This window comes from Streptomyces sp. NPDC026575, from assembly GCF_055567415.1.
Genome location: NZ_JBVHQM010000002.1, coordinates 55,065 through 111,959, shown reverse-complemented (window position 1 = coordinate 111,959; position 56,895 = coordinate 55,065). Strand labels below are relative to the sequence as shown.

Sequence of the window (56,895 nt, the reverse complement as noted above, 5' to 3'; positions counted from 1 at the left end):
GGCCCGGGAGCCGTCTGACGGGCTCCGGGCCACACTGGGGCCCGGAGGGACGGTCCGGGCCCACGCCGTTTCACGCCTGTCGGCGCACCTCCACCGTCCGGAAGCGGTTCGCCACGAACGCGCCGTCGCACAGCGCCGCATTGGCCGCCGGGTTGCCACCGGAACCGTGGAAGTCCGAGAACGCCGCGGTCTGGTTCACATAGACCCCGCCGGTCAGGTTCAGCGACAGCTGGGCGCACTCCTCCAGGCATGCCTGCTCCACCAGCTTCTCTACCTCGGCGGAGGTGGTGTACGCGCCGACCGTCATGGCTCCCTGGTCGCGGACCGTGCGCCGCAGCAGGTCCACCGCGTCGGCGGCGGAGTCGACGGCCACCGCGAAGGACACCGGGCCGAAGCACTCCGACAGATACGCCGCCTCGGAGTCCGGCTTGGCGCCGTCCAGCTTGACGATCACCGGGGTACGGACCGTCGCCCCGGGGAACTCGGGGTTGGCCACCTCACGGGAGGCCAGCGCCACCTCGCCCAGCCCGGCGGCGGCCTCGATCCGCTCCTTGACCTGCGGATTGACGATCGCGCCCAGCAGGGCGTTGGCGCGTGCGTCGTCGCCCAGCAGGCCGCCGACCGCGCCCGCGAGATCGCTGACCACCTCGTCGTACGACTTCGGTCCGGCGTCCGTGGTGATCCCGTCCCGGGGGATCAGCAGATTCTGCGGGGTGGTGCACATCTGGCCGCTGTAGAGCGACAGCGAGAAGGCCAGGTTGCTGAGCATGCCCTTGTAGTCGTCGGTGGACTCGATGACGACGGTGTTGACGCCGGCCTTCTCCGTGAAGACCTGTGCCTGCCGGGCGTGCGTCTCCAGCCAGTCGCCGAAGGCGGTCGAGCCGGTGTAGTCGATGATGCGGATCTCCGGGCGGACGGCCAGCTCCTTGGCCAGGCCCTCGCCCGGCCTGTCCACGGCCAGGCACACCAGGTCGGCGGGGAATCCGGCCTCGGTGAGCACCTCACGGGCCACCTCGACGGTCAGCGCCAGCGGCAGCACGGCCCGCGGGTGCGGCTTGACCAGCACCGGATTGCCGGTGGCCAGAGAGGCGAACAGGCCCGGATAGCCGTTCCAGGTCGGGAAGGTGTTGCAGCCGATCACCAGGGCGACACCGCGCGGCACGGCCGTGAAGGTCTTGGCCAGCTCCAGCGGCTCGCGCTTGCCCTGCGGCTTGGACCACGGCGCCTGCTCCGGGGTGCGGACCTGCTCGGCGTACGCATAGGCCACCGCCTCCAGGCCGCGGTCCTGGGCGTGCGGCCCGCCGGCCTGGAACGCCATCATGAATGCCTGGCCGCTGGTGTGCATCACGGCCTGCGCGAACTCATAGGTGCGCGCGCTGATCCGGGCCAGGATCTCCAGGCACACCGCCGCACGGGCTTCCGGGCCCGCGTCCCGCCAGGCGGGGATCGCGGCACGCATCGCCGGCAGCAGCACCTCCACATCCGGGTGCGGATAACTGATGCCCAACTCCGGGCCGTACGGTGAGACTTCCTGGCCCGTCCAGTCGTCGGTGCCGGGCTGGTCGAGCTCGAAGCGCTTGCCGCGCAGGGCCTCGAAAGCGGCCAGTCCGTCGGCGGCGGCGTTCTCGCCGTAGGCCTTCGGGTGCTCGGGGTGCGGGGACCAGTAGGCGCGGGTGCGGATCGCCTCCAGCGTCTGGTCGAGGGTCGGGCGGTGCTTCTCGATCAACTGCGCTGCGGTCATTTCGGCGGCCATCGATGACCAACTCCTCGTCGAGCTGGGCGGAGAGTGGATAAGGGCTGGGAGCGGACAAGGCAACGGAGTTAGAGTAACCGAACGATCGGTCGGGGCAAGAGGGCCCGGCCAGCCCTGTGGAAAAGTCGGTCGCGGAGGAGCAACTGGCATGACGGCAATCGGGACCAGCAGCACCGTGGCAGTGGTGGGGACCGGCACGATGGGCCAGGGCATCGCGCAGGTGGCGCTGGTCGCCGGCCATCGCGTACGCCTCTACGACGCCGCCCCCGGGCGGGCGGAGCAGGCCGCAGAGGCGATCGGGGGAAGGCTCGACCGGCTCGTGGAAAAAGGCCGGATCTCGGCGGATGACCGGGACGCGGCCCGCGCGCGCCTCTCCCCCGCGTCCGCGCTCGCGGAGCTGGCCGACGCCGCGCTGGTCGTCGAGGCGATCCTGGAGCAACTCCCGCCCAAGCAGGAGCTGTTCACCGCCCTGGAGGACATCGTGGCGGCGGACTGCCTGCTGGCCACCAACACCTCCTCGCTGTCGGTGACCGCGGTCGCCGGCCGGCTGCGGCACCCCGGCCGCTGCGTGGGCCTGCACTTCTTCAACCCCGCGCCGCTGCTCCCCCTGGTCGAGGTGATCAGCGGTTTCGCCACCGACGAGGCCGCCGCCACCGCCGCGTACGACACCGCCGCGGCCTGGGGCAAGAAGCCGGTGCGCTGCGCCGACACCCCCGGGTTCATCGTCAACCGCATCGCCCGGCCGTTCTACGCCGAGGCCCTGCGCGCCTACGAGGAGCGCGTCGCGGACCCGGCCACCATCGACGCCCTGTTGCGCGAGGGCGCCGGCTTCAAGATGGGCCCCTTCGAACTGACCGACCTCATCGGACAGGACGTGAACGAGGCGGTCACCCACTCCGTGTGGACCGCCTTCTTCCAGGACCCGAAGTTCACCCCCTCGCTGGCGCAGCGTCGGCTGGTGGAGTCCGGGCTGCACGGCCGCAAATCGGGGCGCGGATGGTTCGACTACACCGAGGGCGCCGGCCGGCCCGAGCCGCGGACCGCCGAGCCCGCTGCCGCACCGGAGGCCGTCGCGCTCCACGGGCGGCTGCCCGGCCCGGCCGCGGTGCTGCGGGAGCTGATCGAGGAGGCGGGCATCAAGGTCACCCGGGACCGCACGCCCGGGGAGTCCGAGGGCTTCATCCGGCTGCCCGGCGGGGCGTGCCTGGCGCTGACCAACGGCGCTCCGGCGACGAGCGCGGCCTACGACAGGTCCATCCGCTTCGACCTCGCGCTGGACTACCGCTCCGCCACCCGGATCGCCCTGTCCGCCTCCAGGTCCTGCTCCGAGGCGGATCTCGCGGAGGCCGTCGGGCTCTTCCAGGCGCTGGGCAAACGCGTCAGCGTGATCGAGGACGTGCCCGGCATGATCGTCGCCCGGACGATCGCGATGATCATCGACTTCGCCGTGGACGCCGCGGCCCGCGAAGTGGCGACCCCTGAGGACATCGACACGGCCATGCGGCTGGGCGTGAACTATCCCGGCGGCCCCATGGAGTGGGTCGAGCGACTGGGCGCCCGATGGGTGTGGGATCTGCTGGACTCGGTGCACCACCACAACGCAGGCGGACGCTATGTACCGTCCTGGGCGCTGCGGCGCCGTGCGGACCTTGAGGAATAGGTGCTCTAATCATGACCATGGCCAAGCGCGACACCTACACGCCCGATTCGCTGCTCGCGGTCGCCGTCGAGGTGTTCATCGAGCGCGGCTACGACGGCACGTCTATGGAGCACCTCTCCAAAGCGGCCGGTATCTCGAAGTCCTCGATCTACCACCACGTGCGCAGCAAGGAAGAACTGCTGCACCGCGCCATAAGCCGTGCCCTGGACGGGCTGTTCGGCGTGCTGGAGGAGCCGGGCGCCGGTCAGGGCCGTGCGATCGAACGGCTGGAGTACGTCACCCGGCGCGTGGCCGAGGTGCTGATGGACGAACTCCCCTATGTGACGCTGCTGCTGAGGGTGCGCGGCAATACGGACACCGAGCGGTGGGCCATGGAGCGCCGCCGGGAGTTCGACCACGAGGTCTCCGATCTGCTCCAGCAGGCCGCGGCCGACGGCGATCTGCGGGACGACGTGGACATCCGGCTGGCGACCCGGCTGCTCTTCGGCATGATCAACTCGATTGTGGAGTGGTACCGGCCGGGGCGCGGGGGCGCGGCGAGCCGTGACGAGGTCGCCGAGGCCGTGGTGCGTACGGCGTTCGCGGGGCTGCGCAAGCTCTGACGGCCGCGGGCCTACTCCTCTTCCGGCCCCAGATCGGTCTCCTCGAAGACCAGCAGGGTGCGGGTGCTGAGCACCTCCGGTATCGACTGGATACGGGTGAGGACCAGCTCCCGCAGCTCGCGGTTGTCCTTGGTGTGCACCAGCAGCAGCACATCGAAATCGCCGCTGACCAGCGCGATGTGGGTGGCGCCCGGCAGCGCCGTGAGCTGCTTGCGCACGGTCCGCCACGAATTCTGGACGATTTTCAGGGTGATATAGGCCGAGGCGCCCTGCCCTGCCCTCTCCTGGTCGACGAGGGCGCTGAAACCGCGGATCACCCCGTCGTCGATCAGCCGGTTGATCCGCGCGTAGGCGTTGGCGCGCGAGACGTGCACGCGCTCGGCGACGGAGCGTATCGAGGCCCGGCCGTCGTTCTGCAGCATGCGCAGGATCGAGCGGTCGATGGTGTCCAGCGGGCGGGCGGCCGTCGATGGCGGGGCGGGTGCCGCCGGCGGCTGCCCGCCGGTCTGGGCCATCTGTTCGTCCGGCATATGGTCCCGCCTCCCCTTTGTGGACACCCTGTCTTCATCTCAAGCTGTGGAGAACCGTTTGTCCACAGGCTTGACCCGCCTGTAGCCAAATTGCACTGACGACCGAACAATCGGTAGGGAAGGGCGCACCCGCCCCGACCAGTTCCATCCTGCCCATCCGCCGTCCGCCCACCACCCACATGAGGCGCATCGCGCCACCCCTTCGATCCGAGGAGGTGCTCGACATGACGGTCCTCGAGCAGCCCGGCAGCAGCAGGAACAAGAGCAGCCTGGCCGGCCCGCCGCCCGCCTGGCGCCCACGCGTCGATCCCGCGCCCCTCCTGCCCGACGAGGCGCCGTACCGCGTCCTGGGGACGGACGCCGCGGCCCGGCTCGACTCCGGACTGCTGACCCGGCTCTACGCCCAGCTGGTGCGCGGCCGCCGTTACAACGCCCAGGCCACGGCCCTGACCCGGCAGGGACGCCTGGCGGTCTATCCGTCCTCCACCGGACAGGAGGCCTGCGAGGTCGCCGCCGCGCTGGCGCTCGAAGACCGCGACTGGCTCTTCCCCAGCTACCGCGACACCCTGGCGGCGGTGGCCCGCGGCCTCGACCCCGTACAGGCACTCACCCTGCTGCGCGGCGACTGGCACAACGGCTACGACCCGCATGAACACCGCATCGCCCCGCTGTGCACCCCCCTGGCCACCCAGCTCCCGCACGCCGTCGGCCTCGCGCACGCCGCCCGCCTCAAGGGCGACGACGTGGTCGCGCTGGCGATGGTCGGCGACGGCGGTACGAGCGAGGGCGACTTCCACGAGGCGCTGAACTTCGCGGCGATCTGGCAGGCGCCGGTCGTCTTCCTCGTCCAGAACAACGGCTTCGCGATCTCCGTGCCGCTCGCCAAGCAGACCGCCGCGCCGTCGCTCGCCCACAAGGCGGTCGGATACGGCATGCCGGGCCGCCTGGTCGACGGCAATGACGCGCCCGCGATGCACGAGGTGCTCACCGAGGCCGTACAGCGCGCCCGCCGGGGCGGCGGCCCCACCCTGGTAGAGGCCGTCACCTACCGCATCGAGGCGCACACCAACGCCGACGACGCCACCCGCTACCGCACCGACGCCGAGGTCGAGACCTGGAAGGCGCACGACCCGATAGCCCTTCTGGAGCAGGAGCTGGCGGCCCGCGATCTGCTGACCGACGCCTTCGTCGGCGCCACCCGGGAGAGCGCCGAGCAGCTGGCGGCCGACCTGCGAGACGGGATGAACGCCGACCCGGAGCTGGACCCGATGGACCTGTTCCACCACGTATTCGCCGAGCAGACCAGCCAACTGCGCGCGCAGGCGGCACAGTTGCGCGCCGAGCTGGATGCCGAGGCCGCCGGAGAGACCGAGGACGCAGCGGGCACCGAAGGGTCCGCCAAGGAGGCCAGGCCATGACGACCACCGCTCCGGAGACCGCGCGCAAGCCCGCCACCATGGCGCAGGCTCTGACCCGCGCGCTGCACGACGCCATGGCCGAGGACCCGTCCGTCCATGTCATGGGCGAGGACGTCGGCGCCCTGGGCGGGGTCTTCCGGGTCACCGACGGCCTGGCCAAGGAGTTCGGCGAGGACCGCTGCACGGACACCGCGCTCGCCGAGGCCGGCATCCTGGGCACCGCCGTCGGCATGGCGATGTACGGCCTGCGGCCGGTCGTCGAGATGCAGTTCGACGCGTTCGCCTACCCGGCGTTCGAGCAGCTGATCAGCCATGTCGCCCGGATGCGCAACCGCACCCGCGGCGCGCTGCCGATGCCGCTGACCATCCGTGTCCCCTATGGCGGTGGGATCGGCGGCGTCGAGCACCACAGCGACTCCTCCGAGGCGTACTACCTCGCCACCCCCGGCCTCCAGGTCGTCACCCCGGCGACCGTCGAGGACGCCTACGGCCTGCTGCGCGCCGCCATCGCCTCCGACGACCCGGTCGTCTTCCTGGAGCCCAAGCGGCTGTACTGGTCCAAGGCCGACTGGTCGCCCGACGCCCCCGCCCCGGTCGCCCCGCTGGGCCGGGCCGCGGTCCGGCGCCGCGGCAGCAGCGCCACCCTGATCACCTACGGCCCGTCGCTCCCGGTCTGCCTGGAGGCCGCCGAGGCCGCGCGCGCCGAGGGCTGGGACCTGGAAGTGGTCGACCTGCGCTCGTTGATGCCGTTCGACGACGACACGGTCTGCGCGTCGGTGCGGCGCACGGGGCGGGCCGTGATCGTCCATGAGTCCAACGGGTTCGGCGGTCCCGGAGGGGAGATCGCCGCACGGATCACCGAGCGCTGCTTCCACCACCTGGAGGCGCCGGTGCTGCGCGTCGCCGGCTTCGACATCCCCTATCCACCGCCGATGCTGGAGCGGCACCACCTGCCCGGCGTGGACCGGATTCTGGACACCGTCGCCCGTCTCCAGTGGGAGTCGGAGTGGACCGAGGGACGTGGTGAGTGATGGCCGTGGTCCGCGAATTCACCCTGCCCGACCTGGGGGAGGGCCTCACCGAGGCGACGATCGTGCAATGGCTGGTCGAGGTCGGTGAGGTGGTGGCCATCGACCAGCCGGTGGTGGAGGTCGAGACCGCCAAGGCGATGGTGGAGGTGCCCTGCCCGTATGGCGGCGTGGTGACCGCCCGCTTCGGTGAGGAGGGTGCCGAAGTCCCGGTGGGCGCGGCGCTGGTGACGGTCGCGGTGGGCGCGGTGCCGGACGATCTGGCGGGCGGCGGCCCGCAGGAGGCGCCGCCGGCCGGTGCGCCCGCGGGCGGGGCCGGCGCTCCCCCGGCGGAGACGACGGATTCCGGGTCGGGGAACGTGCTCGTCGGATACGGCACGAGCGCGGCGGCCGCGCGGCGGCGCCGCATCCGGCCGGGGAGCGGAACGGGCCCCGCGGCCGGAGTGCCGCGGCCGCCGGAAGAGGTGGCGTCCGGGGCGGAGGCGCCCGGCGGGCAGGCTGGCGGGGGCGCCGGTGCGCCCGGCCCGGCCGGGGCCGTTGCGGTGGACGCCGGGAGCCGCACGGCGGCCGTCATCTCCCCGCTGGTGCGCCGGATGGCGCGGGAGCACGACCTGGATCTGCGCGAGGTGACGGGATCCGGGCGGGACGGCCTGATTCTCCGTACCGACGTCGAGTGCGCGATCCGGGAGCGGGAGACGGCCGCCGCCGAGGTGACGGGCGGGACGGCGGGCGCGACCGCCGCCGGGTCCGCCACGGCCGGCGAGGAGCGGATCCCGCTGCGAGGGATGCTCGGTGCGGCCGCCGAGAAGTTCAGCCGCAGCCGCCGGGAGATCCCGGAGGCGACCTGCTGGGTGGACGCCGATGCCACCGAACTCCTCGCCGCCCGCAGGGCGATGAATGTTCCGGGCGCTCCCAAGGTGTCGCTGCTCGCCCTGCTGGCCCGGATCACCACGGCCGCGCTCGCACGGTTCCCCCAGCTCAACGCCACGGTCGACACCAAGACCCAGGAGATCGTCCGGCTGCCCGCGGTCCATCTGGGTTTCGCGGCGCAGACCGACCGCGGTCTGATGGTGCCGGTCGTGCGCGACGCCCAGGCCCGTACGGTCGAGGACCTGTCCGCCGAGATCGCCCGGCTCACGGAGAAGGCCAGGTCCGGCGGGCTGTCCCTGGCCGAGCTGACACACGGCACCTTCACCCTCAACAACTACGGCGTCTTCGGCGTCGACGGCTCCACGCCGATCATCAACCACCCGGAGGCGGCGATGCTCGGCATCGGCCGGATAGCCGCCAAACCCTGGGTGCACGAAGGCGAGTTGGCCGTCCGGCAGGTCGTCCAGCTCTCGCTCACCTTCGATCACCGGGTGTGCGACGGCGGTACCGCCGGTGGTTTCCTGCGCTTCGTGGCCGACTGCGTCGAGCGGCCCGCCCTGTTGTTGAGGGGGCTGTGACCGCGGCCCGGACGGTGGTGGTCGGGGCGGGAGCGGCCGTGGCCGCCATAACGGAGCCGACAGCCGCGAGACGTACGCCACCGGTGTGATCGCGGTGCTCCTTGGCGATACTCAGGGGGTGAGCGACCACATCGACCACGACGCCATCGTCCTGGCCGGAGGTGCGGCCCGGCGGCTCGGCGGGGCGGACAAACCCGCCCTGTCCGTCGGCGGCCGCCCCCTCCTGGACAGGGTGATCGCCGCCTGCCCCGATGCGGCGATCACCGTCGTCGTCGGCCCCGGCCGCCCGACCGCCCGCGCCGTGGTCCGTGCCCTGGAGGACCCGCCGGGCGGCGGCCCGCTCGCCGCGCTGGACGCCGGCCTGCGGCACACCACCGCCCCGACGGTGCTCGTCCTCTCCGCCGATCTGCCGTTCCTGACCGCCGCGACCGTACGCGGTCTGCTCGCGGCGGCGACACGCACGGCGGTCGGCGGCGGGTCGGACGGTGTCGTCGCCTCCCCTGACGGCGCGCTGCTCCAGGACACCACCGGGCGGGACCAGCCGCTGGTGGCCGCCTACCGGACCGCGGCACTGCGCCGTGAGCTGGCGCGGGTGCGGGCCGAACACGGCACCCTGGCCGGTCTGCCGCTGCGCGCCGTCATCGGCCGGCTGGCGCTGGCGCGGGTCGCCGACGCCACCTCCACTGCCTCCTTCGACTGCGACACCTGGGAGGACGTCAGCGCGGCACGCGCCCGCATCAGGGAGCATGGACACGTGTTGGACGAATGGATCACCGCAGTCAAGGCCGAACTGGGCATCGAGCTCGATGTCGACACGGCGGCGCTTCTCGACCTCGCCCGGGACGCCGCACACGGCGTGGCCCGCCCGGCCGCGCCGCTGACGACGTTCCTGATCGGCTACGCGGCGGGGCAGCAGGGCCGGGACGTGAAGGAGCTGTCCGACCGGGCCGCCGCGCTGGCCGGCCGCTGGGCGGCGGAGGCCGAGGGATCCGGGAGCGCTGCCGGGTCCGGTGGCACCGCGGGGACCGAAGCGAAGCCCGCCGAATGACCGACGTGGAGGGCGGCGGGGAGCCCGGCGGCGTGCTGCGTGCGCAGGGCGGCGACGGCCGCGGCGACCCGTTCGACGATGCGCTCGCGCTGGTCAACGGCGTCCGCGCGGTGGTGGCGGCGGACGCGCCGGCCACCGGCGGCGGCGCGGGGACCCCATCCGACGACGCCCGCACATCCGCCACGGGCCGCCCGGCCGGCAAAGACCACCACTCCGGCCCGGACCGCCCCGCGGAGCCGTCCTCCCGGCGTACGCCGGGCGACCTGCCCTGGGACACCGCCCGCCGGATCGCCGCGCGCGCCGTGTCCGGCCCACCCCCGCCCGCCACGACGGCGCTCGACGCCGCGCTGGGCGGTACGCTCGCCGCCCCGCTGTCCGCGCTCACCGATCTGCCGTCGTTCGACACCTCGGCGATGGACGGCTGGGCGGTCTCCGGCCCCGGGCCGTGGCGTGTCGACCACCCCGCCGACGCGGCCACGACCGGCCCGCATCATGGCATCCTCGCAGGTCACGCCCCCGTAGAGGTGCTCCCCGACGGCCATGCGATCCCGATCGCGACCGGCGCGCGCATCCCGACCGGCGCCACCGCGGTGCTGCGCAGCGAGCACGGCGAGGTCCGCCGGCTGGGCGACGGCGGGCTGCGGCTGTACGCGCCCCGGCCCGCGCCGCCCGGCCAGGACATCCGCCCCCGGGGCCAGGAGTGCCGCCGCGGCGACCAACTCCTGCCCGCCGGCGCCCTGGTGACTCCGCCGGTCCTGGGTCTGGCCGCGGCCGCCGGCTACGACGAGCTGACCACCCACCCCCGGCCCCGGGCCGAAGTACTCGTCCTGGGAGACGAGTTGCTGCAGAGCGGGCTTCCCCGGGAGGGCCGCATCCGGGACGCGCTCGGCCCGATGCTCGCCCCCTGGCTGCGTGCGCTGGGCGTCGAGGCGGCCGCGCCGCGCCATCTCGCCGATGACGCCGACGCGCTGTACACGGCCATCGCCGAGTCCACCGCCGACGTGGTGATCACCACCGGTGGCACCGCGTCGGGCCCGGTCGACCATCTGCACCCCGCGCTGCGCGGCCTGGGCGCTGAGCTGCTGGTCGACGGCGTGGCGGTGCGCCCCGGCCACCCCATGCTGCTCGCCCGGCTCGCCCCGCGGCGGCACCTCGTCGGCCTGCCCGGCAACCCCCTCGCCGCGGTCTCCGGTCTGTGCACGCTCGCCGAGCCGCTGCTGCGTACGCTCTCAGGCCGCCGGCCGGCGGTCACGTACCGCACGCCGGTGAGCGCCGCCGTCCAGGGGCATCCGCGCGACACTCGCCTCGTCCCGGTCGTCTACCGCGAGGACGCACACCGGGGCCTGCTGGTGGAGCCGCTGCGGTTCCACGGCCCCGCCATGCTGCGCGGCATCGCCGCCGCCGATGCGCTGGCCGCCGTCCCACCCGGTGGCGCGGATTCCGGCAGCGCACTCGAACTGCTGGAGCTTCCCTGGTCGGCGGGCTGGTCGACGGACTGGTCGGCCGGCTCGGCAACGCCCCGCACCGGCCCCGACGCCCCGCACGAACCCCCTGGAGGCACCGCGTGAAGCTGCCGTCCCACGACGCCGCGGCGCGCGAGGTGCCCGAGGACCGCTCCCATCGGGTGATGCTGCCGCGCCGCGCCCCCAAGGCGCCGCTGCGGCAGGTCGCCCGCCGTCTGCTGATGGCGCTGGTCGTCCTGCTCGCGACGGTCTTCATCGTCTGGATAGACCGCGCGGAGTACCACGACAACGCCGACGGCACGGTCGATCTGCTCGACTGCTTCTACTACGCGACCGTCACGCTCTCCACCACGGGCTACGGGGACATCGTCCCGTACGGAGACAGCGCGCGGCTGCTGAACATCCTGCTCATCACGCCGCTGCGGGTGATCTTCCTGATCATCCTGGTCGGCACCACACTGGAGGTGCTGACCGAGCGCACCCGCGAGCAATGGCAATTGAAACGCTGGAGAACCGCTTTGCGCGACCACACCGTCATCGTCGGCTTCGGGACCAAGGGCCGCTCCGCCGTCCAGACCCTCTGTGCGACGGGGCTGAGCCGCGACCGCATCGTCATCGTCGACCCCAGCTCCAAGGTGATCGAGGCGGCGGTGGCCGAGGGCTTCGCGGGGGTGGTCGGCGATGCGACCCGCAGCGATGTGCTGGTGCGGGCCGAGATCCAGCGCGCGCACCAGGTCGTCATCGCCACCCAGCGCGACGACACCGCCGTGCTGGTCTCCTTGACCGCGCGTCAGCTCAACAAGAAGGCCAATATCGTCGCGGCGGTGCGCGAGGAGGAGAACGCCCCGCTGCTGCGCCAGTCCGGCGCCGACGCCGTGATCACCTCGGCCAGTGCCGCCGGCCGGCTGCTGGGGCTGTCCGTCCACAGCCCCAGCGCGGGCACCGTCATGGAGGACCTGATCCAGCAGGGCAGCGGCCTGGACCTGGTCGAACGCCCCGTGGTGAAGGCCGAGGTCGGCAGGTCGGTACGGGAGACCGACGACCTCGTCGTGTCCGTGCTGCGCGGCCACCGGCTCCTGGGATACGACGATCCGGAGGCCAGTCCGCTGCAGAGCACCGACCGCCTGATCACCATCGTGCGCGCGGCGCCGACGGAGGAGGCGGACCTTCCCGGCAAGCAGTCCATGAAGCCGACACTCCCCGGCACCAGCGTCTCCCCGATGCGCCGGGTGGATGAATAACCGGACTTCGTGGGCGGGTGGGCGGCCGCCGCGGCCGTAGCCGGCGGCCCCCGCACCGTCGCTCCCCGCGCGGACGGCGAGTAGCCTCGCGCCCATGCGAGCGATCACTATCCCGGAGCCCGGTGGCCCCGAAGCACTTGTCTGGGCGGACGTGCCCGATCCGCTGCCCGCCGAGGGCGAGGTCCTGATCGAGGTCGCGGCCAGCGCCGTGAACCGCGCCGATCTGCTGCAGCGTCAGGGCTTCTACGACCCGCCACCCGGCTCCTCCCCGTACCCCGGTCTGGAGTGCTCGGGGCGGATCGCCGCGGTCGGTCCCGGCGTGCACGGCTGGGCCGTCGGTGACGAGGTGTGCGCGCTGCTGGCGGGCGGCGGCTACGCGGAGAAGGTCGCCGTCCCGGCCGGCCAGGTGCTGCCGCTGCCGACCGGTATGGACCTGGTCACCGCCGCCGCGCTGCCCGAGGTGACCTGCACGGTCTGGTCGAACGTCTTCATGATCGCGCACCTTCGGCCCGGCGAGACGCTGCTGGTCCACGGCGGCGCCAGCGGCATCGGCACGATGGCGATCCAGCTCGCCAAGGCGGTCGGCGCGCGGGTCGCGGTCACCGCCGGCGGCCCCGAGAAACTGGCCCGCTGCGCCGAGTTGGGCGCGGACATCCTCATCGACTACCGCGAGCAGGACTTCGTCCAGGAGATCCGCAAGGCCACCGACGGCCGGGGCGCGGACGTCATCCTCGACATCATCGGCGCGAAGTATCTGCAGCGGAACGTCAAGGCGCTGGCCGTCAGCGGACGGCTGGCGATCATCGGGCTCCAGGGCGGGGTGAAGGCGGAGCTGAATCTCGCCGCGCTGATGGCCAAGCGCGCCGCGATCACCGGCGCCGGGCTGCGTGCCCGCCCGCTGAACGAGAAGGCGGCCATCGTCGCCGCCGTGCGCGAGCATGTCTGGCCGCTGATCGGCAACGGTCAGGTCCGCGCGATCGTGGACCGGGCGCTGCCGATGGCGGAGGCCGCCGAGGCGCACCGCGTCGTGGACGCGAGCGCGCACGTGGGGAAGGTCGTGCTGACGGTCTGAGCCGTCGCCGCCCGCCGCCTGCGCCCGCCCCTCCCGCACGGCGGCGGCTCCCCCCCCACCGGCAGTCTCAAGATGCCGTGAATCTGATCACATGTGACGCTGGGCTGGTCACCCGACGGCTCGGCACGGGAGGGGCACTGTGGTCGCTCCAGGTTTCCGATCGCGCATTGCCACCGGTCTGTTGGTCGCCGCCGTCGTCCTGCCCGTCCCGGCGGGGGCCGCCCCCGCGGCGGCTTCGGACCGGCAGGCCGGCCCGGCCGACCACCCTCCGAAGCTCACCCACCCGGGCGATCTGCCCGACGACTTCGCAGCGGAGATCCTCGGCCCAGAGGACTTCGGACCCGAGGATTTCGGGCCCGGCGACCATCTGAGCGATCTCTCCTTGTCCCACGGGCGAAGCGGAGTGGGCCGGGGCCACGCCGGCCACCCGGGGGCCGCGATGCGCTTTCCCGAGCTGCCGGACGACTTCCCCCGCCTGCCGGACCTCCTGGCGGGGATCCCGCATCTGCCGACGTACCACCACTTCGGGTACGGACGGTGGCGTCACCACCTGCGTCACCCGTTCGGGCCCGGTTTCGCGATGCCGGATCTGCCGCGCTACGCCCCCCTCCGCGGCGACGGCGAATCCCCGCGCTCCGGCGGCCCCCGGTCCGCCCGGCCGGCGGGCCCGCGGGGCACCGACCGTGCACACCCCCGCCCCGGCCGGCACACCCCGCCGCCGAAGCGCCGTGCGCGCTCGACGTCCGAACCCCGTACCGGCTCCTCCTCGGCCCGGCCCTCGCCCCCGCGGCACAAGGCCCCGGAGCGGCCGAGCGAGCGCCGATACGAGGCCATGTCGCCGCACCCCAGGCCGACCGCCGGGCAGAACGGGACCCCCATGCCGGGAAGCACGGATGACGAGTCGGCCGCGACGGCGACCCCGTACGCGCTGGAAGCCCCGCAGGCTCCGGTCGAGCGGGTCCTCCCGATGGGCGCCGGCCTTGCGCTGACCGGCCTGGGCCTGGCCTTTCTCGCCCTGCGCCTGCGCCGACGTTGATCTTGCTCCGTTTCACGTGAAACGGCGGGCTGCTGCGGAACGTTTCACGTGAAACAGCGGGAAACCGTGGTTTCACGTGAAACACCGGCCGCCGGAATCGTTCGGAGTGGTGGATCACCTTCTCCTGGGGGCACCACCGTTCAGAAGCCTCCGTACGAGAGAATGGCGGCATGGATATGCCGATGAACGAACGGTCGCAGGAGAACCCGCACGTCCTGGTTGTCGGCCCGGACGGCATGGCCCTCGGCGCCGCCGGCGCCGGCGGCGGGGACGACGGTGAGGAGCCCCGCGAGATCCCGGTGACGGACATGGTCGAACAGCCTGCGAAGGTCATGCGCATCGGCAGCATGATCAAGCAGCTGCTGGAGGAGGTGAAGGCCGCTCCTCTGGACGAGGCCAGCCGGGTCCGGCTCAAGGAGATCCACTCCAGCTCGGTCAAGGAGCTGGAGGACGGTCTGGCGCCCGAGCTGGTCGAGGAGCTGGAGCGGCTGTCGCTGCCGTTCACCGATGAGTCGGTGCCGACGGAGGCGGAGCTGCGCATCGCCCAGGCTCAGCTGGTGGGTTGGCTGGAGGGCCTCTTCCACGGCATCCAGACCGCGCTGTTCGCCCAGCAGATGGCGGCCCGTGCCCAGCTGGAGCAGATGCGCCGTGCGCTGCCGCCCGGTGTCGCTCCCCTGGAGGGCGATGACGGCAAGCCCGGTCACGGCGGTGCCCGCTCGGGTCCGTACCTCTAAAGCAACGGCCGAAGGGGGCCGGCGCGCAGTCCGCGTGCCGGCCCCCTTCGGTATGTCTGTCCGCAGGGTGTGAGCCCCGTGGTGTCAGCCGCTACGACCGGTCGAGATGGTCAGCTCGATGGTGTCGTCCTTGCTGGGGTACCACCAGCTGATGGCGTCCGGCTTCTGCTGGGTGACGGTGTTCTTGCCCCAGATCGAGCTGTCCTCCTGCCCGACGATCTTGTACTTCCAGCCCGCGGCCTCGATGCACTTCTTCACCGAGTCCAGGTTCTTGAAGCGGAACGAGGGGATGAGGATCTTGTTCTTGTCCGAGTAGCTCTTGGTCGGGTTCGTGCACTGGGACGTCAGGATCGTCGCCGTCTTGTCCTCGGGCCGGACGCTCTCGCTGGGCGACGGGGTGTAGGAGTACGGCGTGTAGGTCGACGTCGGGGAGTCGCCGCCGTTGTCGTCGCTGGAGCCGGCGCTCAGACCGATGCCGATCGCTATCGCGGTGACCACGATCACACCGACTATCGCCGAGACCACGATCACCGGGGTGTTGTTCTTCCGGTTGGCGGGGCTGCCGGCCGTCGGCATCGAGGCCGTCACGGGCGGCGGGGTGTAGGGCGGCGGGGCCTGGAAGCCGCCGGCGTTGAACGGTGCCGGGGCGGGGCCGGGCGCCGGCGTCGGGTAGGCGTTGTTCGGCGGGGGCGTCGACGGCCCGTAGCCGGCCGCCTGCGTCGGCTGGTACGGCTGCTGGACGTTCGGCGGCACCGGCGTCTGGGGATTGCCGGACGCCGTGGGGAACACCGCGGAGGACACCGACGAGCCGCTGGTGCGCGCCCGCGGGCCCTCGCCGATGATCAGCGGGGTCGCGCCGGACTGCCCGGACCCGGCGATCCGCAGGCACTCGTCCCGCATCGCCTCGGCGGTGGGGAAGCGTTCGTTGGGGTTCTTCTTCAGCGCCCGGGCGACCAGCGCGTCCACGGCCGGCGGCAGCGAGCGGTTGATGCTCGACGGGACCGGCGGCTCTTCCTGGACGTGGGCGTAGGCGATGGCCAGCGGGGAGTCCGCGTCGAACGGCAGCTGGCCGGTCAGCAGCTCGAAGAGCATGATGCCGACGGAGTAGAGGTCGGAGCGGGCGTCCACACCGCGGCCCAGCGCCTGCTCGGGCGACAGGTACTGCGGAGTGCCGACGACCATGCCGGTCTGCGTCATGGACGTCACGCCGGACTGCATGGCGCGGGCGATGCCGAAGTCCATGACCTTGACGACGCCCCGCTTGTTCAGCATCACGTTGCCGGGCTTGATGTCGCGGTGGACCAGGCCCATCTCGTGGCTGACCTCAAGCGCCGCCAGCACATCGGCGGTGATCTTCAGGGCTTTTTCCGTCGGCATCGCGCCATGCTGGGCGATGTCGGAGTCCAGATCGGAGCGCAGCGGCTGGCCCGCGACGTACTCCATGACGATGTACGGCACCATGCCGCCGTCGAGCTCGTCCTCACCGGAGTCGAAGACCGAGACGATATTGGTGTGCGTGAGCTTCGCCACGGACTGCGCCTCGCGACGGAAGCGCTCGCGGAAGGCCTGCTCGCGGCCGAGTTCGGTGTGCAGGGTCTTGATCGCGACGTCGCGGTCGAGCACCGTGTCGTGTGCGAGGTGCACGGACGCCATTCCGCCGGCCCCGAGAAGATCACGAAGCTGGTAACGTCCTCCGCCGACCGAACGGCCCTCGAATTGGCCCTGAGCGCCGTCCTGGCTCATCGTTCCGCTTCCCCCTAGGCGCACGGCCCACTACCCGCACGTGTAGCGATCTCAATCTGGAATTCCCAGCCAAGTCTGCCCCAGGCCTCGGACACGTCAAGCCGTGTGCCCGTTCCGTGACCAGATGTGCAAGATCCCGTCACGGTGGTGAGACGTTTGCACCCTTGATGACCTCGGGTGAACTTGCGATTTCAGGCATTCGGCAGGTTTGATGGCCGGTCCACGGCGGGACCGGAGGGTGCCGCGGAGCCTGTAGCGTGCTCTAGCGAAGACCGATGACCTTACCGCTCTCATGCGGATCGATTCGACGGCGAGGACCGATGGCACCGACGCAGAGCCCCCAGGGCCCGTCCGATCCTGAGGCCACCGGCTCCAATATCCCCGACGCACCGGAGATGTGGGGCAACGGCGGGCTGGTCGGCGATGGCCGCTACCGGCTCACGCGACGGCTGGGTCGCGGTGGCATGGCAGAGGTATTCGCGGCCGAGGACGTACGTCTCGGCCGTACCGTCGCCGTGAAGCTGCTGCGCGCCGACCTCGCAGAGGACCCGGTGTCCAAGGCCCGCTTCACGCGCGAGGCGCAGTCCGTGGCCGGGCTGAACCACCACGCGGTGGTGGCGGTCTACGACTCCGGCGAGGACCTGGTCGGCGGCAACACCGTGCCGTACATCGTGATGGAGCTGGTCGAGGGCCACACCATCCGCGATCTGCTGCTCAACGCCGACGCCCCGCCGCCGGACCAGGCGCTGATCATCGTCTCCGGGGTGCTGGAGGCGCTGGCCTACAGCCACCAGCACGGCATCGTGCACCGTGACATCAAGCCCGCCAACGTGATCATCACGAACAGCGGCGCCGTGAAGGTCATGGACTTCGGCATCGCCCGCGCCCTGCACGGCGCCCAGTCCACGATGACCCAGACCGGCATGGTCATGGGTACGCCCCAGTACCTCTCCCCGGAGCAGGCGCTCGGCAAGACCGTCGACACCCGCTCCGACCTGTACGCCACCGGCTGCCTGCTCTACGAACTCCTCACGCTGCGGCCGCCGTTCACCGGCGAGACCCCGCTGTCGGTGGTCTACCAGCACGTCCAGGACATGCCGGTACCGGCCTCCGAGGTGGCCGACGCGGTGCCGCCGGAGCTGGACGGCCTGGTCATGCGCTCGCTGGCCAAGGACCCCGACGACCGGTTCCAGACCGCCGAGGAGATGCGCGGCCTGGTCCAGTACTCGCTGCAGATGCTCCAGGAGCAGGGCGGGCACACCGGCACCTGGAACACCGGCCCGGTCGCGCTGCACGAGGGCGGTCACGCACCGTCCATGGGCAACGCCGCCACCACCGCGCTGCCGCACCCCGACGCCGGCCAGACCACGGCCCAGCCGATCCTGTCGCCCGGTATGCGCGAGGACGACGGCGGGTTCGAGGGCGGGCACCGGCCGGCCAAGGGCGGCCGCGGCAAGGTCTGGCTGATCGCGGCGCTCGCGGTGATCGCCATCGCGGTGGGCGTGGCCTTCGCGCTGCAGAACACCAAGGAGCCGGACACCAAGCGCCACACCCCGGCCTCGCAGTCGCCGACGCCGTCCAAGGACGACGAGCCCAGCGAGCCGCCGACGGACGAGGCGACCACCCCGCAGACCGAGCCCGGTGGCATCGGCGGCGACGACGGTACGTACACCGAACCTGAGACGCACGAGCCGACCACGGCTCCGACGACGGAAGAGCCCACCACGCCGCCGCCGACGACCGATGAGCCGACGACCGAGCCGCCCACCGACGACACCGGCGGGACGGCCGACGGCGGGACCACGGACGGCGGGACGACCGACGGCGGCACCACGGACGGTGGCACCACCGACGGCGGGACGACCACCGGCGCGGACAGCGGGACCACCACCGGCAGCGGCACGGACAGCGGCACCACGCTCGGTACGACCGGCTGACCTGCCCGCTCGCCCGCCTCAGCGGGTGAACGCGTCCCGTACGGCGCGGTATTCGCGGGTCCACCACACGGCCAGTGCGGCCGCCGCCGGGAACTGGGGGTCGGTGCGGCGGTCGCCGAGCTGGTAGCGCCAGGTGAGCATCCAGAAGTCGTTCAGCCGCTCCCACCACACCCGGTGGACGGCCGCGGCCAGCTCGTCGGCGTCGGCCCCGCAGGCGCTGCGGTAGGCGCCCGCGTACGCCGCGACCTTCGCCAGGTCCAGCGTGCCGCAGGGGCGTACGAAGAAGATCGCCGCGGCGCGGACCGCCTCCTCGGCGCGCGGCTGGACGCTCAGCCGGTCCCAGTCGACGATCGCGGTCGGTTCCGGGCCGCGGTAGAGCACGTTGAGCGGGTGGAAGTCGCCGTGCACCCAGCCGGCGGCGGGTTCCGCGCCGGGGGCCGGGCGGCGGTGCGCCTGCCGCTCCAGCAGGGCCCGGCGTTCCAGCAGGCGGTGCTCGGCGAGTTCGTCGAAGCTGGTGCGCGGGCGGGCGCCGCGGGCCAGGGCCAGCAGTTCGTCGATCATCTCGAAGGTCCGCGCGGGGTCGGCCCCGGCGTTGGCGCAGGGCGGCCGCGCGGGGTGCGGTTCGTCCGCCATGACCTGCTCCAGCGCGGTGTGGACGAGCCCGAGCAGGGCGCCGAGCCGGCGGGACTGGCCGCGGGTCAGCGCGGCGCCGTCGAGGTGCCGGCCCTCGACCCAGGGGTGCAGGGCGTAGCAGCGGCCGTCGAGGACGGTGACCGTGCGGCCGTCCGCGTCGGCGACGGGCGGGGCGACCGGCAGGCCGAGCGCGGCGAGCCGGCGGGTGGCGCGGTGCTGGCGGTTGATGGCGGCCTGGTCGCCGTCGAGGTGGTGCTTGAGGAAGTAGCGGCCGCCGGTGGTGGCGAGGAAGTAGCCGTGGTTGAGCAGACCTTCGGCGACGGGCTCACAGGACAGCGGCGCGCCGGCGCCGGTGTAGTGGCGGAGCAGGGATCCGAGGGTGTCTCTGGCGGGCGTCGCCGCCGGCCGGACTACAGATGAGCGCAGCACGCGCCAGATGTTAGATCAATTGCACCCGTCTGAGTGGGTCTGCCGGAAAGCCTTACGCAGAGTGCGCATGCCCGAAGGCGGGCACATCGGTGAGGTGGTGCAGGGTCACGAACTCCGGCTCGATGCGCAGGAAGACCGGGTCGAAGGGCACCCCGTCGGCCAGCCGGGGCGTGGGGCCGAAGAGCGCGCGTTCGGCGGGGGTGGGCTCGACGACCCGGCAGGTGCCGGTGAACTGGACCGACCAGGTGTCCGGCGCACCGCTGTTGATGTTGTCGGCCTCGTACGCGACCACGCTGCCGTCCAGCGCCTGGTGGTAGTCGTAGCCGCGGTGCAGCCGCAGCATCAGGCGTCCGTCGTCCAGGACGAGATGCCGGGTGACGGTGGTGAAGGGCAGCGCCCGACGACTGGCCGAGACCCGCCCGTAGGGGGTGCGGCCCAGCAGCTCGATGGCACGGAAGTTGTCGGTGGGCATGTCACCACCTTGCCGTTCGGGCCGGGCCGGCCAGTAGGGCCCAGCAGCCCGAGGAAACGGGACGATGGTCCCGAACCGCCAGGAGCCGGGCGGGGTGCCGCCGGACGCCCGCTGCCGGGTCAGTGCCGCTCCGCCTGCCTCCGCGCGACATAGGCGGCGGCCTGGGAGCGGCGCTCCATGCCGAGCTTGGACAGCAGGCTGGAGACGTAGTTCTTGATCGTCTTCTCGGCGAGATGGAGCCGCTCGCCGATCGCGCGGTTGGTCAGCCCCTCGCCGATCAGGTCGAGGATCCTGCGCTCCTGTTCGGTGAGGCTCGCCAGCCTGTCGTCGCCCTTGGCGGTGCTGCCGTCGCGCAGCCGCTCCAGGACGCGGGCGGTGGCCACGGGGTCGAGCAGCGACTTGCCGGCGGCCACATCGCGTACCGCGGAGAGCAGTTCGTTGCCCCGAATGGCCTTGAGGACATAACCGGCCGCACCGGCCATGATCGCATCGAAAAGGGCCTCGTCATCAGCGAACGAGGTGAGCATCAGGCATTTGATGTCCTCGTTCTGCGAGCGGATCTCACGGCAGACCTCGACACCGCTCCCGTCCGGCAGCCGGACATCGAGCACCGCCACGTCGGGACGCGTCGCAGGGATCCTGACCAGGGCGTCTGCGGCGGTGCCGGCCTCGCCGACCACCTCGATGTCCGACTCGGTCGCGAGCATTTCGTGGACACCGCGCCGGACGACCTCATGGTCGTCGAGCAGGAATACCGTGATTTTTCCGTCTTCGCTCACCGGACCAGTCTCACACATCAAGTCTTCCCGTGCTCCAGGTCACCGATATAACGTGCCGTTGTCCCGGCGGCCTGCAACGCTGTGACCAGGAGTTGTTCCGTGCCTTCGCGATTTACTTGGAAATCCAAGCAAAATCGCAGGTCAGCGCCGTTTCCACTTCGGCTTTGACAATGGGTAACGTGCAATGAGCAGGCCACCTTCCGGGAGCTTTGTTCCACCCGGATCCGGCCGCGATCGCACACACCCCGTGCGCCGTATCGGATACCGGGTGAGCCGCAATACGGCCACCGGCGGACCCCGGGGGCCGGACAGACGGAGGAGCAGCACGTGACCGTGGAAGGCACTGCGCAGCGGAAAAACGCCCGCAGCAGCAGCAAGCGCACCACCGCCAAGAAGGCGGCGCCGGCAAAGAAGGCGTCCTCGGCCAAGGCCCGCACGACCGGCCGGACCGAGCAGGCGGAGCAGGATCAGCTCGTACAACTGCTGACCCCCGAAGGGGAGCGGGTCGAGCACCCGGACTACGCCATCGACCTGTCCCCCGAGGAACTGCGCGGCCTGTACCGGGACATGGTGCTGACGCGGAAGTTCGACGCCGAGGCGACCACCCTCCAGCGCCAGGGCGAACTGGGTCTGTGGGCCTCGCTGCTGGGCCAGGAGGCCGCCCAGATCGGCTCCGGCCGCGCGCTGCGCGACGACGACTACGTCTTCCCGACCTACCGCGAGCACGGTGTGGCGTGGTGCCGCGGAGTCGACCCGACGAACCTGCTGGGCATGTTCCGCGGTGTCAACCACGGCGGCTGGGATCCCAACAGCAACAACTTCCACCTCTACACCATCGTCATCGGTTCGCAGACGCTGCACGCGACCGGCTATGCGATGGGCGTGCAGAAGGACGGCGCGGATTCCGCGGTCATCGCGTATTTCGGTGACGGCGCCTCCAGCCAGGGAGATGTCGCGGAATCCTTCACCTTCTCCGCGGTCTACAACGCCCCGGTCGTGTTCTTCTGCCAGAACAACCAGTGGGCGATTTCCGAGCCCACCGAGAAGCAGACCCGGGTGCCGCTCTACCAGCGCGCCCGCGGCTTCGGATTCCCCGGAGTACGGGTCGACGGCAACGACGTACTGGCCTGTCTGGCGGTGACCAAGGCGGCGCTGGAGCGGGCCCGCACCGGCCAGGGCCCGATGCTCATCGAGGCCTTCACCTACCGCATGGGCGCGCACACCACGTCCGACGACCCGACGCGATACCGGGCCGACGAGGAGCGGGCGGCCTGGGAGGCCAAGGACCCGATCCGCCGGCTGAAGGCGTATCTGCAGGCCGAGGGGATGGTCGACGACGCCTACCTCGCGTCGGTCGAGGAGGAGAGCGAGGCCCTGGGCAAGCGGGTCCGCGACGCCGTGCGCGCCATGCCGGACCCGGACCACATGGCGATCTTTGAGAACGTCTATGCCGACGGGCATGCGCTCGTCGATGAGGAGCGCGCGCAGTTCGCCGCGTACCAGGCGTCGTTCGCCGACGCCGATGCCGTCGCGGAGGGGAACTGACCATGGCCGTCTTCGAGAAGATCACCATCGCCAAGGCGATCAACGAATCGCTCCGTGCCTCCATGGAGGCCGACCCCAAGGTCCTCGTCATGGGCGAGGACGTCGGCAAGCTCGGCGGCGTCTTCCGCGTCACCGACGGCCTGCAGAAGGACTTCGGCGAGGACCGGGTCATCGACACCCCGCTCGCCGAGTCCGGCATCGTCGGTACCGCGATCGGCCTGGCGCTGCGCGGCTACCGCCCGGTCGTCGAGATCCAGTTCGACGGCTTCGTCTTCCCCGCCTACGACCAGATCGTCACCCAGCTCGCGAAGATGCACGCCCGCGCGCTGGGCAAGGTCAAGGTGCCGGTCGTCATCCGCATCCCGTACGCGGGCGGAATCGGCGCGGTCGAGCACCACTCCGAGTCCCCCGAGGCGCTGTTCGCGCATGTCGCGGGCCTCAAGATCGTCTCTCCCTCGAACTCCTCCGACGCCTACTGGATGCTCCAGCAGGCCATCGCCGGCGACGACCCGGTCATCTACTTCGAGCCCAAGCGCCGCTACCACGACAAGTCGCGGCTGGACACCGAGTCGATCCCCGATCCGCTGCACAAGGCCCGGATCACCCAGAGCGGCTCGGACCTCACCCTGGCCGCCTACGGGCCGATGGTGAAGGTCTGCCTGGACGCCGCCAAGGTCGCGGCCGAGGAGGGCAAGTCCGTCGAGGTGGTCGACCTGCGCTCGCTCTCCCCGATCGACTTCGACACCGTGCAGTCGTCGGTGGAGAAGACCGGCCGGCTGGTCGTCGTCCACGAGGCGCCGGTCTTCTTCGGCTCCGGCGCGGAGATCGCCGCCCGGATCACCGAGCGGTGCTTCTACCACCTGGAGGCGCCGGTCCTCCGGGTCGGCGGCTTCCACTCCCCGTACCCGCCCTCCCGGCTGGAGGACGAGTACCTGCCGGGGCTGGACCGGGTGCTCGACGCCGTCGACCGCGCGTTGGCGTACTGAGGGTTTGAGGAGAGTTCGTGACCATGACTGCAGGCACCGCCAACGCACAGCGCTTCCGCGAGTTCAAGATGCCCGACGTGGGCGAGGGGCTCACCGAGGCCGAGATCCTCAAGTGGTACGTCCAGGTGGGCGACACCGTCACCGACGGCCAGGTCGTCTGTGAGGTCGAGACCGCCAAGGCCGCCGTCGAACTGCCCATCCCCTACGACGGCGTGGTGCACGAGCTGCGCTTCGGCGAGGGCGTCACCGTCGACGTCGGCACCGTCATCATCTCCGTGGACACCGACCCCGGAGCCGGGCCCGCCGAGGCACCGGCCGCGGGCGGCGCGGCGCCGACCGCAGCGGCGCCCGACGAGGAGGACGCCGAGCCGCAGGGCCGCCAGGCCGTGCTGGTCGGCTACGGCGCCGCCCCGTCCTCGACCAAGCGCCGGGCCCGCAAGCCGCAGCCCGGTGTGCCGACCCAGCCGGCGGCCGCGACCGCCGGGCTCCAGGCGGAGCTGAACGGACGGTCCGCACCGGCACCGATGGCCGCCCCGGTGGCTCCGGCCGCCCCCGCGGCCCCCGCCGTGCCGGCCGCGAGCGCCGCGCCCGCGGCCCTGGCCGGGCGGCCGCTGGCCAAGCCGCCGGTGCGCAAGCTCGCCAAGGACCTCGGTATCGACCTGGCGACCGTCGCACCGACCGGGCCGGACGGCATCATCACCCGCGAGGACGTGCACGCGGCCGCCGCCCCGGCAGCGGCCCCGGCGCCGGCGGTACCGGCCGCGGTCCCCGTGCCGACGGCGGTCGTCCCGGCCGAGCCCGGCATCGTCGACGCCGCCGCCCGCGAGCGGCGGGTCCCGGTCAAGGGCGTACGCAAGGCCACCGCCCAGGCGATGGTCGCCAGCGCCTTCACCGCGCCGCACGTCACGGAGTTCATCACCGTCGACGTGACCCGCACGATGAAGCTCGTCCAGGAGCTGAAGCAGGACCCGGACATGGCGGGGCTGCGGGTCAACCCCCTGCTACTGGTCGCCAAGGCATTCCTGGTCGCCATCAAGCGCCACCCGGAGGTCAACGCGGCCTGGGACGAGGCGAATCAGGAGATCGTCTACAAGGACTACGTCAACCTCGGGATCGCGGCGGCCACCCCGCGCGGGCTGATCGTCCCGAACATCAAGGACGCCGGAGTCAAGACGCTCCCCCAACTCGCCACGGAGCTGGGCGATCTGGTCGCCACCGCCCGCGAGGGCAAGACCTCCCCGGCGGCGATGGCCGGTGGCACGGTCACCATCACCAACGTCGGCGTCTTCGGCGTCGACACCGGTACGCCGATCCTCAACCCGGGGGAGTCGGCGATCCTCGCCTTCGGCGCGGTCAAGCTCCAGCCGTGGGTCCACAAGGGCAAGGTGAAGGCGCGCCAGGTCACCACCCTCGCGCTGTCCTTCGACCACCGGCTGATCGACGGTGAACTGGGCTCCAAGCTGCTCGCGGATATCGCGGCGGTGCTGGAGCGGCCGAAGCGGCTGATCACCTGGGGGTGATCCGGGACGCGGCATGGACAGGGCCGGGCGTCGTTTCACGGGAAACGACGCCCGGCCCTGTTTCACGTGAAACGGTGCCCGAGGCCGGCTCGGCGGCTCGCCCCGGCGTTGTCCGGGGTGGTCAGCCCCGGATGAGCTCCACGGCGCGGCTGAAGTGCGCCACCGGACCGGTCGGGCCGGACTCGTCGGCGTGCGCGGCGCCTCGCGTCAGCGTGAAGCCCGCCCACAGGCTGGCGACGATCAAAGCCAGTACGACGGTGTTCCGCGTCCGGCGGCCGGCGTTCGTCCTGGGCTGCATGGTCAACTCCCCTTGAGTGTCGGAGCCTCCCCGGCTCCATGCCTCTATTCACCCATGGGATCCGGGCCGATCCGTACGCGCCAGGTACGGACTCGCGTCAGACTTTAGGTGGACCCTACGTCCCTCTCCGGTCCCCCCTCCCGACGAACGCGGGCCGCGGTGCCGGAAAGGGTTTGCGGCCGTCGGGCGCGCTGTCTACGGTCGGCGAAATGACCAACGACATGATCATCCGGCGCTATCAGGGCTCCGACCAGGACGTTGTCACCGATCTGTGGTCGCGGGCCGCACGGCAGGCGCACCCCTTCATCGAGGGGGAGGGCGCCGGCGAGCGGGCCCGGGTCCTCCGCGAGGTGTACCTCGTCCAGGCGGAGAACTGGGTCGCCGAGCGTGCCGGCACCGTCATCGGCCTGCTCGGACTCCTGCCGGGCGGGCGCGGGGAGCGCACGCAGGACGGGCCCGGCGCCGAGGTCGGCGGGCTGTTCGTGGCGCCGGAGGCCCAAGGCAGCGGTACCGGGCGACAGTTGATCGAGCATGCGGCGGCCCGGCATGGTGCGCTGGCCCTGGAGGTCTTCGAGGGCAACGCCCGCGCCCGCCGCTTCTACGCGCACCTCGGTTTCACCGAGTGCGGGCGGCGGGTGGACGAGGAGACCGGCCATCCGCTGATCGCCCTGGAGCGGGTCGCGCCGCTGAGGTCGGTGGGCTGGCTGCATCTGCGCGAGGGGCGGCTGCTGAGCGTACGGACGCGGGGGAACGACACGTTCTACCTCCCGGGCGGCAAGTACGAGCCCGGGGAGACCGCCCGTGAGGCGCTGTCGCGTGAGCTCTCCGAGGAGCTGGGCCTGGTGGTGCCCGCCGAGGAGCTGTCGGAGGCGTTCGTCGTCCATGACGTCGCGCACGGCAAGAACGGCCGCCGGCTGCATATGACCTGCTTCACCGGAGGGCCGCAGGACATCGTGCCGGTCCCGGGCCGGGAGATCGCCGAGTACGCCTGGTTCGACCGCCGAGAGGCGCGTGAGCGCTGCGCCCCCGCCCACTCGCAGGTGGTGGACCGGTTGGTCGCGCAGGGGCGGATGCCGGGCTGACGAACGGGGCCCTGCCGGATGGTCGGACGGCAGTCGTCCGCCCGTCCGGCAGGGCCCAATAAGGCTGCTACCTGGACAAATGCCTTGGTGATCGTCCGCATCGCGGACCTGGGTGCCGGACGCATACCTGTTGTATCTATCCTGTGCGCATGCCCTCCGCGTCCGCACCCACCGCCCCCGCCACCGAGCCCGCCGCCAAGCAGCCGCCCGCCGCCGAGCGGGTCTATGCGCACATCAAGGACGCCGTCCTGGACCGCCGCTACGAGGGCGGGATGCTGCTCACCGAGGGTGAGCTGGCCGACGCGGTGGGGGTCTCGCGCACACCGGTGCGCGAGGCGCTGCTGCGCCTGGAGGTCGAGGGGCTGATCAAGCTCTATCCGAAGAAGGGCGCGCTGGTGCTCCCGGTCTCCGCACAGGAGATCGCCGATGTCGTCGAGACCCGGCTGCTGGTGGAGAAGCACGCCGCGGCCAAGGCGGTGCCCGCCGGCGAGCCGCTGATCGGTGAGCTGACCGAGCTGCTGGAGACGATGCGGGAGCAGGCCGCGGCCGGCGATCTGGCCGCCGTCTCCGTCACCGACCGCGCCTTCCACGCCGCCATCGTGCGCAGCGCCGGCAACCAGATCCTGGACCGGCTCTACGAGCAGCTGCGCGACCGCCAGCTGCGGATGGGCGTCGCGGTGATGCACGCCCACCCCGACCGGATCGCCAAGAACATCGCCGAGCACGCGGAGATCCTTCAGGCGCTGCGCGCCGGTGACGCGGCCGCTGCGACCGACGCCGTGCACCGCCACGTCAGCTGGGTCCGCAACCTCGCGCAGGGGGACGTGCGATGAGCGACGGCACCGGCGGACCGGCGAGCGCCGGCGGCTCCGGAATAGGCGGCGGCCCCGTCCGCCCGCTGCTGACGGACCCGCCCGGCGGCCGTAAGGCCATGGCGGTCTGGGGCATCGGCGTCGCGGTCTACTTCGTCGCGATCACCTACCGTACGAGCCTCGGCGTGGCCGGCCTGGACGCCGCCGAGCGCTTCCACATCAACGCCTCGGCGCTGTCGACGTTCTCCATCCTCCAGCTGCTGGTCTACGCGGGGATGCAGATACCCGTCGGCCTGATGGTCGACCGGCTCGGCGCCAAGAAGGTGCTGACCCTCGGCGTCGTGCTCTACACCCTCGGCCAGTTCGGCTTCGCGCTCTCCGCGTCGTATCCGATGGCGCTCGGCTCGCGTGCGCTGCTCGGCTGCGGTGACGCGATGACCTTCATCAGCGTGCTGCGGCTGGGCGCCCGCTGGTTCCCGTCCCGCCGGGGCCCGATGATCGCGCAGATCGCCGCGCTCGTCGGGATGGCGGGCAACCTGGTCTCCACACTCGTCCTCGCCCGCTTCCTGCACACCTTCGGCTGGACCCCGACGTTCGCCGCCAGTGCGGCCGGCGGCGTCCTCGTGCTGATCGTGCTGCTGCTCTTCCTCAAGGACCACCCGGAGGGCTTCGAGCCGCCGCCGGCGCCCGCCGAGCACTCCGGCGCCGGGTTCGTGCGCCGGCAGATCGCGGACGCCTGGCGGGAGCCGGGCACCCGGCTGGGGATGTGGGTGCACTTCACCACCCAGTTCCCGGCGATGGTGTTCCTGCTGCTGTGGGGCCTGCCGTTCCTCGTCGAGGCGCAGGGCCTGTCCCGCGGCACCGCCGGTGAGCTGCTCACCCTCGTGGTGCTCTCCAACATGGCGGTGGGGCTGGTCTACGGCCAGGTCATCGCCCGCCACCACGCCGCACGTATGCCGCTCGCCCTGGGCACCGTCGGTGCCACCGCCCTGATGTGGGCGATCGTGCTGTCCTGGCCGGCCGATCACGCGCCGATGTGGCTGCTGATCGCGCTGTGCGCGGTACTGGGGGCCTGCGGTCCGGCCTCGATGATCGGTTTCGACTTCGCCCGGCCTGCCAACCCGCCCGAGCGCCAGGGCACCGCCTCCGGCATCGTCAACATGGGCGGCTTCACCGCGTCGATGACGACCCTGCTGGCCGTCGGAGTCCTGCTGGACGCGACCGGCGACAACTACCGGATCGCCCTCGCCTCGGTCTTCGTCCTGGAGGCGGTGGGCGTCTGCCAGATCCTGCGGCTGCGCGGAAGCGCTGCACGGCGCGAGCGCGAGCGGCTGGTCGTCAGCCGGGTCGAGGCGGTCCACGTCCCGGCGTGAGGTGGTGGCGGGGGCTGTTTCACGTGAAACGACACCGCCGGGACGCCCCCGCCCTTCTCCCGGTCTGCGCTACGGCGTGACCGCGAAGTTGCTCAGGATCGCCTCGGCCAGCTCAGCGTCACCGTCGATCTTGACCTGGTCGGCGACGGCCGCAGGCCGGACCCGGCCGCAGGCCAGCTGGTGGAAGGCGTCCCAGTCCAGGGCGAACGTCACGGTCGGGCCGAGGGAGACGCTGCCGTCGATCGTGGCCTTGCCGTCGGCGCCCACGCGGACCGTGCGCAGGAACTCCAGCGGTCCGCTGACATCGAAGACCACCGCCGAATCGGCGGGCGCCTGGGCCCTCTTGGCGACGACGCCGGGCAGCACCTTCACCAGCAGATCGCGCGTGACATGCGCGCCGGGGGAGTCGAGATTGCCGGGCTTGCCCAGCGCCCGGCGCAGGTCCTGCTCATGGACCCAGACGTCGAACGCCCGCTGCTGCAGCACGAATTCCAGCGACCGCTCCTCGCCGAGCGGGCTGCGCACCACGGCGTCCGGCTGACGGGATTCGTTGCGCAGCTGCCGGGAGCGGCGGATCACGGTGTATTCGAGCTCGCTGACCATCTCCGGCCCGGTGTGGTGCCGGCGGACGTCGACCTGCACCTCCATGCGGCGCGCCGACTCGCTGCGCACGTGGTAGAGGTCGCGCGGCAGCGTGTGGATCGGCCGTGGGTCGCCCAGCATCTCGCATTCCAGGCCGATGACGTGGGAGACCACATCGCGCACGGACCATCCTGGGAGGTCCGTCGCCCTGTTCCACTCGCCCTCGACGAGCGGAGTCACCAGCTCGGTTATCGCTTCTATGGAGTGAGTCCAGGCATCGATGGAGGACTGAAGGCTGGGATGGACGGTCACGGGACCCCTCGGACGGTTCGTACGCGGGCTGCTGTCTGTGCAGTTAAGTTACGCTGCGCACGGGCACCCCGGCAGTGCTTTCGGGTGACCATCGTAGGCCGATGTGCCACGGCCGTTGAGGGCCGCGGCGCACGGTTTCGGCGCCCGCGGCTCAGTCCTCCCCGCGCTCCCGCTCCGCCAGCCGGATCACACAGACCGCGATGGCGATCAGCAGCGCCGGATCCGCGTCGTCCCGTACGACATTGACCGCATACGTGTCGCGGACGGTCAGCCAGCGCCGCGAGATCTCGGCGAGCAGCTCGCCGTCGTACTCGATCGCGAACTCGCGGTCCAGGATCTTGCCGCTGACGTCCAGCTGGGTGCCGTCCACCAGCTCGACGCGGAAGTGGTTGCGCAGCAGAGAAAGCCGCTTGCGCCTGATCGTGGCCAGCGTCGCGTCGTCCCGCTCGATCGTCATGGTGTCGCGCAGGGCCAGCACCTTCTTGCGGATGGTGATCAGCACCCGCCGCTCGGGGTCCTTCAGCTCGAAGGTCTCCCGCAGCCGCAGTGCCTTGCCGTCCACGAGGAAGGCGTGTCGCCCGTGTTCGTCCTCGATCCAGTAGTCGTCGCCGATGCCGAAGATCCGGTCGCGTACGAGGTACTTGTGGGAGCGCGGGGGCTGCGCCCCGGGGTGTCGCTGCATGGCTGAGGTGTTCCCCGGTGCCCCTGCGGAATGTGCGGGCACCGGAGTGACGTTGAATGTCCACATGGCTTCACGTGCGCGCGTCCGGGCCCCCGAGCTGATCGGCAAGGGCGGCTGGCTGAACACCGGAAACAAGGATCTGACCCTCTCCGACCTGCGGGGACGCATTATCGTCCTGGATTTCTGGACGTTCTGCTGTGTGAACTGTCTGCATGTCCTGGACGAGCTGCGGGAGCTGGAGGAGCGGCATCGCGACACGGTCGTGATCATCGGTGTGCACTCCCCGAAGTTCGTGCACGAGGCCGAGCACCAGGCCGTGGTGGACGCCGTCGAGCGCTACGGCGTCGAGCACCCGGTGCTGGACGATCCCGAGCTCGCCACCTGGAAGCAGTACGCGGTCCGGGCCTGGCCGACGCTGGTGGTGATCGACCCCGAGGGGTATGTCGTCGCCCAGCACGCCGGCGAGGGCCATGCGCACGCCATCGCGGGGCTCGTCGAGGAGCTGGAGGCCGAGCACGAGGCGAAGGGCACGCTGCGGCGCGGCGACGGCCCCTATGTGCCGCCGGAGCCGGTCGCCACCGATCTGCGCTTCCCCGGCAAGGCGGTACGGCTGCCGGACGGCGGCTTCCTCGTCTCGGACACCACCCGCCACCAGCTGGTGGAGCTGGCGGCGGACGGCGAGCGGGTGCTGCGCCGGATCGGCAGCGGCGAACGCGGACTGACGCCGGACTCCTTCAACGAGCCGCAGGGCCTGGCGCTGCTGCCCGACGGGCGGGTGGCCGTGGCGGACACCGTCAACCACGCCATCCGCGTCTTCGATCCCGCGACCGGCGCGCTGACGACCGTGGCCGGCACCGGCAAGCAGTGGTGGCAGGGCTCACCGACCTCGGGACCGGCCCGCGAGGTGGCGCTCTCCTCGCCCTGGGACCTCGCCTGGTGGCAGGACCGGCTGTGGATCGCGATGGCCGGGGTGCACCAGCTGTGGACGTACGACCCGGCCACCGGCACGGTCGAGGTCGCGGCCGGCACGACCAACGAGGGCCTGGTGGACGGCCCGGCGGCCGAGGCATGGTTCGCCCAGCCGTCCGGGCTCGCGGCGGCCGGCGACCGGCTGTGGATCGCGGACTCGGAGACCAGCGCGGTCCGCTGGGCGGAGCCCGCCGAAGACGGTGACGGCTGTGTCATCCGTACGGCCGTCGGCACCGGCCTGTTCGACTTCGGGCACCGCGACGGCGCCGCCGACCAGGCGCTGCTGCAGCATCCGCTGGGCGTGACCGCGCTGCCCGACGGCTCGGTCGCCGTCGCGGACACCTACAACCACGCGCTGCGCCGCTACGACCCCGCGAGCGGCGAGGTGACGACGCTGGCGACGGATCTGCGCGAGCCGTCCGCCGCGGTCCTCGTCGACGGCGACATCGTCGTGGTGGAGTCGGCGCGGCACCGGCTGACCCGGCTGCGGCTGCCCGAGGAGGCGGTCCGCGTCGAGTCGGTGGCGCATCGCACCCAGCGCGCGGCGACCGCGGTCGCCCCGGGCGCGCTGCGGCTGGAGGTGGTCTTCCAGGCCCCCGCGGGCCAGAAGCTCGACACCCGCTACGGCCCCTCGACCCGGCTGCTGGTGAGCGCGACCCCGCCGGAGCTGCTCGCCGAGGGCGCGGGTGCGGGCACCGACCTCGCCCGGGATCTGGTGCTGGCGGACGGGGTGACCGAGGGCGTACTGCATGTCTCGGCGATGGCGGCGTCCTGCGACGACGCCCCGGACGTCGAGTACCCCGCCTGCCATGTGCACCAGCAGGACTGGGGCGTTCCGGTCGAGGTCGCCGAGGGCGGGGCGGCCCGGCTGGGGCTCGTCCTGGCGGGGCTGGACGCCGAGTAGCCGGCGGCGGGGGCCGGCATGGCCCCCGCCACGGTCGGCGACCGCCGCCGGTCAGTGACCGGTATTGGTCTTGAGCTCGGCCAGCTTGTCGGACAGGTACCAGTCGCCGACCTTGGCGGTCTTGCCGACGGACGGCAGGCTGGCGTACTGCGAGAAGTTGACGGTGGTCGACAGACCGCGCTGGGTGGGCTCGCCGGCGTTCATGAAGCCGATCTTCACCAGCTTCTGCTTGCTGCCCTTGTCCGCGGCGTTGGTGGTGGGGATGCTCGCGTAGGCGTCCCCGCGCGCCGGGACCTCGATCCGCTGGGAGTCGCCGAACGACGGCGGGCCCTCGAAGTAGCCCAGGGGCTGCTTGGCGGTGCCGAAGTACAGCATCGGCGAGTTGTAGAGGTAGCAGGAGCGGCTCTTGCTGTTGTGGTACTTCACGATCACGTGGCTCGGGTTGGTCCGCGTGGTGAACTTGAAGTCCGCCGAGGTGCCGGTGGTGCAGTAGGTCGGCTTGCGCGACGCCGCTCCCGCGCCTGCTCCCGCCGCGGCCGCACCGCCACCGATGATCTTGCGCTTCTTGCTCTTGGAGGACGAGGAGGAGGACTTCTTCGACTTCTTCGAGGAGTGGCTGTTGCAGCCGGTCAGCGCGAGCGAACCGGCCAGCCCGAGGGCCAGCGCGGCGTACGCGGCGGAGCGGCGGCGGAAGCGGCGTGCGGTCATGGGTGGGTCCCCCAGTGGGTCACTGCGATCAATGCGGCGTGTCTGTCATGGCACGGCCACGATATCGACTGCGGTCCGGTACGCCAGGGCGGGTTCGCCCGGCGGGGTGGTGGTGCGGCGTCGCCGCAGGTCAGATGGGTCGGGAGGGCTCAAGATCCGTTCGGGCAGCTGGGCAGCGGGGTGTTTTCGAGCTGTTCGGGACGGATGCGGATGCCGGGTACCCACATCTGTTTCCCGGCGTGATCCACCCGGAACCAGATGCTGCTGTGCCCGCCCACCTCGTCGGTGACGGTCACCCCGTTGGCGACCCGGCACAGCGCGCGCGGCACATCGCCGTGCCAGACGTGGCCCACGACATTGGAGCGCCGGTAGACCCGGTAGGGGTCGCGGGCCAGGGCGAGCGCGCAGTTCTCTGTGCGCCGGTGCTGACAGGCGCGTTCGACGTTGTGGACGGTGATCTCGGCGGACGCGGTGCCCTTCGCCCCGGACTGTGTGCCCCGTGCACCGGTGCCATCGGCGTCCGGTGAGTCGCCGGACGAGGTCAGCGCCGGCACCCGTTCGTCGGGCAGGCTCTGGCCGCGCAGATAGCGCGACAGGGACGAGCGGCTGGCGGGCAGCCGTCCCTCCAACTCCTTGAGGCTGTAGCCGAGTTCACCGTGCATCCGGCGCAGTGCGGCGACGAAGTCCCTTGCCGGACCGGAGAGTTCGTCGGGAAGGGGGGACAGGGGCTTGCGGCGGGAGTTAGCGGCGTGGTTCTGATTGCCAGGCACGTCCCGCATTCCAGCACAGCGGACATGCGCGCGCGAGGGGCACTTCCGCTCCCCTGTGACGGAAGTACCCCTCGTTACACGATCCGGATCGGACCCGGATCGGTTGGTGACGTTTCACGTGAAAGCCGCGCAGGTTTCACGTGAAACAGCGTGCGGTCCTCCGGCGGAACGCCCGCCCGGACCGCGTCAGTCGCCGAACTTCACGGGACGGTAGGGCGTGAACTCGGCGTCACCGCCGGGAAGTCCATAGGTCAGCGTCCGGTGGTCGGTGCCGTGGCCGCCGCGCTGCTCGTAGGCGGTGTACGAGGAGTGCGCGTCGTTGTTCCACTTCTCGAAGATCACCACATGCCGGTTGTTGTTGTCGCCGGCCGCGTCGATGAGCAGGTCACCGGGCTTGAGTTCACCCAGCGGGACGGGCCGGGTGAGGCTGCGGTTGGTGGCCAGGCCCACGGTGTTGGTGCCGGGCGTCGGCAGTCCGAGCGCCATCGACGCATAGCCGGAGCAGTCCTGGCGGTAGCCGTCCTTCCAGACCTTGGCCTGGCTGTAGGGCACCTGGGCGCCGTTGTCGGCGGTCAGCCAGGTGGCGGCGCGGTGGAGCGCCTCCTCGCGGGAACCGCCGGACTGCGGCTGCCCGCCACCGCCCTGGACCGGTACGCCCGGCAGCCGGTCCTGCGGGATGTCCACCGCGACCACGCTGAGGAAGCCGGTGACCGGGCCGGTGAGGTGCGCCATGTACGTCGAGCAGGCGTGGCCCTCGCACACCTTGCGGCCGGTGTCGACCTGGTAGTCCGCGGTGATCCGGTCCTGCCCCGGCGCGGTCTTGTTGATCATCCCGACCGATGGCGAGCCGCCGGGCGGTCCGTTCGCGGCGACGGGGACCAGCGTGGAGCGGGGTGCGGCGGCCGGCCGGAGGGTCTTCGTCCCATGGGACGTCCCGGGCCTGAGCACGGCTGTGACCTGCGCAGACGTCAACGTCATGGGACAGGGCGGGCCGTCGGGCGGGATATGACGGGACGGCGGGCAGGCGAAAGGGCGCCCGCTGGGGGATGCGGGCGCCCTGGTCCTGGGGAGGTCTCGCCGGAGGCGGCTCGGTGGAGCCGACTCACCAAGCGGTCGCCTCGCGCGGGTTCGCCTGCCAGTACGTCACCCACGCGCTGTCGTCGACGTACACCGAGCCGCCCGGGAGCGCCACCTGCGCGGCGCCGCCGACGCTGCCCTTGCCGTCGCGGCCCGGAAGGCCGACGGACAGGCCGGTCGCGGTGTGGCCGTTGCGGCCGGAACCGTCGGCGGAGGAGGTCAGCACACCGGCGTAGCCGGACTCGCCGGGGGCGAGGGTGACCAGGCCCTGCGGCTTGCTGTCCGGCAGTTCTGCGAGCGGGGACTGCGCCTGGCCGAACCGCAGATTCGGTGCGTAGTAGAGGTCGCAGGTGGCGCCGGAGGTGTTGGTGGCGACCAGCAGCAGATGGTTGACCGGCTCCTTGAGCGGCTGGGCGACGATCCGCACCGCGGCAGCGTCGCAGGCGCTGTGCCGGACGGTGCCGCCGCTGCCGCCCCGGCCCGCGCCGCCGGTCCCGGCGCCCGACCCGGCCCCGCCGCGCCCCGCGGACGCCTGCTCCGCGACGCCGCCGTCGGGCCGGGCACCGCCGCCCTGCGCGGAGCCGTCGCCCCCCGGCGCCGGCTGCTCGCCCGCCGCGGCTCCCGGGCCCTCGGCGGTCCGGAGCGCCGGGTTGAACGGTTTGGCCGCGCTGGTCTGGAGCGGGTTGTCCTGGCCACCGCAGGCGGTGAGGGAGAGCGCGGCGACGGCGGTCAGGCCGGCCGCGGCGGTCCGGAGCGTACGGCGACGGAGGCCACGGGACGTGCGCGGGCTGCTGAGGTGGTCCTGGCTGCGCGGCATGGTCGGTCTCCCCCGGGCGGCGGTCTGGTGCGGTCGGTCCTGCGAGCTGTCCACCACACTGCCGTCCGCCGCTGCCGTGCCACTAACGTGCGCCTAACGTCCTCGCACGTGAGGCGGGGTGCGCACCGCTCAGCGGCGCCCGTCCCCCTAGGGCCTGTCCGATGGGTCGGGGTCGGACAGGCCCTAGTCGCCGGAGCCGCCGCGGTCCTCCGCACCGCCCTTTCCGCCCTCCCCGCGCTCGTCCCGCGCGAAGAGCTGGGTCAGCGTGCTGATCGTGTAGACGTCGGTGGCTTCCTCGTCCACCAGATGCATCTCGGCGAGCCGGTCCAGCCCGTCCTGGGTGCGCTCCTGGTCGTACCCCGCCAGGGCCGCCGCCACGGAGGCGTTGAGGTGCCCGTCGGCGCTGGTCGCCAGCGCCCTGAGCAGCCGTGCGTCGTCCGCCGACAGCCGGGCGACGGACATCCGCAGCGCCGCCGCCATGCCGGTGTCCTCCGCCGACAGCAGCGCCAGCCGCCGCCGTTCGTCGCGCAGCGCCGCGGCGAGCCGGGCCAACCGCCAGCGGGGGCGGGCGGTGAGCTGCGCGGCCGCGGCCCGCAGCGCCAGCGGCAGACCCTCGCACAGGTCGACCAGTTCGCGGGCGGCGGTTGGATCCTCGGCCACTCGCTCCGGGCCGAGCATGGCGCCGAGCAGCGCCGCGCCCTCCTCGTGTCCCAGCGCCTGCAGCCCGACCGGCCGGGCCCAGTCGGTGGCGACCAGGCCGTCGAGCCGACTGCGGCTGGTGACGACCGTGGCGCAGTGCGCGCCTCCGGGCAGCAGCGGCCGTACCTGCGCCGAGCTGCGGGCATTGTCCAGGACGACCAGCAGTCGGCGTTCGGCGACCAGCGACCGGAACAGCGCCGAGGCGGCCTGCGCCGAGCCGGGCACCCGCTCGGGAGGGGTGCCGAGCGCCAGCAGGAAGTCGCGCAGGATCTCGGCCGGCGGCGCCTCGTCGCCCTCGCCGAAGCCGCGCAGGTCGGCGAAGAGCTGGCCGTCGGGGAAGGCACTGGCGTACAGATGCGCCCACTGCACGGCGCAGGCCGTCTTACCGACGCCGGCCGGTCCCGCGACCACGGCGAGCGGGCTCTCACCGGTCGTACGGTCCGTCAACACCTCGGTCAGATAGCCCAGTTGCGCCTCCCGGCCCAGGAACCGGGCCGGCGCCCGGGGCAGCAGGCGCGGCGCCGCACCGGCCCGCCCCGAGGTGGGACCGGAGCCCGAGCCGGGCCGCGCACCGTCCCGAGCGCCGTCGGCCGGGTCCGCGGAGGTGCCCTTCGCATCGGACCCTCCGGCCGTGCCGGTGTTCTGTGCGGGCAGCGGCCCACCGGGGCCGTGTTTCACGTGAAACACCGGTGCGCCCTGGGAGTCGTCACCCGTCCTGTGTGCGCCCGCCGCGGGCTGGGCGGCCTTACGCCCGCCACCCGCCGCCTCTGCCCGCAGGATCTCCTCGTAGGCCCCGCGCAGCCGCTCGCCCGGGTCGACGCCCAGCTCTTCGTTGAGCAGCCGCCGGGTGCGGTGGAACCACTCCAGCGCGTCGGACTGCCGGCCGGTACGGAACAGTGCCCGCATCAGCTCGGCGATCAGCCCTTCCCGCAAGGGGTGGTTGACGGCCGCGGAGTAGAGGATCGCGGCGGCCTGCTCATGCTCGCCGAGCGTGCCGTGGGCGCGTCCCAGCGCCTCCACCGCGGTCAGCCGGCGCTCCTCCAGGGCGTGCGCCGCGGCCGCGAACGGCGGGCTGGTGACCGTGCCGGTCAGTGCGGGCCCGCGCCACAGCCCCAGCGCCTCGCGCAGCAGCGGTACGGCGTCGGCCGGCGCCGCCTCGGGGCGTGCCAGCGTCACCAGCTCACCGAACCGGTGGGCGTCGATCAGCTCCTCCGGCAGCCGCAGCAGATAGGCCGAGCCGTGCGTGGTCAGCTCGATGCCGTAGGTCTGCGCCCCGCCCTCGGCGAGCGTGGCGCGCAGCCGTGAGACATGCCCCTGGACGACCGTGCGGGCATGCTCGGGCGGCTCGTCCTCCCACAGGGAGTCGATCAACTGCTCCAGTGGAACGGTGGTGTTGGGTTGCAGCAACAGCAGCGCCAGCACACTGCGCCGTTTGGCGGGCCCGAGCGACAGCTCTCCGGAGCCGGTCGTCACGGCGATCGGGCCGAGCAGTGAGAATTCCAACTCAGCCCTCCAGGAAGGCCGTCAGGGCATTCGCCAGCAGGTAGGGGTCCTCGGCGCCGCACAGCTCGCGCGCCGAGTGCATGGACAGGATCGCCACGCCGATGTCGACCGTCGCGATGCCGTGCCGGGCCGCGGTGATGGGTCCGATCGTGGTGCCGCACGGCATCGAGTTGTTGGAGACGAAGCTCTGCCACGGCACATCGGCGCGCTCGCAGGCGGCCGCGAAGACCGCCCGCCCGCTGCCGTCCGTCGCATAGCGCTGATTGACGTTCACCTTCAGGATCGGCCCGCCGTTGGGCATCGGGTGGTGTCCCGGCTCATGCCGTTCACTGTAGTTGGGGTGCACGGCGTGACCGGTGTCCGACGACAGGCAGATCGTGCCGGCGAAGGCGCGCGCCCGGTCCTCGTACGAGCCGCCGCGGGCGAACACCGAGCGCTCCAGCACCGTGCCGAGCAGCGGGCCGTCCGCGCCGGTGTCGGACTGGCTGCCGTTCTCCTCGTGGTCGAAGGCGGCCAGCACCGGGATGCTGTTCAGCGCGCCGCCGGCGGCGGCCGCGGCGGTCAGCGCGGCCGTACCGGCGTGCACGGACAGCAGGTTGTCCATCCGGGGGCCGGCGACCAGCTCGCGGTCGCGGCCCAGATAGGACGGTGGCTCGATGCTGTGGACCATCAGGTCCCAGCCCTTGATGTCCTCGGCCGGTACGCCGGTCTCCTCGGCGACGAAAGCGATCAGATCGCCCTCGGCCACCTCGCCCAGGCCCCAGATCGGTGTCATATGGCGCTGCTTGTCCAGCTTCAGGCCCTCGGAGTTCACCGAGCGGTCGAGGTGCACCGCCAACTGGGGTACCCGCAGCAGTGCCCGGTCGACGTTGACCAGACGGTTGCTGCCGTCCCGCAGCGTCACCCGTCCGCTGAGCCCCAGATCGCGGTCGAGCCAGGTGTTGAGCAGGGTGCCGCCGTAGATCTCCACGGCGATCTGCCGCCAGCCGCGGGCGCCGGTGTCGGGAATCGGTTTGACCCGCAAATTGGGAGAGTCGGTGTGAGCCCCCACAATTCGGTACGGCGTCGCGGCGCTCGCGCCCTCCGGCACGTACCAGGCGATGATCGCGCCGCCGCGCAGCACGTACTTCCCGCCGCTCTCGCCGTCCCAGGCGTCGACCTCCGCGACCTGCCGGAAACCGGCCTTCTCCAGCCGCTCCGCTGCGTTGGCGACCGCGTGGTAGGGCGACGGACTGGCGGCTAGGAAGGACATCAAGTCGTCGGTGTGGCCGCGATCGAAGCGGGCGGAGTTGGTCATGGATTCAGCATAAGGAGCAAGGCCCCGCATTCCCCGTGCGCGTGCGACGTGACTCCGCTCCCTTCCGGCCAGGATTTCCGCATTCCACGCCGGAAACCGCACTGGAGTGAACGATTCCGGCCGTCCGGGCGGCCGCACCCGCGGTCCGGGCCGCGCGGGTGGCGCCCGGCGGACATGACGGAGCCCGCCTCTCCGGGGGAAGAGAGGCGGGCTCCGTCAGTCTGAACGGTGAATCTGAGAGACCTCTAAGAACGCCGCGGACCGGTCGCGGACGGCGCTCTTAGAACGCGGCCTCGTCCAGCTCCATCAGCGACTGGTCGACGGACTCGGCCAGCTGCCGCTGCACGGCGACGCCCGGCAGGACGTTGTGTGCGTAGAACTTCGCCGCGGCGATCTTGCCGGCGTAGAACGCCTTGTCCTTGGAGGAGGCGTCCGCCAGCTTGGCGCTCGCCACCGCCGCACCCTTCAGCAGCAGGTAGCCGATGACGACATCGCCCGAAGCCAGCAGCAGGCGCGAGGTGTTCAGGCCGACCTTGTAGATGGACTTGACGTCCTTCTCCGTGGCGGCGAGGTCGGTCAGCATGGCGCCGACGATCGCCTCCAGGTCGGCGGCGGCCTTGCCCAGCTCGCCGCGGGCCTGCTCCAGCTCCGCGCCGCCGGTGGCCTCGGCCAGGAACTTCTTGATCTCCTCGGCGAGGGTGTTCAGCGCCTGGCCCTGGTTGCGGACGATCTTCCGGAAGAAGTAGTCCTGGCCCTGGATGGCGGTGGTGCCCTCGTAGAGGGTGTCGATCTTGGCGTCCCGGATGTACTGCTCGATCGGGTACTCCTGCAGGTAGCCGGAGCCACCGAAGGTCTGCAGGGACTGCGCCAGCTGCTCGTAGGACTTCTCCGAGCCGTAGCCCTTGACGATGGGCAGCAGCAGGTCGTTGAGCGCGTGCAGCTCCGAGACGTCCTCGCCCGCGGCCTCCTTGAGGGCGATGGAGTCCTGGACGGAGGCGGTGTACAGCACGAGGGCGCGCATGCCCTCCGCGTACGCCTTCTGCGTCATCAGCGAGCGGCGCACGTCGGGGTGGTGGGTGATGGTGACCTTCGGCGCGCTCTTGTCCATGAAGTTCGCCAGGTCCGGACCCTGGACGCGCTCCTTGGCGTACTCCAGCGCGTTGAGGTAGCCGGTCGACAGCGTCGCGATGGCCTTCGTGCCGACCATCATCCGGGCGAACTCGATGATGCGGAACATCTGGCGGATGCCGTCGTGCTTGTCGCCGATCAGCCAGCCCTTGGCGGGGTGCTGGTCGCCGAACGTCATCTCACAGGTGTTGGAGGCCTTCAGGCCCATCTTGTGCTCGACGTTCGTCGCGTACACGCCGTTGCGCTCGCCCAGCTCGCCGGTCTCCCAGTCGAAGTGGTACTTCGGCACGAGGAAGAGGGACAGGCCCTTGGTGCCCGGACCGGCACCCTCGGGGCGGGCGAGGACGTAGTGGAGGATGTTCTCCGACATGTCGTGCTCACCGGACGTGATGAAGCGCTTGACGCCCTCGATGTGCCAGGAGCCGTCCTCCTGCTCCACGGCCTTGGTGCGGCCGGCGCCCACGTCCGAACCGGCGTCCGGCTCGGTGAGGACCATGGTGGAGCCCCACTGCTTGTCCACGGCGATCTGGGCGACCTTCTTCTGCGCCTCGTTGCCCTCGGAGTGGAGGATGCCGGCGAAGGCGGGGCCGGAGGAGTACATCCACACGGCCGGGTTCGAGCCGAGGATCAGCTCCGCGTAGGACCAGATCAGCGTGGCCGGAGCGGTGGTGCCGCCGATCTCCTCGGGCAGGCCCAGGCGCCAGTACTCGGAGTCCATGAAGGCCTGGTAGCTCTTCTTGAAGGAGTCCGGGATCGGTGCGGTGTTGGTCTCGGGGTCGAAGACCGGGGGGTTGCGGTCGGCGTCGACGAAGGAGTCGGCCAGCTCGTTCTCGGCGAGACGGGCGAGCTCGGACAGCACGCTCTTGGCGGTGTCGGCATCCATCTCCGCGAACGGTCCGGTGCCGTACACGCTGTCACGGCCGAGCACCTCGAAGAGGTTGAACTCGATGTCGCGGAGATTCGACTTGTAGTGGCCCATGGGTACGGCTCCGTAAGGGTTCGGGAGAGGGCCCCAAGGGAGGGACCTCAGACGCAATACCGGCTAGTAGTCAAATGATGCTACCCGCGGGTAATAAGAATCAACCCCTTCCGCCCATCTGTGACGAGCGTCCCCCGGCGATTGCCCGACTCAGTACGCTGTGGCGCATGTACGGCTACGACCAGAACGCGGGTGCCGGGCAGCAGTACGGTGCGCCACCGCCCCCGCCGCAGCAACCGGCCCCCGGGGGCTATGGCGAGCAGCCGCTGTATCCCGAGCCGTCGCCGCCCTCGCTCGCCGACGCGGTGCGGGCCTTCACCACCGGCTCGATGTCGGCCGAGGACTTCCAGGGCATCTTCTCCACGTCCAAGGTCTATTGTCCCCGCGGTGACAACCCCGGCTTCCTGGCGCTGCACAACACCCAGCAGCCGGTGATCCCGATGTTCACCTCGCTCAAGGAGCTGCGGCGGTACGCGGGCAAGGAGTCCAAGTACTTCGTGATCACCGGCGCCGAGGTGCTGGACCTGCTGCCGACCGGTTACGGGTTCGTCCTCGATATGGAGGGCGATCACCGGATGGTCTTCGACGCCAAGGCCGTGGAGCAGATGGTCGACTTCGCGATGCGGCGGATGTACGGCTGACGGCGGCCGCCCGCACCCCGTCGATCCTCTTTCGTACCGGCTTTCACCTGCGCAAACGCGGGTGGGAATGCCGCACGCCTTGCAGGTTGTTCAGGATTCAACTAAGTTTTGAGCGACCGAGGAGGCCGTCATGCCCGCAGTGACCGTTGAGAACCCGCTGACCCTGCCGCGTGTGGCGGCACCCGCCGAGGCACACCCCCGTCCCGTGCTGGCCGTCGCCACCGCGCCGAGCGGGTTCGAGGGCGAGGGCTTCCCGGTGCGCCGGGCCTTCGCCGGCATCGACTACAAGTACCTCGACCCGTTCATCATGATGGACCAGATGGGCGAGGTGGAGTACGCGCCGGGAGAGCCCAAGGGCACGCCCTGGCACCCGCACCGCGGCTTCGAGACCGTCACGTATCTGATCGACGGCACCTTCGTGCACCGTGACTCGCACGGTGGCGGCGGCGTCATCAACGACGGCGACACCCAGTGGATGACGGCCGGCTCCGGTCTGCTGCACATCGAGGCGCCGCCGGAGTCGCTGGTGATGTCCGGCGGCCTCTTCCACGGCCTCCAGCTGTGGGTGAACCTCCCCAAGAGCGACAAGATGATGGCCCCCCGCTACCAGGACATCGGCGGCGGCCGGGTCAAGCTGCTGACCTCCGGCGACGGCGGTGCGCTGCTGCGGCTGATCGCCGGTGACCTCGACGGCCACCAGGGGCCGGGCATCACCCACACCCCGATCACGATGATGCATGTGACGCTGAGCCCGGGCGCCGAGCTGACCCTGCCCTGGCGCAAGGACTTCAACGCCCTCGCCTACGGCCTGGCGGGCCGCGGCTCGGCCGGTGCGGAGGGTCGCCCGTTCCGTATGGGGCAGTCGGTCGTCTTCGGGACCGGAGACTCGATCACCATCCGGGCGGACGAGTCCCAGGAGTCGCGCAGCCCGAACTTCGAGGTGGTGCTGCTGGGCGGGCGGCCGATCCGCGAGCCGATGATGCACTACGGCCCGTTCGTGATGAACACCCACGCCGAGCTGGCCCAGGCATTCGAGGACTTCCAGGCCGGCCGGCTCGGCACGATCCCGGCGGGCGAGCACTGACGCCTCGTCGGATGCGCTGATGGGCCGGGGCGGTGTTTCACGTGAAACACCGCCCCGGCTCGTTCCACGCCCGCTCAGGGGCCGTTCGCCGTGGTGGACTGTCCGGGTGCGAAACGACTCGGATCAAGACTCGCGCGGCGCCGAGGGCGAACGGCCGCCGCCCGGCAAGCCGTTGCTGCCGATCGAGGCCCGCCGCGCCGCGGCCTGGTGCGGGGTGCTGCTGCTGATCGTGGCCGTGCTGGCCCTCGGGGTGTGGCTGTGCGTCGTCCTGAGCGCCGCGGTCACGCCCGTGCTGCTGGCACTGCTCGGCAGCGCGCTGCTCGGGCCGCTCTACCGGCGGCTGGTGGCGATGAAGCTCAACCGCTCGCTGGCGGCCGGGCTGACCTGCGCGGTCCTGGTGGTGGTGGTCGGCGGTGCCGGATACATCGTCGTCAGCGCGCTGGTGGACACCGGCGACCAGATCATCGCCTCCCTCAAGGACGCGGCCAAGGGCCTCTCCCAGCACTTCGGTACGGCCGGCACCTCGCTGGACGACCTCGCCTCCAACGCCAAGGGACTGGTCACCAAGTTCGGAGGCACCGCGGCCTCCGGGGTACTGGCGGGCGTCAGCATCGTCGGCCAGTTCATCGCCGCCTCGGTGCTCGCCCTGCTGCTGACCTTCTTCTTCCTGCGCGACTCCGACAAGGCCGTACGCGCCCTGCACGACTGGGCGCCCGGCAGGTCCGCACCCCAGCTGGAGCGGATGGCCCGCCGCGGCTTCCAGTCCATCGAGGGCTTTATGCGCGGCACCACCTTCATCGCGCTGATCGACGCCATCTGCATCACCGTCGGACTGCTGATCCTCCAGGTGCCGGGCGCCGTCGGGCTGGGTGCGCTGGTCTTCGTCGGCGCCTATATCCCCTACCTCGGTGCGTTCATCTCGGGGGCGGTGGCGATCCTGGTGGCGTTCGCGGACCGCGGCTTCGTGATCGCGCTGTGGGCGCTCGGCGTCGTCCTGGCGGTGCAGGTGCTGGAGGGCCATGTGCTGCAGCCGATGATCCAGAGCCGCACGGTCCAGATGCACCCGGCGAGCGTGATGCTGGCGATCACCGCGGGCGCCAGCGTCGGCGGCATCCTCGGCATGCTGCTGTCCGTCCCGCTGACCGCGGCCGCCACCGGTGTGCTGCACGAACTGCGCAAGCACTACGCGGCGGGCTCGGACTCCGACTCCGACGCGGGCTCCGGCGACACCGGGCCGACCGGGGCCCCCGCGTCCTCGTAGAGCTCGAACCACGTCGACTTGCCGTCCCCGCGCGGATCCACGCCCCAGGCCCCGGCCAGCAGCTCCAGCAGCACCAGCCCGCGCCCCGAGGATGCCAGCTCGCCGGGGCTGCGGCGGTGCGGCAGCTCATCGCTGCTGTCGGAGACGTCGACGCGGATCCGCCGGGCGCCTGGGGGGCCGGAGATCTCGGCGACCAGCAGCGCATCGCCGTCGGTGTGCATCAGCACATTGGTGACGACCTCGGAGACCATCAGCACCGCCGAGTCGACCTGGTCGGCGTCGGCCCAGTCGTGCAGTACGTCGCGGACCTGCCGGCGCGCCTCGGCTATCCGCTGCGGCTCGGCCTGGGCGACGGCGAGCACGGTGCGCCGAACGGCCTGCCGGGCCGACGGGCCGCCGGCGCCCACCCCGCAGCCGGCGGTCTCGCGGCTCAGCAGCAGTACGGCGATGTCGTCCTCGCGGCGGTCCACCAGCGGTCCGGTGGTGTGGTGCGAGGAGGGGCCGTGCACGGCCTGGACCAGGGCGTCGGCCAGCCGCTCCAGGCTCTCGTCGCCCGCACCGACCTCATGCGCCTCGATGATGCCGCGCAGCCGGGCCCAGCCGGTCTCCAGGTCGTGGCCGCCGGTCTCGATCAGCCCGTCGGTGCACACCACCATGGTCTCTCCGGGCTCCAGGACGAGCCGGGTGGTGGGGTAGTCGGTGTCCGGGACGATGCCCAGCGGCAGCCCGCCCGCGGTGGGCCGCACCAGCATCGTGCCGTCGCTCAGGCGGATCGCCGGATCCGGGTGGCCGGCCCGCGCGATGTCCAGCAGCCCGGTCGCCGGGTCCACCTCGATGTAGAGGCAGGTCGCGAAGCGCTGGTCCTCGCCGTTGCCGTGCAGCGCGGTCTCGTTGATCCCGGCCAGGAAGCGGGAGGCGCGCGAGAGCACCGCATCGGGATGGTGGCCCTCGGAGGCGTAGGCGCGCAGGGCGATCCGCAGCTGCCCCATCAGGCCCGCGGCCCGGACGTCATGGCCCTGGACATCCCCGATGACCAGCGCGATCCGCCCGGACGGCAGCGGGATCATGTCGTACCAGTCGCCGCCGACCTCCAGCCCGCCGCCGGTCGGTACATAGCGGGCCGCGACCGTCATCCCCGGGATGTCGGGCTGCACCGTCGGCATCATGCTGCGCTGGAGCCCCAGCGCCAGCTCCTGCTGCTCCTCCTGCACACCGGCCCGGGCCAGCGCCTGGGCCAGCATCCGGGCGACGGTGGTCAGCACCGAGCGCTCGTCGGGCGTGAAGGCCACCGGCTGGACGAACCCCGCCATCCAGGCGCCGATCGTCCGGCCCGCGTTGACCAGCGGTAGAAACGCCCACGACGTACGGCCGAAGCGGGCGGCCAGCGGCCAGGTGGCCGGGTAGCGGCGCCTGTAGTCCTCGGGGGTGGGCAGATAGATGGCCCGCCCGGTGCGGATGACCTCGGCGGCCGGGTAGTCGGTATCCAGCGCCATGTTGAGGAACGGCTTCTCGTCGCCGGGGCGGTGGCCGTGGTGGCCGATGACCGAGATCCGGTCGCCCTCGATGCCGAAGACCGCCAGGCCGTCGGGCATGAACCCGGGCATGGACAGCCCGGCCGCCACCCGCAGCACCTCGGCCGTGGACCGCGCCTCGGCCAGCGCCCGCCCCGCGTCCAGCAGGAATGCCTCGCGGGAGCGGCGCCAGTCGCCGGTTATCGGGGTGATCGCGGCGGAGGTCCCGGGCTGCGGTTCGGGCACCTCCTGGAGCGTGCCGACCAGTTCGAAGTCGCCGTCGACGACCTGGGGGCGGGCGCGGGTGCGGACGATGCGCTGCACCCGCCCGCGCTCGTCCACGATGCGCAGCCGGGCCTCGGCGAGGGTCTCCTCGGACACCGCGAGCTGGATCACCCCGTTGATCTCGGCGAAGTCGACGGGATGAAAACGGGAGCGCACGGCGGCCTCGCTCAGCTCCGCCGGCTCGGCGGGGAGCCCGAGCAGCCGGGCCGCTTCGGCATCGAGGGTCACCCGTCCCGATGCGTTGTCCCAGCGCCACAGGCCGGTCGCGAGGGCGGACAGGAGGTCCTTGGTGCGCATTGCCTCACTTTATGTGTGTTTGGCGGAGGCCGACCAGCGAGCGGAACGTGACCGTCGTCCCCGCCGGGGGCGCCCGCCCGACCCTGCGAAGCGCTGATGCGTATATGTCAACGAAGGGGCGGGGCCGGGACGGTAACCTGGAGCGGTTATGTCAATCCTGGGGTGGCCTTTCGGGTGACCGCCGGGGAGAGCGACCGGGTGTGCGAGCCCGTGTTCCGATCCCTCTCCTCCGCTCCCGTCAACTCCTCACCTCGACCTCGCGACGACTTGGATGAGCGATGCACCGGTACCGGTCCCATAACTGCGGCGAGCTCCGAGCCGCGGACGTCGACACGGACGTCCGCCTCAGCGGCTGGCTGCACAATCGTCGTGACCTGGGCGGCATCCTCTTCATCGATCTGCGCGACCACTACGGTCTCGTGCAGCTCGTCGCCCGCCCCGGCACCCAGGCCGCCGAGGCGCTGGACAAGCTGACCAAGGAGACGGTCGTCCGCGTCGACGGCAGGGTCGTCTCGCGCGGCGCCGAGAACGTGAACCCGGAGCTGCCCACCGGCGAGATCGAGATCGAGGCCACCGAGGTCGAGGTCCTGGGCGCGGCCCAGCAGATCCCCTTCACGATCAACGCCGACGACGGCGTCAACGAGGAGCGGCGCCTGGAGTACCGCTTCCTCGACCTGCGCCGCGAGCGGATGCACCGCAACATCATGCTGCGCTCGGCGGTCATCGCGTCCATCCGCCACAAGATGACGACCCTCGGCTTCAACGAGATGGCGACGCCGATCCTCAGCGCCACCTCTCCGGAGGGCGCACGCGACTTCGTGGTGCCCTCCCGCCTCCACCCGGGCAAGTTCTACGCGCTGCCGCAGGCCCCCCAGCAGTTCAAGCAGCTGCTGATGATCTCGGGCTTCGACCGCTACTTCCAGATCGCCCCGTGCTTCCGGGACGAGGACGCCCGTGCCGACCGCTCGCCGGGCGAGTTCTACCAGCTCGACATCGAGATGTCCTTCGTCGAGCAGGAGGACGTCTTCCAGCCGGTCGAGAAGCTGATGACCGAGCTCTTCGAGGAGTTCGGCAACGGCCGCCACGTCACTTCTCCGTTCCCGCGCATCCCGTTCCGCGAGGCGATGCTGAAGTACGGCTCCGACAAGCCGGACCTGCGCGCCCAGCTGGAGCTGGTCGACATCACCGACGTCTTCGCGGACTCGGCGTTCAAGGCCTTCGCCGGCAAGCACGTCCGTGCGCTGCCGGTGCCCGCGGTGCAGGACCAGCCGCGCAAGTTCTTCGACCAGCTCGGCGAGTACGCGATCCAGCACGGTGCCAAGGGCCTGGCCTGGGTGCGCGTCGGTGCGGACGGCGCGCTGACCGGCCCGATCGCCAAGTTCCTGACCGAGGAGAACGTCAAGGTGCTCACCGAGCGCCTCGGCCTGGAGGAGGGCCACGCGGTCTTCTTCGGCGCCGGCGACTTCGACGAGGTCTCCAAGATCATGGGCGCGGTGCGTGTCGAGGCCGCGAAGCGGGCCGGGCACTTCGAGGAGAACGTCTTCCGCTTCTGCTGGATCGTCGACTTCCCGATGTACGAGCGGGACGAGGAGACCGGCAAGATCGACTTCTCCCACAACCCCTTCTCCATGCCGCAGGGCGGGATGAAGGACCTGGAGGAGAAGGACCCGCTGGACATCCTGGGCTGGCAGTACGACATCGTCTGCAACGGCGTCGAGCTGTCCTCCGGCGCGATCCGGAACCACGAGCCGGACATCATGATCAAGGCGTTCGAGATCGCCGGCTACGACCGTGACACCGTCGAGGAGAAGTTCGCGGGCATGCTGCGCGCCTTCCGCTTCGGCGCCCCGCCGCACGGCGGGATCGCCCCTGGCGTCGACCGCATCGTCATGCTGCTCGCGGACGAGCCGAACATCCGGGAGACCATCGCCTTCCCGCTGAACGGCAACGCGCAGGACCTGATGATGGGCGCGCCGACGGAGCTGGAAGAGGTACGGCTCAAGGAGCTGCACCTGAACGTCCGCAAGCCGCAGGTGAAGTAGGCGTCATTCGGCGGGGCCGAGCCTCGTCACAACGGCCCGAGGGCGGTGTTTCACGTGAAACACCGCCCTCGGCGCGTGTGAGTCGGGTGCTCCAACCGCACCACACGTGTGGCCGGGCGCTTGCACCGCACGCAGGGTGGTGCCCATGCAGCATGCCAGCCTCCTCCCCCGTGCGCCCGGCCTCGTCTCACGGCCCCGTACGGCGCACTTCGCCCAGGTCCGCGACCTGCCCTGGCTCATCGCCCTGGCCGTCGTCTTCACCGCCGGCCAGCTCTACCTCGCCCTCACCACGCCCGGCCTGGGATGGGACGAGACGGTCTATGTCAGCCAGGTCGACGCCCACGCCCCGGCCGCGTTCTTCAGTGCCCCGCGCGCCCGCGGCGTCACCCTCCTCCTCGCCCCGGCCGCCTTCCTGACGACATCGGCCACCGCCCTGCACTGCTACCTGGCCGTGCTCTCCGGCGCCGCGTTCCTGCTCACCCTGTGCATCTGGCGGCGTCTGCTGCCCGCCCCCGTGCCGGCGCTGGGCGGTGTGCTGTTCGCCGGTCTGTGGATCACGCTCTTCTACGGCCCGCAGGTGATGCCCAACCTGTGGACCGGCTACGCCGCACTCGTCGCCACGGGCTGCTTCCTGCTGGCCGTACGCCAGCCGGCGGCGCAGCTGGCTCCCCAGGCAGGCCGGGGCGCGGCGATCGGCCTCGCCGCCGCGGTGGCCCTGGCCGCGCTGATGCGCCCTCTGGACGCGGTGTGGCTGGCCCTGCCGCTGTTCGCCGCGGCGGTGTGCGTGCCCGCCTGGCGGCGCTCGACCGTGCTGCTGGCGATCCCGGCCGGTCTGGCCCTCGGATGCGCCGAGTGGGTCGTGGAGGCGTATGTGTCCTACGGCGGGCTGATGGAGCGGCTGCGCCAGGCCGGGGAGATCCAGGGCGGCCTGGGCTGGCACCCGTCCTTCGGCGACCACGCACGGGCGCTGCAGGGAAAGACCCTGTGCCGCCCCTGCGACCTGGACTGGAAGTACCCGTTGACGGCGGGCTGGTGGTTCGTGCTGCCGCTGGCGGTCGCCGGGGCGGTGTGGGCCTCGGCCCGCGCCCGCGAGCCCGGTGGCACGCTGCACCGGTACGGGCCGGTGTGGCCGACGCCGCGCGGGCGCGAGCCCGGCGGTCCCCGCGAGCTGGGCCTGGAGCCCGTACGGATGGACACCTTCGGGCTGCATCCCCTCCGGGTGGTCGGCCTCGGGCTCGACGGCGCGCTGCAGCCGCATACGCCGGTCTGGCCGCCGAGCCTGCGCGACCCCGGCGGCGCACGGCACCGCTACGGTCCGGGCCCCATCGCCCTCCCGGCCCTGGTCGGCCTCTGCCTCGCCGCCCCCTACCTGCTGACGGTGGACTACGCCGCTCCGCGTTTCCTGCTGCCCGCCTACGCGCTGCTGTTCCTGCCCGCCGCGTGGTTCTTGTACTGGCTGACGCTGCTGCCCCGCCGCCGGCACGCTTGGGCGGTGGCCGCGCTGGTCGTCGCGCTGCTCGGCCATCAGGCGGTGCAGCTGGCGATCCTGCACAAGATGCAGGGGGGAACCGTACGCGCACAGGCCGACATCGGCCGGATCGGCGACACGTTGCGCGCCGCCGGGGTACGGCCGCCGTGCGCGGTGAGCGGCGAGGAGGCGGTACGGGTGGCGTACCAGATGGGCTGTGCCTCCCGGCAGCCCGGCGGGCACGACGCCAGCATCACCCCCGCCGGCCTGACCCGGCTGGGCGCCCGCAGTCCCGCCGCCGTCGTCCTCGTCGCCGGCGGGGCGGTGCCGGGCTACGCCCGCGGCTGGCGTCCGGTCCGCCTGCCGCCGACGCCGGGCCTGAAGCGGTTGGACGCCTACGTGTCCCCGGCCGCCCGGCCCTGAGCGGGCGCCGCGCCTCCCGAGGAGCGGCCGCCCCCCGCATACGCGCGCGCCCGCCCGGCCCCAGGGACCGGACGGGCGCGCGTATGCCGTACTCGTCGTGCCTACTGCTCCGCGCCGCCGAAGCGCTCGCGGTAGGACTCCAGGTCCTCTTCGGTGATCTTCGCGAAGAGCACCGGCGGGACCGTGAACGGGACCCCGGCCGGCACGGAGGCCAGCGCCTTCGCCTCGTCCTGGGAGACCCACACCGCGGTGTCGTTCTCCAGCGCGAACGCGCCCCGCATCGCCTTCGCCGTCGTCGGGATGAAGGGCTCGGAGACCACCGCGTAGAGATGGATCAGGTTCATCGCCGTGCGCAGCGTCAGCGCCGCCGCGTCCTTGTCGGTCTTGATCTCCAGCCAGGGGGCCTTCTCCTCCAGGTAGGAGTTGCCCGCGCTCCACAGGGCCCGCAGCGAGGCGGACGCCTTGCGGAACTGCAGGGCCTCCATGTGGCCCTCGTACTCCGCCAGCAGCCCGGCGATCTCCTCGCCCAGCTTCTGCTCCGCGGCCCCGGCCTCGGCGCCCGCGGGCACCTCGTCGCCGAAGCGCTTACGGGAGAACGACAGCACCCGGTTGACGAAGTTGCCGAGCGTGTCCGCCAGGTCCTTGTTGACGGAGGACGCGAAGAGCTCCCAGGTGAAGGAGGTGTCGTCCGACTCGGGGGCGTTGGCCATCAGGAAGTAGCGCCAGTAGTCGGCCGGCAGCAGCTCCAGCGCCGCGTCGGTGAAGATGCCGCGCCGCTGGGAGGTGGAGAACTTCCCGCCGTAGTAGTTGAGCCAGTTGAATGCCTTGAGGAAGTCGACCTTCTTCCAGGGCTCACGGGTCCCCAGCTGCGTGGCCGGGAACATCACGGAGTGGAACGGGACGTTGTCCTTGGCCATGAACTCCGTGTAGCGGACGTCGTCGGCCTCGTACCACCACGACTTCCAGTCGCGGCTGTCCGGGTCGACGTCCGCCCACTCCTTCGTCGAGCCGATGTACTCGATCGGGGCGTCGAACCACACGTAGAAGACCTTGCCCTCGGCCGCCAGCTCCGGCCACACATCGGCCGGCACTGGAACGCCCCAGTCCAGGTCACGGGTGATCGCCCGGTCCTGGAGGCCCTCCGTCAGCCACTTGTGCGCGATGGAGGAGGCGAGCGTCGGCCACTCCTTGCTGCCGTTGCCCTCCAGCCAGCCCTCGACCTCGTGCTGCAGCTTCGACTGGAGCAGGAAGAGGTGCTTGGTCTCGCGCACTTCGAGGTCACCGCTGCCGCTGATCGCCGAGCGGGCGTCGATCAGGTCGGTGGGGTCCAGCACCCGGGTGCAGTTCTCGCACTGGTCGCCGCGCGCCTTGTCGTAGCCGCAGTGCGGGCAGGTGCCGACGATGTAGCGGTCGGGCAGGAAGCGGTCGTCGGTGACCGAGAAGACCTGGCGGATCGCCCGCTCCTCGATGAAGCCGTTCTCGTGCAGCTTGCGCGCGAAGTGCTGGGTCAGCTCGACGTTCTCCTGGGACGAGCTGCGCCCGAAGTGGTCGAATTCCAGGCCGAAGCCCTCGTAGATCGCCTTCTGCTTGTCGTGCTGCTCCGCGCAGAAGGCGTCGACGGACTGGCCCGCCTCCTTGGCCGCCAGCTCCGCGGGCGTGCCGTGCTCGTCCGTCGCGCAGATGTAGAGCACGTCGTGCCCGCGCTGCCGCATATAGCGGGAGTAGACGTCCGCCGGGAGCATGGACCCCACCATGTTGCCCAGGTGCTTGATCCCGTTGATATACGGAAGGGCGCTGGTGATGAGGTGTCGAGCCATTGCCGGCTGCTCCCAAGTCGCTACGGTGAGTGAGGATTTGCTTTACGGAACGTCAATATCGTACTGGACGGGTCGGGGGCTCCGGCGCGGGCTTTTCGGGGAGCGCGGAGGCGCTGCCGGGCGCCGTCACCATCGTCCCGGCGACCAGGGCGGCGACCAGCATGATCACCGACCCGGTCCCGATGGCCGCGGTGAATCCGTGCACCACCCCGTCCTTGACCAGGGCCTCCCGGACCGCCGGGGTGAGCTGGTACCCCCCGCTCCGGCGGGCCGCCTCGGCCAGCCGGTCCGCGAGGTACGCCGCGCTCGCCGACGTGGCGATCGTGTTCAGCAGCGCCGTACCGATCGAACCCCCGACCTGCTGCGCGGTGTTGACCGTCGCGGACGTGACCCCGGAGTCCTGCCGCGCGACCCCCGTCGTGGCCGTCGCCATCACCGGCATGAACGTCAGCCCCATCCCGAGCCCGACGAGGAGTTCCGCCGGCAGGACATGGGAGACATAGGCGGGCTCGGACGTCAGGAACGTCAGCGTGAACAGCCCCGCGGCGGCCAGCAGCGCACCCGGGACCATCAGGAACCGCGGCGGGACGCGGTGCAGCAGCCGCGCCGATATCTGCGTCGACCCGACCACGATCGCCGCCACCATCGGCAGGAAGGCCAGCCCCGCCCTGACCGGTGAATAGCCGAGCACGGTCTGGAAGTAATAGGTCAGGAAGAGGAACATCCCGAACATCGCGATCACCGCCAGCGCCATGGTCAGGAAGGCGCCGCCGCGATTGCGGTCCCGCACGATGTGCAGCGGCAGCAGCGGATGCCGCGCCCGCGTCTGCCACCACGCGAAGACGGCCAGCAGTGCCATGCCTCCCGCCAGCAGGCCCACGACCGGTCCGTCCCCCCACCCCCGCGGCTCCGCCTCGGCGCACCCGTAGACGATCGCCACCAGGCCGCCGCACCCCAGCACGGCACCCGGTACGTCCAGGAAGACCCGCTTCCGTTCCGGCCGGTCCCGCAGGAACACCGCCGCACCCGTGAGGGCGACCAGGGCGACCGGCACATTCACGTACAGACACCAGCGCCAGTTCAGGTACTCGGTCAGCAGCCCGCCCGCGATCAGGCCGATGGCCGCGCCCCCGCCCGCGATGGCCCCGTAGATCCCGAAGGCCCTGCTGCGCTCCCTGCCCCGGGGGAACGTCGTGGTCAGCAGCGACAACGCGGAGGGCGCGAGCAGCGCCGCGAACGCCCCCTGCAGCGCCCGCGCGCCGAACAGCAGCCCGGAGCCGGCCGCCGCTCCGCCCAGCCCCGACGCGACGGCGAACCCCACCAGCCCGATCATGAACGTCCGCTTCCGCCCCACCAGGTCGGCGATCCGCCCGCCGAGCAGCAGCAGTCCGCCGAACGCGAGGGTGTAGGCGGTGATCACCCACTGCCGGTCGGAGTCCGACATCCCCAGATCCCGCTGGGCCGACGGCAGTGCGATGTTCACGATGGTGGCGTCCAGCACCACCATCAACTGCGCCGTCGCGATCACCACCAGCGCCCACCAGCGCCGGGGGTCGGGCGCCGCCGGCGCGGCCCACCTGGGGGTACCGGACCCGGGAGGCGGCGCGGCACCTCCCGCTCCGCGCAGGTGCTTCACGCATTCAGCCTAGGGAGCGGGGCCGCGGCGCGCCTGCCGTGCTGCCGCTTGTGCGCTCGGCGAAAGGGGCGGCCGCGGCGGGCCGTGGGGCCCGGCCGCGGCCGGTGGGGTGCTGGTGGGGGTGCCTGCGGGTCAGTTGTCCTTGACGACGCCGGCGGCGCGGGCCTCGGTGAGCCACTCGGGGAACTCGACCATCAGCTGCTGGTAGAGCTCGTCGTGGGAGAGGCTGCGCGGGTCGCGGCCGGCGTGGAAGAAGCCGGCGTTGTCGACGGCGCGCTTCTCCGGGACGGCCAGGTCGTCGAGCTTGCGCAGGAAGTCGAAGCCCTTGGCGTCCGGGTCTCCGAAGCCGATGAACTGCCAGAAGACGGGGAGTTCGGCGGCCTCGCACAGGGCCCGCTCGGCGGCCGGCTTGGAGGTCGGGGCGCCGTCGGTCTGGAAGATGACGAAGGCCGGGGCGGTGCTGCCGGACTTCTTGTAGTGCTCGACGACGGCGTTGATGGCCCAGTGGTAGTTGGTGCGGCCCATGTGGCCGAGGCCGGCGTGCAACTCCTCGATGCGGCCCTCGTAGTTGGTGAGGTCGATCTCGGCGGTGCCGTCGACGTCGGTGGAGAAGAAGACGACGGGGACGACGGCGTCGTCGTCGAAGTTGGCGGCGAGGCCGAGGGCCTGTTCGGCCAGGTTCTGGACCGTGCCGTCCTTGTAGTAGTTGCGCATCGAGCCGGAGCGGTCGAGGACCAGGTAGACGGCGGCGCGCTGGGTGCCGAGGCCGTGCTTCTCCAGCGTGCTGCCGGCGGCCTTGTAGAGGCTGACAAGGGCGGGGGCGGTGGCGGCCAGGGCGCTCTCGGCGTCCTTGGTGGCGTCGGTGACCGCGGGGCTCTCGGTGCCCTTGGTGTTCTCGGTGGCCTCAAGGCTCTTGGTGCTCTCGCCGGTTTCGCCGGTCTCGCCGGTCTCGCCGGTCTCGGCGGCCTCGGTCTCGGCCTCGGAGGGCTGGGGCTCCGGCTCGGCGGCGGCCTGCGGCTCCGGCTGGGGCTGGGCCTCCGGCTCGGGCTCCTCCGGGGCGGCCTCGGCGATCGGCTGCGCCTCCGGGGCGGCCTCGGCGGGGGCTTCGGTCTTGGCCGCGGCCGCAGCCTCCTCCTTCGGCTCGGCCTTCTCCTCGGCCTTCGGCTCGTCCACCGCTGCGGACTTCGCCTCGTCCTCGGCCGGCACCGGTTCGGTGACGGACTCGGTGACGGACTCGGCGGCGGACTCCGTGGCGGACTCGGTGGTCGCCGGCGCCGCCGGGCTCGGGTTGTCGAAGGCCCGGCTGACGAGTTCGGAGACGGTGTCGGCCGTGTCCGCGGGTGCGGTCGCGGGCTCGTCGCCGGCCGCGGCCGCCGTCGGCTCCTCGTCGGCCTTGGCCGACTCGGTCGCGGCGTCGTCGGCGGACTCCTCGCGTACGGACGGCGTCTCGCTCCGTACGGGCGTCTCCGCGCGGTCCACCGGGCTGCTCTGGGCCGGCAGGGTCGCGGTCGTCGGCGCCGGGCTCGGGGCCGGGTCCGCGACCTCCGTGGGCGCGGTGCGGGCGGCGGGGACCTCGGCCTCCGGGGCGGGGGCCGGGGTGGCTTCCTCGCGGGCTTCCGGGATGGTCGCGGACTCCGGCTTGTCGGCCGTGCCGCTCGGGGCCGCGCCGGATTCTTCACGGGCCGCCTTGGAGCGACCGAAAGCGTTGCGCAGCAGACTCCGAATGCCCATCGGCGAACCTCTCTTGCGTGTGGTGGGTGCGGCGTATGTCCGTGAAGCACGGACATGTCCCTGACCAGGACGGATACGTAAGCGTAGCGGCCGGGACCGGGCTCATCGTGGGACCCCGCGCCTCGCGTGGTGGGCTATCCGGGGGGTATCGCGGGGCAGGTGGTTTCAGCCGGGGCGCCGGTGCCCTGCCGGTGGTGCATCGCCCCTGCGTACGGGGCTGAACGGCGGCTCGTGCCGCGTCCCGGAGGGGGCGGCGGGGGCCGCTCGTCGAAGGTCTGCCGCGGCTCCGGATTCACCGCCTGTTCATGTGTCCCGCGTCCTGCCGAAGGCTGGGGCGGCTGGGGACGGGGATGCGGAAGTGGCGAATGGGGGGCATGTTGGCCGAGTTGGGAAAGTTGGCGAAGTTAGTGAAGTTGGGAGAATTGGTACGAGTGGTGAGGGGTGGGGGAGTTGACCGGAGTTGGAAGAGTGCACCTTCGCACGACGCCCTCACATCACGCCCCGGAAACGAAGTGGCAAGAGCTGGGTAAGAACTGAGTCGTTCAGGTATCCGATGCGCAGGTGTGCCCGTCTCCTCCGGTGACCATTGTCCTGAGCCGCCCGTTGTGCCTAGGCGGCCAATAAGAAGGCAAGAACCCTTCCGAGGGTGACGGGAGATGTGAGCGCATGGGGCTGACCAGTCAGTCGCTCGAATACATGGTGGTCGTGCTGGCGGTGGCCTGTGTGGCCGCCACGGTGTGGCTCTGGCCCCGGCTGGCCAAGCGCGGGATCCGTGCCGTACTGGGCAGGCTGGGCGCCATCGTGGTCACCCAGGTGTCGATCGTGTGCGCGCTCGCCCTCGCCGTGAATGCGAACTTCGAGTTCTACGGCAACTGGGACGAGCTGCTGGGCAACAACGACGAGGCGCCGGTGTCCGTGAGCCAGGGCGGCGGGCAGTACGCCTCGGTCGGGAACCTCAAGGGCGGGCTGATCCAACCGGCGGGCCCGCAGGGTCTCGATCGGGTGACCGGACTGCCCAAGGGGCCCGCCGACAAGGTGGGCAAGGTCGAGTCCGTACGGATCGTCGGGCGCCGCACCCGGGCCATCAACCCGGGCTTCGTCTATCTGCCGCCGCAGTACTTCCAGCAGCAGTTCCGCCGACAGCGGTTCCCCGTCATGGTCGTCATCAGCGGCTACCCCGGCGGGATCATGAACCTCGCGCAGCACCTCCAGGTGCCGCAGAACGCGGGTCGGCTGATCGCCCAGGGCAAGATGCAGCCGACGGTGATCGTGATGGTGCGGCCGACGATCGCGCCGCCGCGGGACACCGAGTGCGTGGACGTGCCGGGCGGTCCGCAGGCCGAGACGTTCTTCACCAAGGACCTGCCGGACGCCATGAAGTCGGCCTACCGGGTGGGCCGCGACCCCAGTGCCTGGGGCGCGTTCGGCTACTCGTCCGGCGGCACCTGCTCGCTCCAGCTGGCGATGCGCAACCCGAAGGTCTACACCTCGGCGGTCTCGCTCTCCGGGGACTACGCCATCAAGGACGACCTGACCACCGGCAGCCTCTTCGGCGCCGGCCCGGAGGGCGCCCAGCGGGAGCGCGAGCACGATCTGCTGTGGCGCCTGAAGAACCTGCCCTCGCCGCAGG

At 71.7% G+C, this 56,895-nt stretch carries 46 protein-coding genes (2 of these 46 running past the window's edge); 26 read left to right on the top strand and 20 right to left on the bottom strand.

Annotated elements, in window-relative coordinates; translation table 11 throughout:
• On the top strand, window positions 1-18 hold the 3' end of the coding sequence (locus tag ACZ4NB_RS02825) for a TrmH family RNA methyltransferase (protein WP_384424187.1). Its footprint begins 657 nt before the window's first position; 18 of the gene's 675 nt are visible here — the last part of the coding sequence; its start codon lies off the left edge, out of view; the stop codon is at window positions 16-18.
• A 52-nt stretch (window positions 19-70) separates the two neighbouring features.
• On the opposite strand, the gene paaN is transcribed toward ACZ4NB_RS02825, so the two are convergent.
• Entirely contained in the window at window positions 71-1,753 is a 1,683-nt protein-coding gene (paaN, locus tag ACZ4NB_RS02820) for a phenylacetic acid degradation protein PaaN (RefSeq protein WP_467657865.1), read from the bottom strand.
• A 148-nt stretch (window positions 1,754-1,901) separates the two neighbouring features.
• On the opposite strand from paaN, the gene ACZ4NB_RS02815 reads away from it, so the two are divergent.
• Window positions 1,902-3,413: a 3-hydroxyacyl-CoA dehydrogenase gene (locus tag ACZ4NB_RS02815; RefSeq protein ID WP_467657864.1), complete on the top strand. Its 1,512-nt coding sequence runs from the start codon at window positions 1,902-1,904 to the stop codon at window positions 3,411-3,413.
• Between the two features lie 11 nt (window positions 3,414-3,424).
• Complete coding sequence (locus ACZ4NB_RS02810; protein ID WP_467657863.1) at window positions 3,425-4,015, top strand: TetR/AcrR family transcriptional regulator; 591 nt, start codon at window positions 3,425-3,427, stop codon at window positions 4,013-4,015.
• A gap of 11 nt (window positions 4,016-4,026) precedes the next feature.
• Here ACZ4NB_RS02810 and ACZ4NB_RS02805 read toward each other — a convergent pair whose 3' ends face one another.
• Window positions 4,027-4,545, bottom strand: coding sequence for an Lrp/AsnC family transcriptional regulator (locus tag ACZ4NB_RS02805; RefSeq protein ID WP_467657862.1), 519 nt, complete (start codon window positions 4,543-4,545; stop codon window positions 4,027-4,029).
• Between the two features lie 224 nt (window positions 4,546-4,769).
• Between ACZ4NB_RS02805 and pdhA (ACZ4NB_RS02800) the strand changes: the two genes are divergently transcribed.
• The 9 genes from pdhA (ACZ4NB_RS02800) to ACZ4NB_RS02760 all read left to right on the top strand — a co-directional run bounded on the left by pdhA (ACZ4NB_RS02800) (window position 4,770) and on the right by ACZ4NB_RS02760 (window position 15,033).
• Entirely contained in the window at window positions 4,770-5,963 is a 1,194-nt protein-coding gene (gene pdhA, locus ACZ4NB_RS02800) for a pyruvate dehydrogenase (acetyl-transferring) E1 component subunit alpha (protein ID WP_467657861.1), read from the top strand.
• Window positions 5,960-6,994 carry an alpha-ketoacid dehydrogenase subunit beta gene (locus ACZ4NB_RS02795; RefSeq protein ID WP_393485660.1) on the top strand — a complete coding sequence of 345 codons (1,035 nt, stop codon included), beginning with the start codon at window positions 5,960-5,962 and terminating at the stop codon, window positions 6,992-6,994. Before pdhA (ACZ4NB_RS02800) ends, ACZ4NB_RS02795 begins: the two co-directional genes overlap by 4 nt.
• Window positions 6,994-8,439, top strand: a complete 1,446-nt coding sequence (locus tag ACZ4NB_RS02790; RefSeq protein ID WP_467657860.1) for a dihydrolipoamide acetyltransferase family protein — start codon at window positions 6,994-6,996, stop codon at window positions 8,437-8,439. Before ACZ4NB_RS02795 ends, ACZ4NB_RS02790 begins: the two co-directional genes overlap by 1 nt.
• A gap of 118 nt (window positions 8,440-8,557) precedes the next feature.
• Window positions 8,558-9,487: a DUF6457 domain-containing protein gene (locus tag ACZ4NB_RS02785; RefSeq protein WP_467657859.1), complete on the top strand. Its 930-nt coding sequence runs from the start codon at window positions 8,558-8,560 to the stop codon at window positions 9,485-9,487.
• A complete protein-coding gene (locus ACZ4NB_RS02780) occupies window positions 9,484-11,055 on the top strand; it encodes a molybdopterin molybdotransferase MoeA (protein ID WP_467657857.1) in 1,572 nt (523 codons plus the stop codon). The genes ACZ4NB_RS02785 and ACZ4NB_RS02780 overlap by 4 nt, the downstream gene beginning before the upstream one ends.
• On the top strand, window positions 11,052-12,191 hold the full coding sequence (locus tag ACZ4NB_RS02775) for a potassium channel family protein (RefSeq protein ID WP_467657856.1): 1,140 nt from the start codon (window positions 11,052-11,054) through the stop codon (window positions 12,189-12,191). Before ACZ4NB_RS02780 ends, ACZ4NB_RS02775 begins: the two co-directional genes overlap by 4 nt.
• A gap of 94 nt (window positions 12,192-12,285) precedes the next feature.
• On the top strand, window positions 12,286-13,263 hold the full coding sequence (locus ACZ4NB_RS02770; RefSeq protein WP_467657855.1) for an NAD(P)H-quinone oxidoreductase: 978 nt from the start codon (window positions 12,286-12,288) through the stop codon (window positions 13,261-13,263).
• 139 nt (window positions 13,264-13,402) lie between these two features.
• Window positions 13,403-14,299 (top strand): hypothetical protein, encoded by an 897-nt coding sequence (locus ACZ4NB_RS02765; protein ID WP_467657854.1) that lies wholly within the window; start codon window positions 13,403-13,405, stop codon window positions 14,297-14,299.
• Window positions 14,300-14,469: 170 nt separating this feature from the next.
• Window positions 14,470-15,033, top strand: coding sequence for a bacterial proteasome activator family protein (locus ACZ4NB_RS02760; protein WP_467657853.1), 564 nt, complete (start codon window positions 14,470-14,472; stop codon window positions 15,031-15,033).
• A gap of 84 nt (window positions 15,034-15,117) precedes the next feature.
• On the opposite strand, the gene ACZ4NB_RS02755 is transcribed toward ACZ4NB_RS02760, so the two are convergent.
• Window positions 15,118-16,776, bottom strand: coding sequence for a protein kinase domain-containing protein (locus ACZ4NB_RS02755; RefSeq protein ID WP_467657851.1), 1,659 nt, complete (start codon window positions 16,774-16,776; stop codon window positions 15,118-15,120).
• A 320-nt stretch (window positions 16,777-17,096) separates the two neighbouring features.
• Between ACZ4NB_RS02755 and ACZ4NB_RS02750 the strand changes: the two genes are divergently transcribed.
• Window positions 17,097-18,713 carry a protein kinase domain-containing protein gene (locus tag ACZ4NB_RS02750; RefSeq protein WP_467657850.1) on the top strand — a complete coding sequence of 539 codons (1,617 nt, stop codon included), beginning with the start codon at window positions 17,097-17,099 and terminating at the stop codon, window positions 18,711-18,713.
• A gap of 18 nt (window positions 18,714-18,731) precedes the next feature.
• On the opposite strand, the gene ACZ4NB_RS02745 is transcribed toward ACZ4NB_RS02750, so the two are convergent.
• The 3 genes from ACZ4NB_RS02745 to ACZ4NB_RS02735 form a co-directional block, all read right to left on the bottom strand.
• A complete protein-coding gene (locus ACZ4NB_RS02745; protein ID WP_467657849.1) occupies window positions 18,732-19,775 on the bottom strand; it encodes a phosphotransferase in 1,044 nt (347 codons plus the stop codon).
• A 52-nt stretch (window positions 19,776-19,827) separates the two neighbouring features.
• A complete protein-coding gene (locus ACZ4NB_RS02740) occupies window positions 19,828-20,247 on the bottom strand; it encodes a pyridoxamine 5'-phosphate oxidase family protein (RefSeq protein WP_467657847.1) in 420 nt (139 codons plus the stop codon).
• 119 nt (window positions 20,248-20,366) lie between these two features.
• The gene (locus ACZ4NB_RS02735; RefSeq protein WP_467657846.1) at window positions 20,367-21,026 is read right to left on the bottom strand and encodes a response regulator; all 660 of its coding nucleotides are present in this window, start codon (window positions 21,024-21,026) and stop codon (window positions 20,367-20,369) included.
• 327 nt (window positions 21,027-21,353) lie between these two features.
• Here ACZ4NB_RS02735 and pdhA (ACZ4NB_RS02730) point away from each other — a divergent pair, with 327 nt between their 5' ends.
• From pdhA (ACZ4NB_RS02730) to ACZ4NB_RS02720, 3 genes are read left to right on the top strand one after another with little or no spacing between them, the layout of a single operon-like run.
• Entirely contained in the window at window positions 21,354-22,571 is a 1,218-nt protein-coding gene (gene pdhA, locus ACZ4NB_RS02730; protein WP_467657845.1) for a pyruvate dehydrogenase (acetyl-transferring) E1 component subunit alpha, read from the top strand.
• Between the two features lie 2 nt (window positions 22,572-22,573).
• The gene (locus ACZ4NB_RS02725) at window positions 22,574-23,557 is read left to right on the top strand and encodes an alpha-ketoacid dehydrogenase subunit beta (protein WP_393485636.1); all 984 of its coding nucleotides are present in this window, start codon (window positions 22,574-22,576) and stop codon (window positions 23,555-23,557) included.
• A 23-nt stretch (window positions 23,558-23,580) separates the two neighbouring features.
• Window positions 23,581-25,077 (top strand): dihydrolipoamide acetyltransferase family protein, encoded by a 1,497-nt coding sequence (locus ACZ4NB_RS02720; protein WP_467658213.1) that lies wholly within the window; start codon window positions 23,581-23,583, stop codon window positions 25,075-25,077.
• A 121-nt stretch (window positions 25,078-25,198) separates the two neighbouring features.
• Here the strand turns inward: ACZ4NB_RS02720 and ACZ4NB_RS02715 are convergent, their stop codons facing one another.
• Entirely contained in the window at window positions 25,199-25,375 is a 177-nt protein-coding gene (locus ACZ4NB_RS02715) for a hypothetical protein (protein ID WP_384424165.1), read from the bottom strand.
• A gap of 209 nt (window positions 25,376-25,584) precedes the next feature.
• Between ACZ4NB_RS02715 and ACZ4NB_RS02710 the strand changes: the two genes are divergently transcribed.
• From ACZ4NB_RS02710 to ACZ4NB_RS02700, 3 genes are all read left to right on the top strand, one after another.
• The gene (locus tag ACZ4NB_RS02710) at window positions 25,585-26,457 is read left to right on the top strand and encodes a GNAT family N-acetyltransferase (RefSeq protein ID WP_467657844.1); all 873 of its coding nucleotides are present in this window, start codon (window positions 25,585-25,587) and stop codon (window positions 26,455-26,457) included.
• 149 nt (window positions 26,458-26,606) lie between these two features.
• Window positions 26,607-27,290: a GntR family transcriptional regulator gene (locus ACZ4NB_RS02705; RefSeq protein WP_399145920.1), complete on the top strand. Its 684-nt coding sequence runs from the start codon at window positions 26,607-26,609 to the stop codon at window positions 27,288-27,290.
• Window positions 27,287-28,642 carry an MFS transporter gene (locus tag ACZ4NB_RS02700; protein WP_467657842.1) on the top strand — a complete coding sequence of 452 codons (1,356 nt, stop codon included), beginning with the start codon at window positions 27,287-27,289 and terminating at the stop codon, window positions 28,640-28,642. Before ACZ4NB_RS02705 ends, ACZ4NB_RS02700 begins: the two co-directional genes overlap by 4 nt.
• Before the next feature lie 69 nt (window positions 28,643-28,711).
• Here the strand turns inward: ACZ4NB_RS02700 and ACZ4NB_RS02695 are convergent, their stop codons facing one another.
• Complete coding sequence (locus ACZ4NB_RS02695) at window positions 28,712-29,536, bottom strand: maleylpyruvate isomerase family mycothiol-dependent enzyme (protein WP_467657841.1); 825 nt, start codon at window positions 29,534-29,536, stop codon at window positions 28,712-28,714.
• A 151-nt stretch (window positions 29,537-29,687) separates the two neighbouring features.
• Complete coding sequence (locus tag ACZ4NB_RS02690; protein WP_467657840.1) at window positions 29,688-30,218, bottom strand: LURP-one-related/scramblase family protein; 531 nt, start codon at window positions 30,216-30,218, stop codon at window positions 29,688-29,690.
• A 64-nt stretch (window positions 30,219-30,282) separates the two neighbouring features.
• Between ACZ4NB_RS02690 and ACZ4NB_RS02685 the strand changes: the two genes are divergently transcribed.
• A complete protein-coding gene (locus ACZ4NB_RS02685) occupies window positions 30,283-32,091 on the top strand; it encodes an NHL domain-containing thioredoxin family protein (RefSeq protein WP_467657838.1) in 1,809 nt (602 codons plus the stop codon).
• 51 nt (window positions 32,092-32,142) lie between these two features.
• Here ACZ4NB_RS02685 and ACZ4NB_RS02680 read toward each other — a convergent pair whose 3' ends face one another.
• The 7 genes from ACZ4NB_RS02680 to ACZ4NB_RS02650 all read right to left on the bottom strand — a co-directional run bounded on the left by ACZ4NB_RS02680 (window position 32,143) and on the right by ACZ4NB_RS02650 (window position 41,069).
• Window positions 32,143-32,799, bottom strand: coding sequence for a DUF4232 domain-containing protein (locus ACZ4NB_RS02680; RefSeq protein WP_467657837.1), 657 nt, complete (start codon window positions 32,797-32,799; stop codon window positions 32,143-32,145).
• A 149-nt stretch (window positions 32,800-32,948) separates the two neighbouring features.
• The gene (locus tag ACZ4NB_RS02675) at window positions 32,949-33,578 is read right to left on the bottom strand and encodes a hypothetical protein (RefSeq protein ID WP_467657836.1); all 630 of its coding nucleotides are present in this window, start codon (window positions 33,576-33,578) and stop codon (window positions 32,949-32,951) included.
• Between the two features lie 177 nt (window positions 33,579-33,755).
• Entirely contained in the window at window positions 33,756-34,547 is a 792-nt protein-coding gene (locus ACZ4NB_RS02670; RefSeq protein WP_467657834.1) for a hypothetical protein, read from the bottom strand.
• 124 nt (window positions 34,548-34,671) lie between these two features.
• Window positions 34,672-35,463, bottom strand: coding sequence for a DUF4232 domain-containing protein (locus ACZ4NB_RS02665; RefSeq protein ID WP_467657833.1), 792 nt, complete (start codon window positions 35,461-35,463; stop codon window positions 34,672-34,674).
• Window positions 35,464-35,646: 183 nt separating this feature from the next.
• Window positions 35,647-37,665, bottom strand: a complete 2,019-nt coding sequence (locus tag ACZ4NB_RS02660; protein WP_467657832.1) for an AfsR/SARP family transcriptional regulator — start codon at window positions 37,663-37,665, stop codon at window positions 35,647-35,649.
• A gap of 1 nt (window position 37,666) precedes the next feature.
• A complete protein-coding gene (locus tag ACZ4NB_RS02655; protein ID WP_467657831.1) occupies window positions 37,667-38,962 on the bottom strand; it encodes a M18 family aminopeptidase in 1,296 nt (431 codons plus the stop codon).
• Window positions 38,963-39,242: 280 nt separating this feature from the next.
• A complete protein-coding gene (locus ACZ4NB_RS02650) occupies window positions 39,243-41,069 on the bottom strand; it encodes an acyl-CoA dehydrogenase (RefSeq protein ID WP_467657829.1) in 1,827 nt (608 codons plus the stop codon).
• Window positions 41,070-41,236: 167 nt separating this feature from the next.
• Between ACZ4NB_RS02650 and ACZ4NB_RS02645 the strand changes: the two genes are divergently transcribed.
• The 3 genes from ACZ4NB_RS02645 (at window position 41,237) to ACZ4NB_RS02635 (ending at window position 44,055) form a co-directional block, all read left to right on the top strand.
• The gene (locus ACZ4NB_RS02645) at window positions 41,237-41,710 is read left to right on the top strand and encodes an SseB family protein (RefSeq protein ID WP_030411509.1); all 474 of its coding nucleotides are present in this window, start codon (window positions 41,237-41,239) and stop codon (window positions 41,708-41,710) included.
• A 130-nt stretch (window positions 41,711-41,840) separates the two neighbouring features.
• Window positions 41,841-42,794 carry a pirin family protein gene (locus ACZ4NB_RS02640; RefSeq protein ID WP_467657828.1) on the top strand — a complete coding sequence of 318 codons (954 nt, stop codon included), beginning with the start codon at window positions 41,841-41,843 and terminating at the stop codon, window positions 42,792-42,794.
• 106 nt (window positions 42,795-42,900) lie between these two features.
• Window positions 42,901-44,055: an AI-2E family transporter gene (locus ACZ4NB_RS02635; RefSeq protein WP_467657827.1), complete on the top strand. Its 1,155-nt coding sequence runs from the start codon at window positions 42,901-42,903 to the stop codon at window positions 44,053-44,055.
• Here the strand turns inward: ACZ4NB_RS02635 and ACZ4NB_RS02630 are convergent.
• The gene (locus tag ACZ4NB_RS02630) at window positions 43,977-46,148 is read right to left on the bottom strand and encodes a SpoIIE family protein phosphatase (RefSeq protein WP_467657826.1); all 2,172 of its coding nucleotides are present in this window, start codon (window positions 46,146-46,148) and stop codon (window positions 43,977-43,979) included. The genes ACZ4NB_RS02635 and ACZ4NB_RS02630 overlap by 79 nt on opposite strands.
• 278 nt (window positions 46,149-46,426) lie before the next feature.
• Between ACZ4NB_RS02630 and aspS the strand changes: the two genes are divergently transcribed.
• Together aspS and ACZ4NB_RS02620 are read left to right on the top strand one after the other, a co-directional pair.
• Window positions 46,427-48,190: an aspartate--tRNA ligase gene (gene aspS / locus ACZ4NB_RS02625; protein ID WP_467657824.1), complete on the top strand. Its 1,764-nt coding sequence runs from the start codon at window positions 46,427-46,429 to the stop codon at window positions 48,188-48,190.
• A gap of 145 nt (window positions 48,191-48,335) precedes the next feature.
• On the top strand, window positions 48,336-50,081 hold the full coding sequence (locus ACZ4NB_RS02620) for a hypothetical protein (RefSeq protein ID WP_467657823.1): 1,746 nt from the start codon (window positions 48,336-48,338) through the stop codon (window positions 50,079-50,081).
• Window positions 50,082-50,182: 101 nt separating this feature from the next.
• Here ACZ4NB_RS02620 and metG read toward each other — a convergent pair whose 3' ends face one another.
• The 3 genes from metG to ACZ4NB_RS02605 form a co-directional block, all read right to left on the bottom strand.
• Complete coding sequence (gene metG / locus ACZ4NB_RS02615) at window positions 50,183-51,898, bottom strand: methionine--tRNA ligase (protein ID WP_467657822.1); 1,716 nt, start codon at window positions 51,896-51,898, stop codon at window positions 50,183-50,185.
• Window positions 51,899-51,950: 52 nt separating this feature from the next.
• The gene (locus tag ACZ4NB_RS02610) at window positions 51,951-53,429 is read right to left on the bottom strand and encodes an MFS transporter (protein ID WP_467658212.1); all 1,479 of its coding nucleotides are present in this window, start codon (window positions 53,427-53,429) and stop codon (window positions 51,951-51,953) included.
• A 237-nt stretch (window positions 53,430-53,666) separates the two neighbouring features.
• Window positions 53,667-55,265, bottom strand: a complete 1,599-nt coding sequence (locus tag ACZ4NB_RS02605; protein WP_467657820.1) for a vWA domain-containing protein — start codon at window positions 55,263-55,265, stop codon at window positions 53,667-53,669.
• A 666-nt stretch (window positions 55,266-55,931) separates the two neighbouring features.
• Between ACZ4NB_RS02605 and ACZ4NB_RS02600 the strand changes: the two genes are divergently transcribed.
• On the top strand, window positions 55,932-56,895 hold the 5' portion of the coding sequence (locus ACZ4NB_RS02600; protein ID WP_467657819.1) for an alpha/beta hydrolase. Its footprint extends 323 nt past the window's final position; 964 of the gene's 1,287 nt are visible here — the first part of the coding sequence; its start codon is at window positions 55,932-55,934; its stop codon lies beyond the right edge, outside the window.

What these genes read in the sequence shown, in the direction of transcription:
- ACZ4NB_RS02815 (WP_467657864.1), top strand. Translation starts at nt 1,902, where the DNA reads ATGACGGCAATCGGGACCAGCAGCACCGTGGCAGTGGTGGGGACCGGC.
- ACZ4NB_RS02650 (WP_467657829.1), bottom strand. Translation starts at nt 41,069, where the DNA reads ATGGGCCACTACAAGTCGAATCTCCGCGACATCGAGTTCAACCTCTTC.
- ACZ4NB_RS02620 (WP_467657823.1), top strand. Translation starts at nt 48,336, where the DNA reads ATGCAGCATGCCAGCCTCCTCCCCCGTGCGCCCGGCCTCGTCTCACGG.
- ACZ4NB_RS02675 (WP_467657836.1), bottom strand. Translation starts at nt 33,578, where the DNA reads ATGCGGGACGTGCCTGGCAATCAGAACCACGCCGCTAACTCCCGCCGC.
- ACZ4NB_RS02640 (WP_467657828.1), top strand. Translation starts at nt 41,841, where the DNA reads ATGCCCGCAGTGACCGTTGAGAACCCGCTGACCCTGCCGCGTGTGGCG.
- ACZ4NB_RS02755 (WP_467657851.1), bottom strand. Translation starts at nt 16,776, where the DNA reads ATGAGCCAGGACGGCGCTCAGGGCCAATTCGAGGGCCGTTCGGTCGGC.
- ACZ4NB_RS02805 (WP_467657862.1), bottom strand. Translation starts at nt 4,545, where the DNA reads ATGCCGGACGAACAGATGGCCCAGACCGGCGGGCAGCCGCCGGCGGCA.
- ACZ4NB_RS02770 (WP_467657855.1), top strand. Translation starts at nt 12,286, where the DNA reads ATGCGAGCGATCACTATCCCGGAGCCCGGTGGCCCCGAAGCACTTGTC.
- ACZ4NB_RS02685 (WP_467657838.1), top strand. Translation starts at nt 30,283, where the DNA reads ATGGCTTCACGTGCGCGCGTCCGGGCCCCCGAGCTGATCGGCAAGGGC.
- ACZ4NB_RS02720 (WP_467658213.1), top strand. Translation starts at nt 23,581, where the DNA reads ATGACTGCAGGCACCGCCAACGCACAGCGCTTCCGCGAGTTCAAGATG.
- ACZ4NB_RS02760 (WP_467657853.1), top strand. Translation starts at nt 14,470, where the DNA reads ATGGATATGCCGATGAACGAACGGTCGCAGGAGAACCCGCACGTCCTG.
- ACZ4NB_RS02705 (WP_399145920.1), top strand. Translation starts at nt 26,607, where the DNA reads ATGCCCTCCGCGTCCGCACCCACCGCCCCCGCCACCGAGCCCGCCGCC.
- ACZ4NB_RS02795 (WP_393485660.1), top strand. Translation starts at nt 5,960, where the DNA reads ATGACGACCACCGCTCCGGAGACCGCGCGCAAGCCCGCCACCATGGCG.
- ACZ4NB_RS02645 (WP_030411509.1), top strand. Translation starts at nt 41,237, where the DNA reads ATGTACGGCTACGACCAGAACGCGGGTGCCGGGCAGCAGTACGGTGCG.
- ACZ4NB_RS02780 (WP_467657857.1), top strand. Translation starts at nt 9,484, where the DNA reads ATGACCGACGTGGAGGGCGGCGGGGAGCCCGGCGGCGTGCTGCGTGCG.
- ACZ4NB_RS02630 (WP_467657826.1), bottom strand. Translation starts at nt 46,148, where the DNA reads ATGCGCACCAAGGACCTCCTGTCCGCCCTCGCGACCGGCCTGTGGCGC.
- ACZ4NB_RS02790 (WP_467657860.1), top strand. Translation starts at nt 6,994, where the DNA reads ATGGCCGTGGTCCGCGAATTCACCCTGCCCGACCTGGGGGAGGGCCTC.
- ACZ4NB_RS02740 (WP_467657847.1), bottom strand. Translation starts at nt 20,247, where the DNA reads ATGCCCACCGACAACTTCCGTGCCATCGAGCTGCTGGGCCGCACCCCC.
- ACZ4NB_RS02810 (WP_467657863.1), top strand. Translation starts at nt 3,425, where the DNA reads ATGACCATGGCCAAGCGCGACACCTACACGCCCGATTCGCTGCTCGCG.
- ACZ4NB_RS02710 (WP_467657844.1), top strand. Translation starts at nt 25,585, where the DNA reads ATGACCAACGACATGATCATCCGGCGCTATCAGGGCTCCGACCAGGAC.
- ACZ4NB_RS02725 (WP_393485636.1), top strand. Translation starts at nt 22,574, where the DNA reads ATGGCCGTCTTCGAGAAGATCACCATCGCCAAGGCGATCAACGAATCG.
- ACZ4NB_RS02700 (WP_467657842.1), top strand. Translation starts at nt 27,287, where the DNA reads ATGAGCGACGGCACCGGCGGACCGGCGAGCGCCGGCGGCTCCGGAATA.
- ACZ4NB_RS02715 (WP_384424165.1), bottom strand. Translation starts at nt 25,375, where the DNA reads ATGCAGCCCAGGACGAACGCCGGCCGCCGGACGCGGAACACCGTCGTA.
- pdhA (WP_467657861.1), top strand. Translation starts at nt 4,770, where the DNA reads ATGACGGTCCTCGAGCAGCCCGGCAGCAGCAGGAACAAGAGCAGCCTG.
- ACZ4NB_RS02680 (WP_467657837.1), bottom strand. Translation starts at nt 32,799, where the DNA reads ATGACCGCACGCCGCTTCCGCCGCCGCTCCGCCGCGTACGCCGCGCTG.
- ACZ4NB_RS02655 (WP_467657831.1), bottom strand. Translation starts at nt 38,962, where the DNA reads ATGACCAACTCCGCCCGCTTCGATCGCGGCCACACCGACGACTTGATG.
- aspS (WP_467657824.1), top strand. Translation starts at nt 46,427, where the DNA reads ATGCACCGGTACCGGTCCCATAACTGCGGCGAGCTCCGAGCCGCGGAC.
- ACZ4NB_RS02605 (WP_467657820.1), bottom strand. Translation starts at nt 55,265, where the DNA reads ATGGGCATTCGGAGTCTGCTGCGCAACGCTTTCGGTCGCTCCAAGGCG.
- ACZ4NB_RS02690 (WP_467657840.1), bottom strand. Translation starts at nt 30,218, where the DNA reads ATGCAGCGACACCCCGGGGCGCAGCCCCCGCGCTCCCACAAGTACCTC.
- paaN (WP_467657865.1), bottom strand. Translation starts at nt 1,753, where the DNA reads ATGGCCGCCGAAATGACCGCAGCGCAGTTGATCGAGAAGCACCGCCCG.
- metG (WP_467657822.1), bottom strand. Translation starts at nt 51,898, where the DNA reads ATGGCTCGACACCTCATCACCAGCGCCCTTCCGTATATCAACGGGATC.
- ACZ4NB_RS02665 (WP_467657833.1), bottom strand. Translation starts at nt 35,463, where the DNA reads ATGCCGCGCAGCCAGGACCACCTCAGCAGCCCGCGCACGTCCCGTGGC.
- ACZ4NB_RS02750 (WP_467657850.1), top strand. Translation starts at nt 17,097, where the DNA reads ATGGCACCGACGCAGAGCCCCCAGGGCCCGTCCGATCCTGAGGCCACC.
- ACZ4NB_RS02670 (WP_467657834.1), bottom strand. Translation starts at nt 34,547, where the DNA reads ATGACGTTGACGTCTGCGCAGGTCACAGCCGTGCTCAGGCCCGGGACG.